We start from the raw sequence: 57172 nt of genomic DNA, 5'->3' as shown, positions 1-57172 counted from the left end.
AAATCAGCTTATTACGGACTCATACGGTCGCTGCGCACCGTGGCGAAAATCTGCGTAACTGAAATGCCCCGCGCCGACCTTTCTGTCGGACTGCTGCGCCGAATCAACCCGTCCGGCCGTCCATGAACTTGTCGAAGCTGTCGAGGACCGGCTCTTCCTCCAGTTCGGCCATTTCCCATCGCGATGGGGCGCGGTCGGGGTAGAGCAGAAGCGAGATCGTCATCTGGTCATTGCTGGGCGAGAACACGGTCATTTCGTGCACCGGCTCGGAGCCGAGCCAGATACCGGCCGGATGGTGGCAGCCGTAGCGCCCTTCATCCCCTTCTACCTCTTGCGCCGCAAGCGAGGCGGGCGGCAATTCGATCACCTCTTGCCGCGCCCGGTAGAAAACCCGGGACTTCAACAGCGGTTCGCTGGACCAGGCCCAATCGATGAAGCCTTCCTTGCCAACGACGATCATCGCGCGCTTGTCGGTGATGGTCATCCATTTAAGGATCGCGGCCGTCAGCGACACGCCATAGCGATCCGAGAGCTCGGTCATCACGTCGATGTCGATGATCCGGCCTTTGATCTGCTCGCGGAAATCGTCCAAGGGCATCAGCAGGTAGGAGGCGAAGGTGTTCGCCTCCGCCTCGATCCTGTTCCGGGCCTCATCCCAGTCGGCCATGTTGCGGCTGGTGCATTCCAGCCCGCCCGGGTTGGCCTGCCGGTGCAGGAGGTAGTGCCCCAGCTCATGCGCCAGCGTGAAGTTGCGCCGCCCCGGCGACCGGATGGTCTCGTTGTAGACAATGCCCCACTCGCCGGAGCCGCTGGGATGCGGCATCAGCATGCCTTCGACGCCCTTGGAGAGTTTCAGCCCTTGCACCATCGTGATTGGCGCGTCCGGATAGACCTGACGCGAGAAATCCTGCGCGAGCGCGGCCACATTGATGGGGAACCGCGGCAGCCCGTGCACTGCTTGATGCACGGACAGGATCTGCGTCAGGCGGATAGCCCACCCCTTCGGCGTCGTCGGCAGGCTCAATCCTTCTTCCCCCACATGTCGATCATCTGGTTGATTTTCTGCTGGTCTTCGGGGTCGAGCTTGCTGAATTTGCGGAAGAAGGCTTCCTTCAAAACCTCGTCGCTGGGCTCCTCGCTGTCATCGAGCAGGTAGTCGGTCGTGACCTCCAGAGCCTGGGCGATGCGGGTCAGCTTCTCGCCCGACGGTTTTCGCGTATCGCGGTTCTCGAGTTCCCAGAGGTAGCTCTTGCTGGAGTCGGTCAGCTCGGCGAGCTTGTCGAGGGAGTATCCCTTTTCCTGACGGTGGCGCTTGATCTTCGCGCCGAGGGACGTGGTCATCGTATCATCCTTGGTTTCCTTGGTTGCAGGACGTTTGTTCGCTATGCCGAACAAAATTGTGCCGCGCAAGTAGACGTGGCGATTTGTTCGGTATATATCGAACAACATCGTATCGCATTTTTGTGATTCTGTCCTCCTCCCCGGCCAAAGAAAGGGCTCTCATGACCGCCATCGCCGCGTTCCTCCGCAAGACCCCCGTGATCCGCCTGCAGGATTACTTCACTGCTGGCGGGTTCACCTCGCTTGCGCCCATCGACTGGCCGAAGCCCGAGCCCGAGGTGGTAGAGTCGCTGATCAAGGCCGTCGACGCCATGTCCGATGACGAAAAGCAGCGCGTCGTCCTCGATGCGGCCCGCGTGGCGGCGCTGTCCGATGAGCCCGGCCAGAACGCGTTGCAGAACGTCGTCGTGAACCGCGCTGTCTTCGATACGCTCGAGGGGGCCAACAACCGCTCGCTCTGGGTTTTCCTCAACGAGAACGACCGGTTCCGCCTGGCCGAAGAGGTGCGCTACAATGACGAGCGCCGCCGCGGGCGGTCGTGGAGCGGGTTCGGCGTCGATCCCGATCTCGCGGTGAAGAAGGACCCGGTTTCGCTCGCCGCGTTTACGGCCGCGATCCGCGAACGGTTCGAAACGCCCAACGTCCATGTCGACATCTTCGACCGCCACCGGGTGATCCTCGAGGGCGAGGAATGCGAACTGGTCCAAGTCGCGGTCTACCGGGAGGGGCGTCCCGAGGACATGCTGGGATTCGACGCCAACAGCACCCTGTCGCGTCGGATCGTGAAGCCGGTCTTCGAGGCGGCGCTGACCTACGAGGCCGCGACCGGCGTGATCGAGGTCGTGGCAAAGACGCGCGAGGACCGGATCGATCTGACCCGGTACATGGCGCGCGACCTGCTGGGCATCACCCTCGATGAAGAGCAGTCGCTGCCGCTGCGCGAGTACGATCTCGGCATGCTGCTGCGGCCGTTCGACTTCCCGACTGACCCGGCCGACGGGATTGCCGGCGTGACCGTCAAGGAATTGCGCCTGATGGATCTGGGCGATGCGAAGGAGCGCATCACGCTCGAATCCATGTCGGGTGCGGACCGGACGATCTGGCAGATGGCGGAACACCGGATCGGCCTCGACATCGGTGGCGGCGCACGTGTCTTGGGCGGCACCGGCGACGTGGCGGAATGGGTTGTCACCCGTGCGCGCTTCACCATCAAGTTCCACCCGGGCCCCAATGGCGGGCGCGGCAAGTCGCTGTCGCTGACCGTGACCATGCCGCATGGCTGCAATCTGAAGGACATGACCCCGCAAGAGCGCCTGATCGGCGAAAAGTATCTGCGGCTCTGGGGCATCCTGAAGGACGATAAAGATGATGGCGACGTCCTTGAGTAAGCGTGCGATCGACCTTCTGCTGCGGGCCATGGAAGCCCGCAGCATGTCTCTCCAGACATCGGCGCTGCACCAGGTTTCGCGCAGCGCGACCGACGCTTTGATCGCGGCTAAGCTGCTCGTGCCGAGTGGGCACGTCCCCGTCGTCGCCGCAATGGGCGACTATGAGGATGAACCGGTCGAGGCCACCTGGTCTGCCGAGCTGAAATCATTCGGCTATCATGACAGCACCGGCCGTTGGGTCAAGGTCGCCCATGAGGACATCGCGGCGTGCAGGGTCGACTACGGACTGGCCCTTGCCAAATTGCTGGTAGCGTTCGAGCGTGCCGGGCCCTCACGCCCGACGTCCTTGGTCACGGATCTGATCTGGGAGGTTGGAACCATCAAGCTCGCCGGAGCGAAGGCCCCGGTGCCCGTCTGGTTTGCCCGGCGGCTTGGCGATCCGGGGGTCTGGACGCAGCTCGAGGCGCTGATCGGGCGCAAGCCGCCGCAGGAAATCCGCATCATTCTGACCTCCACATCCGGCGAGCGCATTCCCGAGACGGCCCAGAAACGCAGCCACATCATCAACGTGGCGGATGTTGCTGGTGATCCGGCCAAGCTCGCGATCTCGCCCCAAGTCCTCGGGGCTCGGGTGTTCCCCGGACAAGTGCAGCGTCGTTTCCCGATCGATCATTCGGATGACTACGGCATCGTCTGGCTGCGCGGCGAAACCCTTACCTTCGGCAGTGACAAGCAGCGGCAACTCCTGGGGCTGCTGTTCAACGCCTATTGGTCGGGTTCGCCTGAATGCCGGACGGCGGTGGTGCTTTTCGAAGCGGGCTACGGAGACAGCACGAATTCATTCTCCAAGGTGTTCAGCGGTCGCGACGACTGGCGCTCGTTCATCAAATACGCCGACGGAAACTGTTGGATCGAGCCCTGATCCGATCAGCCATCGCCATTCCGAAGGCCGTCCATCAGGGCGGCCTTTTGCTTTTGTGACTGTCCTACCGGCTTCCCTACCGGTGCCCTCCCTCAGCCCTACCACCCCCTCCGCCATGTTGAACCCGCAAGTGTTCGCAGAAATCCCAAGGAGGTTCACATGGCGACCAGGCACCTTTCCCAGATCGAGCTGGCGGCTCGCTGGAACATCTCGCACCGCACGCTGGAGCGCTGGCGGTGGACGGGCGAAGGCCCGAAATTCATCAAGCTCGGCGGCCGGGTGATCTACCGGCTCGAGGATGTCGAGGCCTTCGAGGCCGAACAGATCCGCGGCGTGGATCACGAACCCCATCGTCCGATGTCGGCGTGAGGGGGCGAAACATGACGATCTCCAACCACATCACCCTGGCCGATATCCACCGCATGCCGGTGGGCCAGATCGCGGCGCTGCCCGCCGATCAGCTCGCGCTGCTGAAAGGCGCGGCGGACGAGCAGCTGACTCAGGCGAAGTCGGTCGCGGACTGGCTCGACGGCGCCATCGCGCTCAAATACGCGGACCGCGCCCAGGACACCCGCCAGGAGGCGGGCAAGGACACCGGCACGATCCGGTTCGAGGATGACGGCGTCACCGTGATCGCCGAACTGCCCAAGCGCATCGATTGGGATCAGGCGTTGCTGGCGCAGATCGCCGAGAACATCGCCTCGGCGGGCGAGGACCCGGCGGAATTCATCGAAACCAAGCTGTCGGTCTCCGAGCGCAAATACAGCGCTTTGCCGGAAAGCTGGCGCAAGGGCTTCGAGCCCGCGCGCACGGTCCGCACCGGCAAGCCCAAGTTCCGCCTCGTGCTGAACGAGGAGGTGCGCTGATGGCCATTTCGCTCGTGTCCCTGCGCACGACCTCGGTGCTGACCCCGCCGCGCATCCTGATCCACGGCGTGGCCGGGGTGGGAAAATCCACCTTCGCGGCCGATGCCGACCGGCCCGTCTTCCTCATGACCGAGGATGGCCTGGGCAAGCTGCAGGTCCCGCATTTCCCGCTCGCGACCAGCTACGCGGAGGTGGCCGAGGCGCTTGATGCGCTTTTGAACGAGGACCACGATTTCGGCACGGTCGTCGTCGACAGCGTCGACTGGCTGGAGCCGCTGATCTGGGCCGAGGCCTGCAAGCGCAACGGCTGGGCCTCGATCGAGGCGCCGGGGTTTGGCAAGGGCTATGCCGAGGCGCTGACCATCTGGCGCGAATATCTCGACCGGCTCAACGCGCTGCGCGACCGCAAGGGCATGGTGGTCATCCAGATCGCCCATACCGACATCAAGCGTTTCGACAGCCCCGAACACGAGCCCTACGACCGCTATGTGATCAAGCTGCAGACCCGCGCCTCGGCGCTGCTGCAGGAGCATTCGGACGTGGTGCTCTTCGCCAACTATCAGATCTCGGTCGCGAAATCAGATGTCGGCTTCAACAAGAAGGTGACCCGGGCGCTCGGGTCCGGTGCGCGCGTCATGCACACCGAAGAGCGTCCCGCCTTCCTCGCCAAGAACCGTTACGGCCTGCCGGACACCCTGCCGCTGATGTGGTCGGAGTTCCTCGCGGCCATGCCCCAATCCCAATGAACTGAACAAGGACAAGACCATGGCACGTTTCGACACGTCCTTCGACGCCACCAGCGTCGAGCCCACCACCGCCTACGAGCTGCTGCCCGCAGGCAAATACCGCGCCCAGATCGTCGAGAGCGAGATGCGCGTCACGAAGAACGGCATGGGCCAGTTCCTCTGGCTGATGCTCGACATCCTTGAGGGCGAGCACAAGGGCCGGAAGATCTTCGACCAGCTGAACCTGGTGAACCCGAACCCGACCACGGTGGAGATCGCGCAGCGCACGCTCTCGGCGATCTGCCACGCCACGGGCCGGATGCATGTCAGCGACAGCGAGGAGCTGCACCTGATCCCGATGACGATCCAGGTGAAGATCCGGCCGCCGAAGAACGGCTACGGCGAGAGCAACGCGATTGCCTATCTGCCGCCCGAGCGGGGTTCGGCCCCGGCCGCCCGTCCATTGAGGCCCGCGCCCGATCCGGCCAGCTCTTCGGTGCCGCCGAAAATGGCCTCCGCGCCCTGGAACAAGAAGGGCTGAGCCTTCGCGCTGCCCTGCGCCCTGACTGACGGGGCAGCGCGCAACTCCATCTGAGGATACTCCCATGACTGACATGACCAACGCGGCCCCTGCGGCTGCGACCAGCCCCGGCTTGCCTGATGATCAGCGCCGATTGATCGAGCTCGACGATGCCATCGCCAAGATCCGCACGCAGATCGCGACGGCCGATCTGGCCCGCCAGCGCGGCCAGAAGCCGATCGATCCGGACTGGTTCCACCGGGCCCGCACGGCGCTCCGCCACCTGCGCCGCGAACGCGCGGAACTGCTCGCCCAAGGCACCGGCCGCCGTCGCCGCGAAAAGCTCAAGGACGCGCTGATCGGCATCCTGCGCGAACGCCATGACCCCGAGACCTGGGATGGCATTCTGGCCGAGGCCCAGGCCCGCAGCGAACGGGAGGGGCTGTGATGGCAGAGCTTCCCGAAGCTCCCACGCCGACGCTGACGGCGATCTATGCCGATTACGAGGCCCGCCAGGGCGATGGTTTCCGCGACCACCTCGGCGCGTCGATCATCGGCAAATCCTGTGCCCGGGCGCTCTGGTATGATTTCCGCTGGATCACGCCCGCGCGCCATTCCGGCCGCCTTCTGCGCCTCTTCGAGACGGGTCAACTGGAAGAGGACCGGCTCGTGCGCAATCTGCGCGCCACTGGCGCAACGGTGCTTGAGGTCGATCCCGAGACCGGACGTCAGTTCCGGGTCGAAGCCCATGGTGGCCATTTCGGCGGCTCGCTTGACGGCGTGGCCCTCGGGCTCCTGGAGGCGCCCAAGACCTGGCATGTGCTGGAATTCAAGACCCACTCGGTCAAGAGCTTCAACGAGTTGGTCGCCAAGGGCGTCGTTCTGGCCAAGCCTCAGCACGCCGCGCAGATGCAGATCTACATGCACCTGACGGGCATTACGCGCGCCCTTTACGTCGCGGTCTGCAAGGACACCGACGCGCTGCATGTCGAGCGCATCGAGGCCGACCGCGCGATGGCGGAGCGTCTTCTGGAAAAGGCCGGGCGCATCATCTTCGCCCAGCATCCGCCCGCGCGGATCAGCGAGGACCCGGCCTGGTTCGAATGTCGGTTCTGTGATCACCATGCAGCCTGCCATGACGGCGGTGGCGCGGCGGTGACCTGCCGGTCCTGCCTGCATACGACACCCGTCGAGGGTGGTTGGCACTGTGCGCGGCATGATCGGATGCTTGCGCCTTCTGAGCAACGCACGGCCTGCGGCCGCCATCTCTTCATCCCCGATCTCATCCCGGGCGAGGTCATCGATGCGGGCGACGATGTCGTCACCTACCGCATGGCCGATGGCACGACCTGGACCAACGACGCCCGTTCCCCGGAGGCCGCGCCATGCTGACCCTGCGCCCCTATCAACAGGCCGCGATTACCGCGATCTACGGCTATTTCCAGACCCACACCGGCAATCCGCTGGTGGTCATTCCGACCGCGGGCGGCAAGTCGCTCGTCATGGCATCCTTCATCGAAGGCGTGCTGAAGGCCTGGCCTGATCAGCGCGTCCTGATCGTGACCCATGTCCGCGAGCTGATCGCGCAGAACCATACCGAGATGATCGGCCTCTGGCCCGATGCGCCCGCGGGCATCTATTCGGCGGGCCTCGGCAAGCGCGAGGCGCAGGCGCGGATCCTCTTCGCCGGTATCCAGTCAATCCACCGCCGCGCGGCCGAAATCGGCCACACCGATCTGGTGCTGATCGACGAGGCGCATCTGATCCCCGGCAAGTCGAGCACGATGTATCGGCGCTTCCTCGACGCGCTGAAAGCGATCAACCCGGCGCTCAAGGTGATCGGGCTGACCGCCACGCCGTTCCGGCTCGATTGCGGGATGCTGCACGAGGGGCAAAATGCGCTCTTCACCGACATCGCCTATGAGGCGCCGGTCCGTGCGCTGATCGACGCGGGGTATCTGAGCCCCCTGGTCTCGAAACAGCCCGCAACCCGGCTCGATGTCTCCAAGGTTGGCACCCGCGCGGGCGATTTCATTGCGCGCGATCTGGCGGCGGCGGTCGACCAGGACGCCATCACCCGCGCGGCCGTCACCGAGATCATCGAGCATGGCCGCGACCGGAAGTCCTGGCTGGCCTTCTGTTCGGGCGTCGAGCACGCGCGCCATGTGGCCGAGGAATTCGGCCGCAAGGGCATCAGTTGCCGCACGATCTTCGGCGACACGCCGAAGGATGAACGCGATGCGATCCTTGCCGCCTTCAAGCGCGGCGAAATCCGGGCGCTCGCCTCGATGGGCGTGCTGACCACCGGCTTCAACGCGCCGGGGGTCGACCTGATCGCGCTCCTGCGTCCCACGCAATCGGCCGGGCTCTATGTGCAGATGGTCGGGCGCGGCACCCGCCTTGCGCCGGGCAAGGAAAACTGCCTGGTGCTGGACTTCGCCGGCAATGTCCGCCGCCACGGGCCGATCGACTTGGTGCGCCCCAAACGCCCTGGTGATGGCGGTGGGGGCGAGGCGCCGACCAAGGTCTGCCCGGACTGTGACAGCATCATCGCGCTCTCGGCGACGGAATGCCCGGATTGCGGCTATGTCTTCCCGGCGCGCGAGGTGAAGATCGCCCCCACGGCCGCCACGCTGCCGGTGCTTTCGCCAAAGCAACGATGGCTTCCGGTCACGGGCGTTTCCTACAGCCGCCACGACAAGGCGGGCGGGCGTCCGTCGCTCAAGGTGACCTATAGCTGCGGCCTCACCACCTACAGCGAATGGGTCTGCCTCGAGCATCAGGGCTATGCCCGCCAGAAGGCGGCCGAGTGGTGGCGCAAGCGCGCGCCCGGCTGCCCCGTGCCGCTGAGCGTGGCCGAGGCCCTCGCGCAGACGAGCCGCCTTGCGCGCCCCAGCGACATCTCGGTCCGTCCTTCGGGCCGCTATCTTGAGATCTCCGGTTACAGGTTCGCCCCATGCGCCCATCCGACCCCGGCCTCTGCGCCGTCTGCCACCGGGAACCTCGCGGCTTTGGTTGGTTCGAGCCGGGGTTCCGCCGCACCGACCCGCGGCGTGACGCCAGCCGCAAGCGGCTCTGCAGTCGCGCCTGTCAGGACCTCTGCCATGGGAGGAAGGGTATGATCGATCCGACCCCGAATGAGACCGAGGCCATGGCCAAGGGCGGCCAGATGGGCGGCGAATATCTGGAAGCCATCGGCAAGTCCGACCTCGCAACCCTGTCCGAGGAGGAATGGGCCCGGTTTCTCGATGCCGTCGTCACCGGCTATTGCGACCACCTGCGCGCGCTGGCGGCGAAGGATCGCAACCGGCTCGACGCGATGGCGCCGGAGGTGCCGTTCTGATGGCCGACACGTCCTGGATGGCGCGCTTCGGCGCGCGGCTCGTCACCAATGGCTATGCCATCCTGCCGATCAGCCCGGGCACCAAGAAGCCCGGCCGGTTCCAGCGCGGCGGCTGGGCCGATTACCCGGAATGGAACCGCCATGCCGAACGCCCGACCACCGAGGTCGAAGTCGCGACCTGGGCTGCCTGGCCCGATTGCGGCATCGGCATCGTCGGTGGAGCGGTAGCGGCGGTCGATATCGACATCGCGACGGGCGCCGAACTGGCGTTGCAGATCGAGGCGCTGGCCCGGGCGCGCCTCGGCGATACGCCCGCGCTGCGCATCGGCCGCGCCCCGAAGCGCATGCTGGTCTATCGCACGGCAGCGCCGTTTCGGGGCATCAAACGCCATCCGCTCGAGGTGCTTTGCCTCGGGCAGCAATTTCTGGCCTATGCCGACCACCCCGACACCGGTGCACCCTATGTCTGGCCCGACGAGGGGCTGGCCGATCTCGATATCAGCGACCTTCCGGAAATCACCGAGGAAGCGGCGATGGCCTTTCTGGAGGAAGCCTATGCGATCCTGCCCGAGGCCCTGCGTCAGCGTGGGCTGCGCTCGGCAGCACCGGCCACACTCCTGCGCAACCACGGGCAGATCGGCACATTGCCCGCCATCCGGTCGGCACTCGACTGGCTGCCGAATGACGAGCTCGATTACGACAGCTGGATGCGCATCGGCATGGCGCTGAAAGGCGCGCTTGGCGATGAGGGCGGCGAGGTCTTTGCCACATGGTCGGCCCAGGCGGCCAAGGATGTACCCGCGACCACGGCCCGCGCCTGGGCGAGCTTCAAGCCCGACCGGATCGGCGCTGGCACGATCTATCACCTCGCCATGGAGCGCGGCTGGCAGCCCAACGCCGCCTTGCGCCTCGATGGCAGTCTCGATCCGGACGGCCCGCATCCGGCCGCCGATCTGCTGGCCCGGCTGGACGGGAGCGCGCCGACCGTCGCCGACCCGGAAAAGCCCGCCTTCAGCCTGACCATTCCCGACGGTCTTGTCGGCGAGCTGACCGGCTACATGCTGGCCACCGCGCGCCGCCCACAGCCGCTTCTGTCGCTCGGGGCCAGCCTCTGCGCCATCGGCGCGCTGATGGGGCGGCGGTATCGCACGACGAGCAATCTGCGCTCGAATCTCTATGTCGTGGGGATTGCTGACAGCGGCTCGGGCAAGAACCACGCCCGCGAGATCATCAACGAGGTCTTCTTCGAGGCGGGTCTCGCCCACCATCTCGGCGGCAACAAGATCGCCTCTGGCGCCGGGCTCCTGACGGCGCTCCACCGTCAGCCCGCGATCCTGTTCCAGATCGACGAATTCGGGATGTTCCTGTCGGCCGCCGCCGACCGCAAACGCAGCCCGCGCCATATCACCGAGATCCTCGACAACATGACCGAACTCTTCACGGCCGCGGGCGGGATCTTCCTCGGGGCGGAATATGCGAACCGCGACGGCACCAATGAGCGGCGCGACATCAACCAGCCCTGCCTTTGCGTCTATGGCACCACGACGCCGCTGCATTTCTGGGGCGCGCTGCAGGGGGCAAACGTGGTCGATGGCTCGCTCGCGCGCTTTCTGATCCTGCCGAGCGATGAAGACTATCCGGACGAGAACCTCGCCGTCGGCATCCGGCAAGCCCCGCCCGCGCTGATCCAGGCGCTCCAGCTGGTCGCCAAAGGCGGCGGGGCCGTGAAGGGCAACCTGACCGGCAAGACCGCCGATCATAACACCGCCGTGAACCCGATGACCGTGCCGATGTCGGATACGGCAAGGGCACGGTTTGCCGAGCTCAGCGACGCCCTGACCGAGGAGCTGCGGGCAGCGGCTGGGACGGCCTTCACCGCCATTCTCGCCCGCATCGGAGAGAACGCGTTGAAGCTGGCGCTGATCGTCGCTGTCGGGCGCGATCCTGTGCGCCCCGAGATCGACATCACCGCGGCGGACTGGGCCATCGGCTTCGTGCGCCATTACGCGCGGCGCACCATGGAAGCGGTCGAGCGCCATGTGGCGGATACCGAGACCGAGGCGCATCTGAAGCGGCTCAAGGAGATCGTCCGCGCGGCCGGGCCCAAGGGGATCACCAAATCCGAGATCACCCGCGCCTCCCAATGGCTGAAATCGCGCGACCGCGACGAAATCCTGCTGACGCTGATCGAGAGCGGCGACATCACGACGGGCATGCGCGGCTCCTCGACCAAGCAGGCCATGGTCTACAGGATGGCCCGGTGGGGCGGGTGACCGGAGATCCTTCAAGCCGCCTGAAGCGGCCCTTGAAGCCGAACTACCGCCAAGCAGCAGAAACGAAAGGGAAAAACCGAATCCTTCAAATCCTTCAATCTTTCAAGAGGACCCCTTTTCCCTATACGTGTACGCGCGCGGTTTAACATTGGGAGAGAGGTACCCATTGAAATATTGAATAATTGAAAGATTATTTATTACACATACAGGACAACCACTTACGGGCGGAAATCCTTCAAGACGCCCCTCTGAAGGTTCTGAAGGATTTGCCGGGCGGCACACACGCCCAGCCCATGAACTGACCAGACCACCCTTCGGGGCCTGGCGAGACCGCAGCCTTCACCGGCCAGCCCGCTCGCCTCGCTCACAAACGCGAAGAGGAGGTCTCTTATGACCCAATCCAAAGAACACCCGCGCTGCATCCTGGCGCTCGATCTCGGCACCACCACCGGCTGGGCGCTGCGCAGCCACGAGGGGCTCATCACCAGCGGCACCGCCAGTTTCCGACCCGGGCGCTATGACGGCGGTGGCATGCGCTATCTGCGCTTCACCAACTGGCTGACCGAGCTGGATCGCCTGTCGGGGCCTATCGCCGCGATCTGGTTCGAGGAGGTCCGTCGCCACGCCGGAACCGACGCGGCCCATGTCTATGGCGGGCTGATGGCCTCGCTCACCAGCTGGGGCGAGCTGCGGGGCATCCCCTACGAGGGCGTGCCGGTGGGCACGATCAAGCGCCACGCCACCGGCAAGGGCAACGCGCCCAAGCAGGCCATGATCGATGCTGCCCGCGCGAAGGGCTTCAGCCCAGAAGACGACAACGAGGCCGATGCCATCGCCATCCTGCTCTGGGCCATCGACGCCCGTGGAGGTGCGGCATGAGGTTCCATCCCAAGGGCTATGGCGGCCAGCGCCGGTCGCCTGATGAGGTGAAGCGCGACGGCTGGCGCGAACAGGGCCTGCTCGCCGTCAGCGTGGATGACCAGCGCCTGACCTGGCCCGAGCGCGAACTCGTCGAGCAGCTGGGCACGCGTCTCTATGGTCCGCGCCCGGCCGAGGATCTGCGCCATGGCTGAGCACATCTGGACCGCCGAAGACGTCGCCGATCATTTCGAGGAGGCATTCCGCACCCTGCGTAAGCTGCCGCCCGTGAAGGTGCAGGGCTATTTCAACGCCTGGCCGCAGGTCATCCGCACCGAGCGCGAGATCCTCGCCATGGAGCCCGAACCGATGCGGGTCTGGCCCTCGGCCGCCGCGATCTCACGGCTCGAGCAGACCTTCGACTGGGTGCTCTGGCTCGGCGAGAGTGAACGCCGCCTGATCTGGTGGCGTGCTGCCCGACGGCCGTGGAAGCAGATCACCCATGATCTGGGCGTCGACCGCAGCACCGCCTGGCGTCAGCACAAGCTCGCGCTCACCAAGATCGCCGCGCGTCTGAATGCTGCGGCTGCATGAAGTGTTGCAACATTTTGGTCTTCGACAGCTGCAACAGATCCGTGCTATCTGAAGGATATGATGGGGAGAGTGCGTCGGAAGATGGCTCTCCCCGTTTCCGTTCGCGCGGACCGGCGACGGCAGGGCCGCAGCGGAGCGCATTTCCCTGAAATCGGCGGGTCCTTCCCGGCGTCCATCCTATACGGGCGGGCGAAGCGCGAGGGTTTCCCAGTGACACCCCGAAAAACACCCGTTTCGTTTCGCTTGGGCCCACGCGGCAGCAAGCGAAGGGCCTGACGGCCCGAGACCCCATGCCTGAACCGAAACCGCCCCGCGGGGTCATTTCGGTTCACGCCCCCATTTCGCCGCCCGGCACCCTAAGGACATTCCCATGGACGTCGTCGACCTGCCGCTCGAGCGGATCATTCCCTATGCGCGCAATCCCCGGCGCAACGAGCAGGCCATCGCCACGGTCGCGGCCTCGATCCAGGAGTTCGGCTGGCGACAGCCCATCGTCGTGGACGAGGCGATGGTCGTGCTGGCCGGGCACACCCGGCTGGAGGCGGCGCGCAAGCTCGGCTTCAAGACCGCGCCGGTGCATGTCGCCAAGGGGCTGACCGCGTCCCAGGCGCGCGCCTTCCGGATCATGGACAACCGTTCCGGCGAGAATGCCGAATGGGACAAGGACCTCTTGAACCTCGAACTGGCAGACCTGCTGGAGGCGGATTTCGATCTCGGCCTGACCGGCTTCACCGAGGACGAGGTGAACGCGCTGATGTCGAGCCTCGATGCGGGCACCGGTCCGCAGGAGGGCGAAGACGAGATCCCGGAAACGCCGGAAGATCCCGTCAGCCGCCCCGGCGATCTGTGGCTGCTCGGGCACCACCGGCTTCTCTGTGGCGACAGCACGGTCGCCACCGATGTCGAGCGGCTGCTCGGCCCGGTGAAGCCGCTGCTGATGGTCACCGATCCGCCCTACGGCGTGGAATACGACCCGGGCTGGCGCAACCAGGCGGGGGCGGCCAAGACCAAGCGCACTGGCAAGGTGCTGAACGACGACCGCGCCGACTGGCGCGAGGCCTGGGCGCTGTTCCCGGGCGATGTCGCCTATGTCTGGCACGGCGCGCTGCACGCGGCGACCGTGGCGGAAAGCCTCGAGGTCGCGGGATTCACCATCCGGTCCCAGATCATCTGGGCCAAGGAGCGGCTGGTCCTGAGCCGGGGCGATTATCACTGGCAACACGAGCCCGCCTGGTATGCCGTGCGCAAGTCCGGCAAGGGCCATTGGGCGGGCGACCGCAAGCAGACGACGCTCTGGCACATCTCGGGCAAGGACCAAGACGAAAAGACCGTCCACGGCACACAGAAGCCGGTGGAGTGCATGCGCCGGCCGATCCTCAACAATTCGAGCCCGGGTCAGGCGATCTACGAGCCCTTCATGGGATCGGGCACCACGCTGATCGCGGCAGAGACCACGGGCCGCGTCTGCCACGGCATCGAGCTGAACCCGGCCTATGTCGATGTGGCAGTCCAGCGCTGGCAGAAATTCACCGGGAAGCAGGCCGTCCTCGACGAGGATGGAACGCCCTACGACGACCTCAAGACCAAAGACCGCTGAGGGATGGATGACCTGGCTTTACCTTCCGCAGGCCTGCCTGACGGAACAGGCGACGCATGCCTCTTCGGCCTGTCGCTCTGCTCCGGCGCCGGTGGCATCGACCTCGGACTCACCATCGCCTTGCCCGGATATCGAACTGTGGGCCATGTCGAACGGGAAACCTTCGCCGCAGCCACTCTCGTGGCGCGGATGGAAGACGCGTCCCTGGATCAGGCTGTTGTCTGGGACGACGTTGGAACCTTCGACGGCCGCCCGTGGCGCGGCGCGGTGGACATCGTCACTGCGGGCTATCCGTGCCAGCCGTTTTCCGTTGCGGGTAAGCGCCGGGGTGCCGACGACCCGCGCCACCTCTGGCCGCATGTCGCCCGCATCATCGGCGAAATCGAGCCGCCCTTCGTCTTCCTCGAGAATGTCGCCCCTCATCTCCGCCTCGGCTTCCCCGAAGTCGCTGCAGGACTGGTCAGCATGGGCTACCGCCTTGCGGCAGGCCTCTTCACGGCGGCGGAAGTTGGCGCGCCCCACAAACGCGAGCGCCTGTTCATCCTCGCCATCCGCGAGGGAGACGAGCTGGCCGACCCCGCGCGCATGCTCTGGCATCCGTTCGAGTGGCGGGAACCGGACGGAATTGCTGCGGCTCTGGCCGACGCCGAGGGCCAGCGCCAACGAGAACCGGCAGACGAAGCCGACGCCGTCGCAGGCAGCGGGTCAGCACGGCATGAACCTGGCGACGAGGGCCGCGCTCTGGCCGACGCCGCAGATCGACAGCTTCCGCAGCCGGGGTGGCGAGCGGCGCGACGAGAAAGGTCTGGACCGGATGGCGCGGGATTGGCCGACGCCGATGGCAACGGACGGCAACAAGCCGAGCGCGGGCAACCGCAAGACGGCCGATCTGACCCATGCCAGTCAGATGTGGATGACGCCAACGGCACGGGATCACAAGGATGGTGCGACGACGCTGGCGAATACGCCCGTGAACGGCCTGCTTGGCCGCCAGGTCCTGGTGACGCCGACGGCTGGGCCGAATGCCTCCGATGTGCGCCGGACCTTGAACCCGCTGTTCGTCGAGGCGCTGATGGGCTGGCCCACCGGGTGGACCGGCTTCGCCTCTGTGGCAACGGCGTGGTCCCCTTGGTTGCGGCGCATGCGCTGCGAACTCTGGCGGCAGAACTGCTGGCCGATGAATAAGGTGGAGGCATGAAACAGTCGCGCCTCATGTCGCTGGTGGAGTCCGTCGCCAACGTGATCGTGGGCTACGGCGTTGCGGTCGTGACGCAGATTCTGATCTTCCCGATCTTCGGCCTGCACACGACGCTGGCGCAGAACCTGAAGATGGGCGCGGTCTTCACCATCGTGTCGATAGCTCGTTCCTTCGCCTTGCGGCGCCTGTTCGAGGCAATCCGGATGCGGACCATACCTGAATGAACCGAGATGAAGTAGCGGCAGTTGCATCAACTTCGGAGTATATGAACCGCCAGAAAGCAAAGCGGCTTCCCGCCCGGCACCGCATTTCGTATGCAACTACTGCAGGGGCGGTAGGGCGAGCAATGGCACGAAAAAAGACCTATGGTGAAAAGATTGCGGATCACATTGCCGCAGTAGTGCAGGCCCGAAATATCGAGCATGTCTTGCACTTCACGCTGCTAGAAAATCTGCCGGGCATTTTGAGGAATGGGCTCCTCAGCCGAGCAATCCTTCAAGACGCGGATTACGACGTATTTGCCAGTGACGTAGATAGATTGGATGGTGAGGATGGCGCAATATCCGTGTCCATCTCCTGCTTCTATCCAAAGATGTTCGACGCGAAACGATATCGATCTGGCAACGCGCCGTGGGTTATCCTTGCGTTCGACCCCAGCTTATTGTGGACTCACCACTGTCTGTTCTACCGGAATGGCGCATCAACGAATGCAACCAAATACGAGCACGGCAAGAGGTACGGTGGGTTTGCGCTGGAACGCCTTTTTGACGATTGCTCAATGATGATGGATCCGCGCGGGACAGGGTTTCGAGAGGCGCATGGCTTGCCAACGGGTTGGCCAACTTTTCCAGACGCCGAAGTGCAGGTCATGAACCCTGTCCACCCGGATTATCTCTTGGGTGCATGGGTCGAGACGCCTGAAATCGGCGACCACGTCCGGAAGGCTTTCGACGCATCCGGGCGTGATCAATGTGATGTAGTTGTCCAGCCCTTCGTTCCAAGGATCTGCTCAAAGCCCTATTGGTGGGGCTGAACCGCACGTAGTCGCGGTTCAGCAGTAAGAATCCGTTTCTTGGTTTCTAGGCCGACGGCAGGCTGTACACTCTCCCACGCCCCTCGATCTTCTCTGAGGACACCTCGAGCCCGAGCCTCTTCTTCAGCGCCCCGGCCATCGCGCCGCGCACCGTGTGCGACTGCCAGCCCGTCGCGGCCATGATCTCCTCGATGGTCGCGCCGTCCGGCGTGCGTAGCATGGCGATCAGGGTCGCTTGCTTGGTGCCCTCGCGCGGCGTGCGCATCTTGGGTGCGGGTTCGGGGGCGGCGGAGGTGTCCGGTTCGATGCCAATGGCGGCAAGACCTGCGTCGGTGGCAACCAGCGTGACGCCATGGCCCTCGCCGGTCTCGCGCCACATGGGTTCGCCCTTGCGCATGTCCGCCTCGGCCTCTTCGAGCAAGCCCTTCGCGAGCATTGCGCCGATTACCTTGGCGGCGGCGCCGCCCCGCAGGCTTTCGGGCAGCGGCAGGGCGATGTGCTCGGGCCGCTGGGCGGCGGCACTGAGGATGATGGCTTGGGTGTCGGAAAGCTGGGCCATGGGGTCGTCTCCGTAATCGGGTCGCGGCCGTCGCGATCCCTTCTACGACCCCAAGCCGCGCCCGCGCGCGGCAATGGTCCGGAGATGCCGGAGGTCAGTCTGCGAATTCGCCTTCGCCGAATGCGCTGTCGGTGATGCGTTTCAGCAGGCAGGAATAGTGTTCGAGGGTGCCGACGTGGCCCCAGTTGATTTCGTCGGGATGGGCGTTGAAATGGTCATCGCTCATCCCCTGCAGGCGGGCGAGCATCGCGTCGATCTCGGCCTTCTTTTCGATGAAGGCCGCCAGTGCGGTTTCTTGGTTTCTGCGGGCCTTTTCGGCGCGGAGTTGGTGGCGGTCGGTCATCATCTTTTCCCTCAGTTCTTCTGCTCGATCATCGCGAGGATCGCGCAAGCCATGCCGCCCAGAAACTCGCCGCGCCGGAAGACGATCTCGTCGATCTCGGTCGCGCGGGTGATGGCGGGATCGACCTGAAGGTCGGCGGCCATGTGCGGAAGCAGGCGGGCGGCTTCGAGGTTGTAGCGTTCGGCGAGGGTCATGGCAGGCTCCGTGGGGTGCATCGTTCTTGTAGGATCAGCTTCGCTCTGCCGGGGCACATCATCCAGTATAATCGCAGCAATTACATGGCTTTAATCGGAGCGCGCGGATCATCTCATGTCGTCAGCCACGCAACCCATCGGCGTGATCGCGCGGCTTCTCGATCTCTCGGAGCGCCGGGTCCAGCAGCTGAGCCGCGAGGGCGTGATCCCGAAGGCTGAGCGCGGCCAGTACGACCTGATCGGCTCGGTGCGCGGCTATGTCCGCTACCTGCGCGATCAGGCCACCAAGGCACAGGCCGGTGCGCCGGATTACGCGGCGGAGCGGGCGCGCTTCATTCGGGCGCGGGCTGATCTCGCCGAGATGGAGGCCGTGGAAAAGCGCGGTGCGCTGATCGCGGCCGAAGAGATCGAGGCCGCTTGGATCGCCGTTCTGGCGCTTCTGCGCACCCGCTTGCTCGCGCTGCCGGACCGGCTGGCGCCGCAGGTTTTTGAACAATCAACCGTCGGAGACACCCGGAACCTGATCCGAATGACCATCCGCGAGGTGCTCGATGATCTCGCGCAGCCAGATGTCCAACTCGAAGCCAGCGCTGACATTGACGGGCTCGCCGATCCTGAAGCGGACGGTGGAGACGGCGCTGAAGGTGCTGCGCCCGTCGCCGGAACTGACGATCAGCGATTGGGCGGACCAGAACCGACGACTGAGCTCTGAGGCCAGCGCCGAACCCGGGCAATGGCGCACGAGCCGGGCGGAATACCAGCGCGGGATCATGGAGGCGATCTCGGACGCCTCGACTGAAACGGTGGTCATCATGTCCTCCGCTCAGGTCGGCAAGACCGAGGTGTTGAACAACGCCTGCGGCTATCACATCGATCAGGATCCCGCGCCGATCATGGTGGTGATGCCGACCGAACGCGACGCGGAAACCTGGTCAAAGGATCGCTTCTCGCCGATGGCCCGCGACACGCCCTGTCTGCAGGGCAAGATCGCCGATCCGCGCTCGCGCGACGGCAACAACAAGATCCTGCACAAGCGGTTTCCGGGCGGGCATCTGACCATCGTCGGCGCGAACGCACCCTCGGGTCTGGCCAGCCGCCCGATCCGCCTGCTGCTGTGCGACGAGGTCGACCGCTACCCGTTCAGCGCGGGCGCCGAGGGTGATCCGGTCAACCTCGCCAGGAAACGCACGGTGACCTTCTGGAACCGAAAGATCGTGCTGGTCTCGACGCCCACGAACAAGGGCACCAGCCGGATCGAGGCGGCCTTCGAGGAAAGCGACCAGCGTCGATTCTGGGTGCCATGCCCGGACTGCGGGGCGGAACAGGTGCTGACCTGGACACAGGTGCGCTGGAGCAAGGGGCCCGAGGGCGACCACCGGCCCGAAACCGCGCGCTACCACTGCGCGGAATGCGATGCGGCGTGGCGGGACGAGACCCGCTGGGCGGCCGTCTCAAAAGGACATTGGGTGGCGGAGCAGCCCTTCGCGGGCGTGGCGGGCTTCCACCTGAACGAGATCTACTCGCCATGGGTCAGACTGGAGGCGATGGTGCGGGCCTTTCTCTCGGCTCGCTCCGGCGGGGACGAGACGATGAAGACCTTCGTCAACACGTCGCTGGGCGAGACATGGGTCGAGACCGGCGAAGCCCCCGATTGGCAGCGTCTCTACGACCGGCGCGAGGCCTGGAAACCGGGCACGGTGCCTGCGGGCGGGCTGTTCCTGACAGCTGGGGCCGACGTGCAGAAGGACCGGATCGAGGTCGATGTCTGGGCTTGGGGGCGCGGGCTGGAAAGCTGGCTCGTCGATCACGTCGTGATCGAGGGCGGGCCGGATCGGCATGACGCGTGGTCGGAGCTGACCGCGCTGCTCGACCGCTGCTGGCCGCACGAACGCGGGGCACATCTGCGCATCGCGCGGCTGGCTATCGACACGGGTTACGAGGCTCCGGCGGTCTATTCCTGGTCGCGGGCGCAAGGCTTCGCGCAGGTGTCGCCGGTGAAGGGCGTCGAGGGGTTCAACCGCTCGAGCCCGGTATCGGGGCCGACGTTTGTCGATGCGACCGAGGGCGGCAAACGCCTGCGTCGCGGGGCGCGGCTCTGGACCGTGGCGGTATCGACCTTCAAGGCCGAGACCTACCGCTTTCTTCGGTTGGAACGGCCGACTGAGGAAGAACGTGCCCAAGGCGCGACATTCCCGCCTGGCACGATCCACCTGCCGACATGGGTGGAAAGCGAGTGGCTGAAGCAGGTCGTGGCCGAGCAGCTGGTGACGGTCCGCACGAAGCGCGGCTTCGCCAAGCTCGAATGGCAGAAACTCCGTGAACGCAACGAGGCGCTGGATTGCAGGGTCTATGCCCGCGCCGCCGCCTGGATCGCGGGCGCGGACCGCTGGTCTGAGGAGAAATGGCGCGACCTCGAGGATCAGCTCGGGGCTGCGCCTTACGGTGACACCGATCCCGCCGGACAGATCAACCGGCCGGGACAGGCCCCGCAGGGCAAGCGCCGATCCGACTGGCTCGGACGGCGCGGAGGATGGTTCTGAAGATGACCGACTGGACGGAATCCGAGCTCTCGGCGCTGCGCCGGGCCTATGCCAGCGGCACGACCCGGGTCAGCTATGACGGAAAGTCCGTCGATTACGGCTCGGCCGAGGATCTACTGGCTCGCATCCGGACCATCGAGCGCGCCATCGCCGGAACGTCCCGGCCATTGCCGGTGGCCGGGCTTGCGGGCTTCTCGCGCGGAGACAGATGATGAAAGGCATGACCTTGTCCAAAAACCGGTTCCCACTTTTTGGGGTCATGCCGTGATGTCCGCGAACTGGTTCGACCATGCCATCGCATCGGTGGCGCCGCGCATCGCCGCCCGCCGGGTGATGGCGCGGCAGGCGTTCGAGACCCTGACGCGGGGATACGACGGTGCCGCGCGCGGGCGGCGGACAGAGGGCTGGCGCGCGCCGGGCTCTTCGGCCGATACCGAGATCGGCGTGGCCGGGGCGCTGCTCCGCGACCGGATGCGGGATCTGGTGCGCAACAACCCGCATGCGGCCAAGGCCGTGGCGGTGCTGGTCAACAACATCGTCGGCGCGGGGATCATGCCGCGCGCCGCCAGCGGCAATGAGACGTTGGACCGCAAGGTCGATGCCCTGTTCGAGCGGTGGACGGCGGAGTGCGATGCCGATGGCCAACTCGATTTATACGGGCTGCAGACGCTGATCTGCCGCGAGATGGTCGAGGCGGGCGAGGTGCTGGTGCGCCGCCGCCTGCGGCGGTCTTCGGACGGTCTGCCGGTGCCCTTGCAATTGCAGGTGCTGGAGGCCGATTTCCTCGACGCCACCAGGTCCGACGCCATCGGTGCAGGTCACATCGTGCAGGGGATCGAGTTCGATGCCTTGGGCAAGCGTCGGGCCTACTGGCTGCACAGCGAACACCCCGGCGATGCCTGGGGCATGCTGCAGGGCGGGCTTGGATCGCGCCCGGTCCCGGCGACCGAGATCGCCCATGTCTATGAAAAGCAGCGCACGCAGGTGCGCGGCGTTCCCTGGGGCGCGCCGGTGATCCGGTCGTTGCGCGATCTCGACGATTACGAGGTGGCGGAACTGGTCCGCAAGAAGACCGAGGCCTGCGTCACCGCCATCGTCTTCGGCGATGACGAGGCGCAGCAGGGCATCGCCCCCGCCGTGGTCGATGCCGATGGCAACCGGGTCGAGCAGTTCGAGCCGGGCCTGATTGCTTATGCCCGTGGCGGCAAGGACATCCGCTTCAACCAGCCATCGGCCACCGGCGGCTACGGCGAATACAAACGGGCGAGCCTGCACACGATCTCGGCCGGGTTCCGGGTGCCTTACGAGCTGCTGACCGGCGATCTCAGCCAGGTCAACTATTCCTCGATCCGGGCGGGCCTCGTCGAGTTCCGCCGCCAGATCGACGCCGTCCAATGGCAGCTGTTCATCCCGATGTTCTGCGCGCCCGTGTGGCGCTGGTTCACGGAAGCGGCGTGGGCGGCGGGTCAGATCCCGTCGCCCATCGTACCGGTCGAATGGTCGCCGCCGAAGTTCGACGCCGTCGATCCCTACAAGGACGCGATGGCCGACCTGCTGGCGATCCGCTCCGGCACCATGACGCTGGCACAGGCCATCGCCCGGCAGGGCCACAACCCTGATGCGGTGCTGGCCGAGATCGCGGCGACCAACGCCAAGCTCGACGCGCTGGGGCTGGTGCTCGACAGCGACCCGCGCCGCGTCACCAAGACCGGCAGCGCGCAGACCAACGATCCGGCCACCGATCCGGATGCAGACGAACCGGCCGATGGCCCCTCCGCCAACGCGGAAACCGAACCGGCGCAGGCCGACCAACAGGACTGACCGTCATGGACACGATGATCGAACTGCCGGCCATGCGCCGGTCGGCGGAGCTTGCGCCGAACACCGCCGATGCCGACAGCCGAACCGTCGAGGTGGTCTGGTCGGCAGGGGCGCGGGTCCGGCGCGCGACCTTTTTCGGCGAGCCCTATGACGAGGAGCTGAGCCTCGACCCCGCCCATGTCCGGCTCGACCGGCTGAACGCGGGCGCGCCCTTCCTGAAGGTGCATGAGCTCGACACGCTCGACGCGGTGATCGGCTCGGTCGTGCCGGGATCGGCGAGGATCGAGAACGGCCGCGGCATCGCGCAGGTGCGGATCAGCGAGCGTGCCGATGTCGAGCCGATCTGGCGCGACATCCAGGCCGGGCACATCCGGGCGGTCTCCATCGGCTACCAGGTCCACCGTTTTGAGGTCTCGAAACCGGATGGCGGCCGCGAGCTCTGGCGGGCGGTCGACTGGACGCCGTTCGAGGTCTCCGCCGTGCCGGTCGGGGCCGACCCCGCCGCCGGTTTCCGCGCCAACACCGATCTTCACGACTGCGTCCTCCATCGCCGGGACGCCCCCACTCAGCAAGGAGCATCCCCGATGACCGACCAGACCAACCCTGCGGCGGGTGATGCCGCGAACCCCGCCAGCAACCAGCCGACCGAGCCGAATGATACCGAGGACACCATCATGACCGAGCCGAAAGCCACCACGACCGAGGCGCAGGGTGCCGGGGTCGATACCCGTGCACAGACTCAGACGCAGGCAATTCCCGCCCCCGACACCGAGGCTGTCGCCACCCGCGCCCGCGAGGCCGAACGTGATCGCGTCTCCACCATCTACGATCTCGCGGGCCGTCTGAACCTCGAGCGCAGCTTTGCCGAGGATCTGGTCAAGCGCGGCGTCAGCGTGGACGAGTCCCGCCGCCTGATCCTCGACCAGGTCGCCGCGAAGTCGGACGAGACCCGCACCTTCGGCCATGTCTCTGTCCCGCTCGGCGGCCGGGACGAGCGCATCACCCGCCGCGACGCCGTGGCGAACGCGCTCCTGCACCGCTACAGCCCGACGCTGTTCCAGCTGGAGGACGCCGCCCGCCAGTATCGCGGCATGACGCTGCTGGAACTGGCCCGCGAGAGCCTCGGCAATGCCGGGGTCAACACGCGGGGCCTGTCGCGCGACGAGGTGGCGACGCGGGCGCTGCATTCCACATCGGACTTCCCCGAGATCCTGTCGGCGGTCACCAACAAGACCCTGCGGCAGGCCTACGAGGCCTATCCCCGCACCTTCATGCTGTTCTGCCGCCAGGTGCTCGCCACCGACTTCAAGGCGATGCACCGCGTGCAGCTCGGCGAGGCGCCGCAGCTGCTCGAGGTCGGCGAGAGCGGCGAGTTCAAGCGCGGCACGCTCGGTGAGAGCAAGGAGAGCTACAAGGTCAAGACCTATGGCCGGGTGGTCGCGATCACCCGCCAGACGCTGATCAACGACGATCTCGACGCCTTCACCCGGATCCCGGCGATGTATGGCAACTCCATCGCGCAGCTGGAGAGCGACGTGGTCTGGGGCATCATCACCGCCAACCCGGCCATGGCCGACGGGACGGCACTGTTCCACGCCAACCACCGGAACCTCGCCGGCACCGCGGCGGCGCTCGACGTCACCAGCGTCGGTGCGGCCCGTGCCGCGATGGCGAAGCAGACCGGGCTCGACAAGAAGACGGTGCTGAACATCCGCCCCGCCTATCTGATCGTGCCGGCGTCGCTGGAGCTGAAAGCCGAACAGCTGGTGGCGCAGAACCTCGTGCCGGCGACGAGCGGCAATGTCGTGCCGCAGTCGATCCGCACGTTGGCGCCGATCAGCGAGCCGCGTCTCGATGCCGCCAGCGAGACGGCCTGGTATCTGGCCGCCTCTCCGGCCCAGATCGACACCATCGAGTATGCCTATCTCGAGGGTCAGCAGGGCGCCTATATCGAGACCCGCAACGGCTTCGACGTCGATGGCATCGAGATCAAGTGCCGCCTCGACTTCGGGGCCAAGGCCATCGACTGGCGCGGGCTCTACAAGAATGCCGGCGCGTAACAGCCCGGCGCTTCACCCATGAACCCGAACACACGGGCGGTCCTCACGGGCCGCCTTTCGTCTTTCCACGAGGATCCACATCATGAAAAACTTCGTCCAGCCCGGCAACACCATCACCCTGACCGCGCCCTATGCCGTCGCCTCCGGCGATGGCCTGCTCGTCGGTGCCATCTTCGGCGTGGCCGCCGGAACCGCCGCCAGCGGCGATCCCGTCGAGGCCGCGCTTGTCGGCGTCTTCGATCTGAAAAAGACCGCCAGTCAAGCATGGGCCGTCGGCGACAAGGTCTATTGGGACAACACCGCCAAGGAAGCGACCAAGACCACCACCTCGAACACCCTGATCGGCGTAGCGATCGAGGCGGTGGCGGGTGGCGCAGGTGACACCATCGGCCGCGTGCGGCTGAATGCGACGTTCTGATGAGCGCCTTCGCCGCCGCGCTCAGTGCGCTCTTCGCTGATCCGAACATCGGCCGGGACGCGGTCTACATCGCCGGTGGCGGCGCGCCCGTGCTGGTGCGTGTGGCCGCCCGTCGCGCCGATGCCATCACCGATTTCGGCGACGCGCGGCTCTGGTCGGAAACCACCCGGATCGACCTGCGCGTGGCCGAGGTTTCGAACCCGCGCCCCGGCGACCGCATCGAAATCGACGGCGACGCCTTTCTCATTCAGGGCGAGCCCGTCCGGGATCGGGAGCGCCTCATCTGGACCGTGGACTTGAGGCCCGCGTGAAACTCGGCATCAACATCGTCGGCGATATTGCCCGGATCATGCAGGCCGAGACCCGCGCGGGCGAGAAGGCCGTCACCACGGCGATGCGCGACGCTGGGACCGGCCTGAAATCCGCCTGGCGCGCACAGATCACCGGCGCAGGCCTCGGGGCACGTCTGGCCCGCACTATCCGGTCGGAGGCTTATCCCAGGGGCAGGCCGAGTCTGAACGCCGCCGCGCTGGTCTGGTCCCAGGCCCCGGTGATCGTCGGTGCCCATGACACAGGCCCGCTGATCCGTTCAAGAGACGGGTTCTGGCTGGCCATCCCCACCCCGGCCGCAGGCAAATCCACCCGCGGCGGTCGGATCACCCCCGGTGAATGGGAACGCCGCACCGGTCTGCGTCTGCGCTTCGTCTATCGCCGCACCGGCCCGAGCCTGCTGGTGGTCGAGGGACGGCTGAACAGCAAGGGCCGTGCGGTGGCGTCACGCTCGAAGACCGGCCGAGGGCTGGCCACGGTGCCGATCTTCCTGCTGGTCCCGCAGGTCAGGCTGCCCAAGCGGCTGGATTTGGCACGCGACGCCGAGCGGGCGCGCGATGCGGTGCCGGGGCTGATCGTGGCGAGCTGGGTATCAGATCGGAGTTGAGGATACTACTGCTTCAAATACCAGCGAAGGTTCTCGTCATCTTTTCCTGCGTCTTCAACGCCAGGGAAATTGGGAAGGTTCTGTCGAAAGTCACGGCCCAGTTGCCGCGCATCACCTGCGCCTTCTGGCCATGCCGCCCCGAGCAAGTCACGAAGATTGAATCGCGTGCCGTTTGGCAGGTCAGCAATTCTTATCGCTATTTGGTCTTGAAGTTGCTCAAACACCTGTCGTCCTCATCGTCTTACTTTCACAAAGCTTAACATGCCCACGACCCGCGAAACCATCCTCGCCGCGCTGCATGCGCGGCTTGTCGCTCTGCCCGCGACGGCCTTGCGCGGCGAAGTCCTGCCCGAACGTGTCCCCGCGGCTGGCCTTCTGATCCTGCGCGACGGCGAACCCGGCGAGCCGGAAGTCACGCTCTCGCCCTTGCGCTACCACTACCAGCATCGCGCCGAGATCGAGGCCGTGGTGCAGGGCGCCAGCCGGGACGCCGCCTTCGACACGCTCTGCGCCAGTATCGGCACGGTGCTCGCCGCTGACCGCACGCTCGGCGGGCTCTGCGACTGGGTCGAGGCCGAAGCGCCGCAGCCGGTCGATCTGCCGGTGGACGGCGCGGCCACGCTGAAGGCCGCCGTCATTCCGGTGGTCTTGCACTATTCCACGGCCGACACACTGGCCTGATCCAACCGATCATAGGAGAAACACGATGGCACGCGCGCAAGGGGCGCGGGCGCGGATAGCGCTCGCGTTCGAGACGACCTATGGCACGCCGCCTGGCAGCGGCTACACGCGGATGCCGTTCGCCAGCACCACGCTGGGGTCCGAACAGCCGCTGCTGAACTCGGAACTTCTCGGCTATGGCCGCGATCCGCTGGCGCCGGTAAAAGACGCGGTCACGGCGGATGGCGATGTGGTGGTGCCGATCGATGCCGAGGCCTTCGGCTTCTGGCTGAAAGCGGCATTCGGCGCGCCCACGACCACCGGAAGCTCGCCCGGTCCATATACCCATACCTTCCAGTCCGGCGGCTGGACCCTGCCCAGCATGGCGATCGAGACCGCCATGCCCGAGGTGCCGCGCTACGCGATCTATTCCGGCGTGGTGCTGGACCAGCTCAGCTGGCAGATGCAGCGCTCGGGCATGCTGACTGCGACGGCACGCCTTGTGGCGCAGGGCGAGACGGTGGCCACGACCAGCAGCGCGGGAACCCCTACTGAGCTCGACCTGATCCGCTTCGGGCATTTCAACGGCGCGATCAAACGGAACGGCACCGCGCTCGGCAACGTGATCTCGACCGAGATCACCTACGCCAACAATCTCGACCGGATCGAGACCATCCGTGCCGACGGCATGATCGACGGCGCCGATCCCTCCATCGCCGCGCTGACCGGCCGCACCGAGGTCCGCTTTGCCGACCAGACGCTGGTGACGCAGGCGATCAATGGCACGTCCTGCGAGCTGGAGTTCTCCTACAGCCTCGTCTCGGGCGAAAGCCTGACGGTTACCGTCCACGCCGTCTATCTGCCGCGTCCGCGCATCGAGATCGGCGGCCCGCAGGGTATCCAGGCCAGCTTCGACTGGCAGGCCGCGCGCGATGCCACGCTCGGGCGGATGTGCACCGTTACTCTCATCAACGACATCGAGGAATATTGACCATGATCCGTCTCGATCTGTCCGCCACGCCGAAATGGCTCGACCTGGGCTCTGGCCTGGGTCTGCATGTCCTGCCTGTCACCACCGCGATCATGGTCGCCGCCCGCAACGACCCGGCGGTGGAAGCACTGCCCGAGGGTGCCAGCAAAGAGGAACAGGCGCTGGTCATGGCCAAGGCCGTGGCGCGGCGCGTGGTTACCGGCTGGGAGGGCGTCGGCGACGCCGATGGCAATCCCGTTCCCGTCACCCCGGAAGGCATCGACGCGCTTCTCGACATCTGGCCCATCTTCGAGGCCTTCCAGACCCGCTGCCTTGCACCGCACCTGATGCTGGACGCGGAAAAAAACGCCTCCGCGCCCTTGCCGACTGGCACTTCGGCGGGGGCGGAGACTACTGCGCAGCCTGCGAAGGCTCGTGCCCGGACTGCCCGGCGCGCGTGAGCCGTCCGGAAACTCCGGAAGGTTGGCAGGTCTGGGATCTGGCGCAGCGCCTGACCGGACAGCTTCGCCTCGCGACCGGCATGGGCGGCGGTGCCGTCATCGGCTGGGACATGACGGCGGCCCTCGCGATGGCGCGGGCGCTCGGGGTTGACCCGCTGATCGCTGCCGAATGCCTGCCCGAGATCGAGGCGGTGATGGTGCGCAAGCTCAATGAACAGATGGCGTCCGGTGACCGGTCGTCATTGGGGCGGGAGCGCTGAATCCGCTCCGCAAGCCTCGTCCCGCGCGTCAGGAACAATGATCCATGGCACAGAAACGCGTCTCCGTCCGCCTCGTTGCCGAAGGTGGCCGGCAGGTGAAGGCCGAGTTCCAGGGTATCGGCGATGCGGGCGAGAACAACTTCAAGCGGATCGAGCGGCAGGCCGACATCACCGGCGCGGTGGTGCGCCGGGTCATGGGCGTCCTTGGGGCTGCGATCAGCACGCGCCAGCTCGTCGCCTATGCCGACCAGTGGACCGACCTGCGCAGCCGCGTCGATCTTGCCACCGGCTCGCAGGAAGCCGGCGCGGCGGTCATGGACCGGCTCACCGCCATGGCGCGGCGGACCTATTCCAGCCTCGGCCAGACCACGGAGTCCTGGCTCGCCAATGCCACCGCCCTGCGCGAGCTGGGGCTGACGACGGCGGAAAGCCTCGATTTCACCGAGGCTTTGAACAACGCCATGGTGGTCTCGGGCGCGCGGGCCGAACGCGCGGCTTCGGTCCAGAACGCACTGTCCAAAGCGATGGCCCTCGGCACGCTCTCGGGCGACAACCTCAATACCGTGATCCAGAGCGGCGGGCGTCTCGCCGAACTGCTGGCGTCTGAGCTCGGCACCACCGTCTCGGGCCTGCGCAGCCTCGGTCAGCAGGGGGCGATCACCGGTGATGTGATCCGCACTGCGCTGATCGGCAATCTCGAACTTCTGCGCGATGAGGCCGACAGCATGCCGGCAACCATCGGCGATGCCTTCACGCTGATCGGCAATGCCGCACTGCAGCTGGTCGGAACCTGGGATCAGGTCTTCGGGGCATCCTCCATGGTTGCCACGGCGCTGATCGCGGTGGCCGACAACATGGAGCGCCTTGCCGCGATCGGCATCGCCTTCGCAACCTTCATGGCCGGGCGTTGGGTCGCGGCCTTTGTTGCCGCCCGTGTCGCCACCTTCAGCCTGTCCGGCGCGCTGACGCTGCTGCGCGGCGCCATCATCCGCACCGGGATTGGGGCGCTGATCGTCGGCGCGGGCGAGCTGATCTACTGGTTCGGGCAGCTGGTGCAGGGCGCGGGCGGTTTTGGCACGGCGCTGGAACTGATGGGCAATGTGGCGCGCGCCGTCTGGGACGGGATCAAGGCCACCCTCGGCTCCTTCGTCGACGATTTCCGGGCGGTTCGTGCCGACATCGAGGCGATCTGGCTGCGGCTGATGGCCTTCCTGTCCAACAAATGGGCCGATTTCCTCGGCACCATCGGGCCGACCTTCAACGCGGTCACCGAGACGATCGGCGCCGACGCGCGGATCGACTGGTTCGGCGCGCAATCCTATGCCTCGATGCTCGACCATGCCGCCAGCAATGCCGGTGCGATGGCCGACCGCTATCGCCAACGCGCGGCCGACACCCGGGCCGGAGCCTTCGACAGCGTGGGCCCCGCGATGCAGGCGCTGCGCGATGCGCTGAACGGCGGGGAGGCGGAGAATCCGCTGGACGAAGCCGCCGCATCGGCAGACCGGGTGACGGCGGCTCTGAACGATACCACGGCCGCTGCCGGTCGTGCCGGAGCCGCCGGGCGCAGCGCCGGAGAGGAGACTCGCGCCGGGGCCGAGGCCGCCGCGACCGGCTGGGCTGCGGTGAGAGAGACCCTTGCCGACTATGCCACGAAGGCGCGCGACATCGGCGGCGATATCGGCAATGCGCTGGTCGGGGCGTTCCGCAGCGCCGAGAACGCAATCGGCGAATTCGTGAAGACCGGCAAGCTGAAGTTCGGCGATCTGGTCACCTCGCTGATCGCCGATCTGGCGAAGCTTGCGGCGCGGCGCTTCATCCTCGGCCCGCTGGCGGGCGTGCTCTCCGGCGTGCTGGGCAATCTCGGCGGCGGGATTTTTGCCAACATCCTGCATGCGGGCGGCATGGTCGGGTCTCCGGGTCCGGGCCGCATGGTGCCGGCACTGGCCTTCGCCGGGGCGCCGCGCATGCATTCCGGCGGCTGGGCGGGGCTCAGGCCCGACGAGGTGCCCGCGATCCTGCAGCGCGGTGAGCGGGTGCTCTCGCGCAGGGAAGCCGCAGGTTACGGCGCGGGCGGCAATGTCACGGTGAACATCAACGCTCGGGACGCCGAAAGCTTCCGCCAATCCCGAACGCAGATCGCGGCCGATATCGCCCGCGCTGTCTCGCTCGGGCGGCGCGGCATGTGAGCCCCGGCCGGCACAACCCTGAACCAGACAGAGAACAGCGATGGCTTTTCACGAGGTCCGGTTTCCGGACGACATCAGCCGTGGTGCGCGCGGCGGACCCGAGCGGCGCACCCAGATCGTCGAGCTGGCCTCGGGCGACGAGGAGAGGAACGCCAGCTGGGCCAATTCGCGCCGCCGCTATGATGTCGCCTACGGTATCCGCCGGGCTGACGATCTGGCGTCGGTGGTCGCCTTCTTCGAGGCGCGGAACGGTCGCCTGCATGGCTTCCGGTTCAAGGATTGGGGAGACCACAAGTCCTGCTTGCCCTCGGGCACACCGGCGCCGACCGACCAAGCGACCGGCACCGGCGACGGCACGACGACCGCCTTCCAGCTGGTGAAGCGCTACGCCTCGGGCAGCCAGACATGGGTGCGGACCATCGCCAAGCCGGTCGCGGGCTCGGTCACTGTCGCCCTGAATGGCGCACCCCAGGCCTCCGGCTGGTCCGTCGATACCACGACCGGCATCATCACCTTCACCACCGCGCCGGGCCTCAGCGTCGCGATCACCGCGGGCTTCGAGTTCGATGTCCCGGTCCGCTTCGACACGGACGTGCTCGACGTGACCCTCGACCTCGAGCGGCTTGGCTCGATCACCTCCATCCCGCTTCTGGAGATCCGACCATGAATGATGAAACCGGATTTCTGGCGGCGGCGCTGAAGGAACTGCTCGCCTCCACGGCGGTGATCCTCGCCGCCTGGGGCGCGCTCGGGGGCGCGACCAACGCGCTGACGACGAAGATGCGGCTGCGCGACGCGCTGCGCCACATCCTGCTCGGCGGTTTGATCGCGGCCGGGATGGGAAGCCTGTCGATGGCGATCATCATCCGCTGGCTCAGCCTGCCGCCCGAGGCGATCCCGGCCGGGGGCGCGGCCGGATCGGCCGCCTATCTGGTCGGCGTCTTCGGTCCCGCCTTCATCGAGGTGCTGCTCGCCCGCCTGCGCCATGCCGGGAAAGGTGATGGCGATGCATGACCTTCTCCGCCTCGCGCGCTCGCTGCGCTGCGACCCAGCCGATCCCGGCCAGGCCTTCCGCCACCGCTTGGGCGTCGGCATCGCGATCGCCGCACTGATCCTGATCCTCTCGCTTCTGGGGTAACTTCCATGCAGATGACTGACCGGGGCCTATTGGCCCTCGTCCGGCACGAAGGCATCGTGCCCGGACCCTATCTCGATGTGAAACAGGTCTGGACCTTCGGCATCGGCCACACGGCTGCCGCCGGGGCACCCGATCCCGCCACGATGCCGCGCGGCATGCCCGCCGATCTCGATGCCGGGATCCGCGAGGCGTCCCGGGTCTTCCGGTCCGACCTCGCACGCTACGAGGCCGAGGTGTTGCGCGCCGTAAAGGTGCCGCTCCAGCCGCACGAGTTCGATGCGCTTGTCTCGTTTCACTACAACACCGGCGGCATCGCCAAGGCGGCGCTCACCCGGCACCTGAACGCGGGCGACCGGGCAGCCGCCGCCGCGGCCTTCATGGGCTGGCTCAAGCCCGCCGCAATCCGCCCACGCCGCGAGGCCGAACGCGACCTCTTCGCCACGGGCCGCTATCCGACCGGTACTATCCCGGTCTGGTCGGTCGACCGCGACGGCCGGGTCGATTTCTCGCGACCGATCCGGCGCCTGACCGAGGACGAAGCGCTGGCGCTGCTGCGCCCCACAAGCGCGCCGGTGCCGACGCAAACCATTGTCGCTCCGTCTTGGTGGCGGAGGCTGTTGGACCATTTCAAAGGAAAGGCAACATCATGAACTGGAACCTCGCGCGTGGGCTGATCTACCTTGCCTGTCTGGCAGCCTCCGGTCTGGCGATGGCCGGGTTAGCTGACTTCGATCTGGCGACCGGCACCTTCGACCTGAGGCCCTTCAACCTCTACGCCCTGACCGGCGCTGGCGGCGGTGTCGTCTCGTCCGCACTGGCCTCTCTGGCGTTGCTTCGCGGCTGGGGGCGGAAGTGAAATCCCTCTCGCCCGCGCTGCAGGCCCATCTCGATGAGGGCACGACGACGCTCGCGTGGTGCTGGCGGATCGCCCGGGCTGACGGCGTCTCCTTCGGCTTCACTGACCACGACCGCACGCTAAGCTTCGACGGCACCGATTTCGAACCTGAGAGCGGGTTGACGGCGTCCGAGGTTCGCTCGGGCTCGGACCTGTCGGTCGATGCCCAGGACGCCGAAGGCGTGCTGACCTCGGACCGCATCACCGAGACCGACATCCTTGATGGCCGCTGGGACAACGCGGAGGTCGAGGTCTGGCGGGTGAACTGGGCCGACACCGCGCAGCGCGTGCTGATGCGGCGTGGCGCCATCGGCCAGATTCGGCGCGGGCGACTGGCCTTCGTCGCCGAGGTGCGCTCGCTCGCCCACGTCCTCGGCCAGACGGTGGGGCGGACCTTTCAAGCGAGTTGCGACGCGGCGCTCGGCGATGCGCGCTGCAGCGTCGATCTGGAGGACCCGGCCTACAAAGGCACGGGCGCCGTGATCGATCTGCTGCGCGACCGCGCGTTTACCGCCTCGGGCCTCGGCGGCTTCGCCTCCGGCTGGTTCACCTTCGGCACGGTCGAATGGACCAGCGGCGCGAACACGGGACGGCGCACCGAAGTGCTGGGCCATGACGTTGCGGACGGCATCGCCGTGCTGACCCTGCTCGAAGCGCCGGTGCGCCCGATCGCCGAGGACGACGGCTTCACCATCCGCGCGGGCTGCGACAAGCGGATCGAGACCTGCGGCGCGAAGTTCGCCAATACCGCCAGTTTCCGGGGCTTTCCGCATATCCCCGGCCAAGATGCCGTGCTGCGCTACGCCACCAAGGATGGCGGGCACGAGGGAGGCGTGCTGTGACGCAACCCCTCGCATCGGCCGATCCCACTTATGTCGTCACCATTGCGCGCTCCTGGCTCGGCACGCCATACCACGACCAGGCGAGCCTGCGCGGCGTCGGCTGCGACTGCCTCGGCCTCGCACGCGGTGTCTGGCGCGAGGTCGTCGGCCCCGAGCCGTTCCCGATCCCGCCCTACAGCCGCGACTGGGGCGAGACCGGCCCGCGCGAGGTGCTGGCGGACGGCGCACGCCGGATGATGATCGAGGTGTGGCCTGCGGAGGCCGGGCCCGGCGCGCTGGTCCTCTTCCGCATGAGGCCCCGCGCCATCGCCAAGCATGTCGCGATCCTGACCGGGTCCGACAGCTTCCTCCACGCCTACGAGCGGCTCGGCGTGATCGAGGAACCGCTCACCCCATCCTGGCGGCGGCGCATCGCCTTCGCCTTCCTGTTTCCGCAACGCTGAGACCCCGACATGGCCACCCTCGTTCTCGGCGCGGCCGGCGCTGCCATTGGCGGTTCGATCGGCGGCGCGATCCTTGGCGTCAGCGCCGCGACCATCGGCGGCTTCATCGGCTCCACCATCGGCTCGGTCGTCGACAGCTGGATCATCTCGTCGCTGGCACCCACCCAGCGCATCGAGGGCGCTCGGCTCGACACGCTGCGCATCACCTCCGCCACTGAGGGCGCGGTCATCCCGCGGCTCTACGGCCGCATGCGAATGGGCGGCAACATCATCTGGGCTACCGATTTCCGCGAGGAGACGAAGACCACCACGCAGGGCGGCGGCAAAGGCGGCGGGGGCGGCAAGGTCAAGACCACCGAGTATCTCTATTACGCCAGTTTCGCCGTCGCCTTGTGCGAGGGCCCGATTACCGGGATCGGGCGCATCTGGGCGGACGGCAAGCCGATGGACCTCTCCGGCGTCACCTGGCGCTGGTATCCGGGCGATGAGGCTCAGGCGGCCGACCCGTTCATCGCCGCGAAGATGGGCGCGGCCAGCACGCCTGCCTACCGCGACACCGCCTATGTGGTCTTCGAGGATCTGGCACTTTCGACCTACGGCAACCGCCTGCCGCAGCTGTCCTTCGAGGTGTTCCGGCCGCTCGCCGATCCCGACACTGCCGAGGGCCTGACCCGCGCCGTCACCATGATCCCCGCCTCGGGCGAGTTCACCTACGCGACGCAGGCGATCCGCAAGACCGACGGCGGCGCGACGGTGCCCGAGAACCTGAACGCGCTGGCCGACTCCACCGACATGGTGGAGGCGCTGGACCGGCTGCAGGCCATGGCCCCGGCGGTCGAAAGCGTCAGCCTCGTGGTGGCGTGGTTCGGCGACGATCTGCGCGCGGGATCCTGCAAGGTGCGGCCGGGCGTCGAGGTGTCGGCCAAGTCGACCACGCCGGTCAGCTGGTCGGTGAACGGCGTCAGCCGGGCGAACGCCTTCCTCGTCAGCCGCGACGACCGGGATCGGCCCGTCTATGGCGGCACGCCATCCGACTTCGCGGTGGTGCAGGCGATCGAGGAGATGAAGGCGCGCGGGCTGCGCGTCACCTTCTACCCGTTCATCCTGATGGACGTGCCGCCCGGCAACACGCTGCCGAACCCCTACAGCGACAACGCCGCCGAGACCGGCCAGCCTGCATTCCCCTGGCGGGGCCGGATCACCTGTTCGCCTGCCGCTGGATTCGCCGGGACCGTGGACAAGACCGCCACGGCGGCCGCGCAGGTCGCGTCGCTGTTCGGCGCGGCCACGCCTGCCAGCTTCAGCGTCTCGGGTCAGTCGGTTTCGTGGACCGGGCCGTTCGGCGACTGGGGCCTGCGGCGCATGGTTTTGCACTACGCCCATCTCTGTGCGGCGGCAGGCGGGGTCGATGCCTTCCTGATCGGCACCGAGATGCCGGGGCTGACCACGATCCGGTCGGACGCCAGCGCCTATCCGGCCGTGCAGGCGTATCGGGATCTGCTCGCTGATGTGCGCTCGATCCTCGGGTCCGGGACGAAGATCGGCTATGCGGCGGACTGGTCGGAGTATTTCGGGCACCAGCCGGCCGATGGTTCGGGTGACGTGTACTTTCACCTCGACCCGCTCTGGGCCGATCCCGAGATCGATTTCGTCGGGATCGACAACTACATGCCGCTGTCGGACTGGCGTGACGGGTTCGAGCATGCGGACGCGGCCGAGGGCTGGCCCGCGATCTGCGACCGCGCCTATCTGCAGGCGAACATCGCGGGCGGCGAAGGGTTCGACTGGTTCTACGCCAGCGCGGCGGATCGCTCGGCGCAGATCCGCACCCCGATCACCGATGGCGCGGCCAGCAAGCCATGGGTGTTCCGCTACAAGGATCTGCGCGCCTGGTGGTCGAACCCGCACTACGACCGCCCGGGCGGCATTGAGAGCGGGACGGCGACGGCATGGACGCCGCAGTCCAAGCCGATCTGGTTTACCGAACTCGGCTGTCCCGCCATAGACCGGGGCACCAACCAGCCCAACGTCTTCTTCGACCCGAAGTCGTCCGAGAGCTTCACGCCGCATTTCTCGCGGGGCTGGCGCGATGACGCCATCCAGCGGGCGTATCTCGAGGCGACGTACCTCTGGTGGGGCACCCCGGCGAACAATCCGCTGTCCTCGGTCTACGGCGGCCGGATGGTTCATGTTCCCGAGTGTGCTGCCTGGACTTGGGACGCGCGGCCCTATCCCTTCTTCCCGGCGCTGACCGACGTCTGGACAGACGGGGCGAACTGGCGGCTCGGGCACTGGCTGACCGGGCGGCTCGGCGCGGTGTCGCTCGCGGCGCTCGTGCGGCACCTCTGCCTGCGTGCCGGGCTCCCCGAGTCCCGGATCGACGTCACCGGTCTCTGGGGCGCGGTCGAAGGCTACGCCATCGGCGCGCTGGAGAGCCCGCGGGCCTCGATCACCACGCTGTCGCGCCATTTCGGCTTCGACGCCGTCGAAACCGAAGGGGTGATCCGCTTCGTCATGCGGGGCCGGGCCTCCGTCGCCACCCTCGATCCCGACGATCTGGTGGCCGCCCGCGAAGGCGACGTGCTGGAACTGACGCGCGGCCAGGAGACCGAGTTGCCGCAGGCGCTGAAATGGCAGGTCGCCCGTGCCGACGAGGATTACGACGCCGCCCTCGTCGAGGCGCGGCGCATCACGGTCGACACGACGCGGATCGCGTCCGAGTCCTTCCCGATGGCCGTACCGCCCGAGGAGGCCGAGCGCCGCTGCCGCCGCGCTTTGATGGAGGCGTGGGTGGGGCGCGAGACGGCGGCGTTCCGTCTGCCGCCCTCGCGCCTCGCGCTCGACCCGGCCGATGTGGTGACGCTCGCCCATGACGGCCGGTCCATCCCGCTTCGACTTATCTCGATTGCCGACGCCGACGCGCGCGGCATCGAGGCGGTACGCCAGGATCGGGAAGCCTACGATCAACCGCCTGGCGCGCCGCGACCCTCGGCGCTGTCGCAGGCCGTCGTCTTCGGCGCGCCCGAGGCCATACTGCTCGACCTGCCGCAGCTGACCGAGGACCAGGCCGCGCATCGGCCCTTCGCGGCAGCGCGCGCCGTCCCTTGGCCCGGTGAGATCGCCGTCTACCGCAGTCCCTCGACGGACGGTTTTGACCTGCTGACCACGTTTGGCACACGCGCCCGGATCGGCACGCTGGTCTCGGACTTCTACGCCGGACCCACATCCCGCTTCGATCTCGGCAACGCGCTGGTGGTCGATTTGCAGACCGGCACCCTCGAAAGCGTCACCGACCTGACGCTGTTCGGCGGGGCCAACGCGCTGGCCATCGAGAGCGCGCCCGATGTCTGGGAGATCGTCCAGGCAGGCGCGGCCGAACTGATCGCCCCCGGCCGGTATCGCCTGACCCGACTCCTGCGCGGCCAACGCGGGACCGAGGGCGCCATGGGCAACCCAGCACCCGCCGGCGCACGGGTCGTGGTGCTCGACGAAAGCCTCGCCACGCTACCAATCGCCGAGCCCGATCTCGGCATCCCGTGGAACTGGCGCATCGGTCCGGCGAGCCGCCCCGTCAGCGACGAGACCTACGTCGCGCAGGCTTTCACGCCCGCGGGCGCCGGCCTGCGGCCGTTCTCCGTCGCCCATGTCGAACAGCCGTGGCGTAGTCCGCGCATTCCCGGCGATCTGACGATCCGCTGGACGCGACGATCCCGCGCGCTTTCCGCTGACAGCTGGAGCGGGCTGGAGGTGCCGCTGGCCGAGGAACTGGAAGCCTACGAGGTCGAGATCCTCGATGGCGCAACCGTGAAGCGGTCGCTGAGCACCGCCACCACCAGCGCGGTCTACACGGCCGCCCAGCAGACCGCCGATTGTGGCGCGCCGCTCGCCCCCGGTGACACGCTCGACATCCGCATCTACCAGCTCTCCGCCCTTGTCGGGCGGGGCGCACCCAAGACCGTCACGCTCCTGTTCTGAAGGCCAACCCATGCCCGACGCCACGATCCATCTCCTGCTGCCCTACATCCTGGCGGCGCAGGCCCAGAAGCACGTCACCCATAACGAGGCGCTGCGGATCCTCGACGGGCTCGTCCAGCTTTCCGTTCTTAACCGGGACCTGACCGCGCCGCCAGCCAGCCCCGCCGATGGCGACCGCTATCTCGTCGCTTCGGGCGCGTCGGGAGACTGGGCGGCGTGGGATCTGAACATCGCCCTCTGGACCGACGGTACCTGGCTGCGCCTGCCACCGCGCACCGGCTGGCGGACATGGGTCGAGGACGAGGGCCTGCTTCTCGTCTGGACCGGCGCTGCATGGGAAGTCGTGGGCGAGCCAAGCGACATCTCGGACGCCGTCTTCAGCCTCGTGAACGACGCCGATTCCACGAAGAAGGCGGTCTTCTCGCTCGCCGGTATCAGCACCGGCACGACCCGCAGCTACACGCTGCCGAATACCTCGTCGGAACTGGCTATACTGGCCGGCACGCAGACCTTCACCGGCAACAAGACGTCTCGGGCACGCTGACGGCCTCCGGCACCGTCACGGTCTCGGGGGCGTCCGCGACCATCGGCACGGCGACGGGCACCGCGACCTACGGCATGGGCACGGGGGCGACGACCGCCGGCCTCACGAAAACAGTGAACCTCGGCACCGGCGGCGCATCGGGCTCGACCACAGTCGTCAACATCGGCCCCGCGACCTCGGGCGCGAACGGCACCACGGTGATCAACACGCCGACCGTGACCTTCGCCAATGCCGTGACGCAGGTCGGCTTGCCCCAGGCAAACCTGACCGCGCAACTTCTGGGCCTCGGCGGGGCGACGGCCGACAGCTACAACCGGCTCTCGGTCAACACCCCCGCGGTTCTCCTGAACAATGCCGGCGCCGGGATCGAGGCGACGGTCAACAAGGCCGCGCCCGCCAACGACGCCAGCTTTGCCTTCAAGACCAACTGGTCGGCGCGGGCCCTGATCGGGCTTCTTGGCAGCGACGATTTCAGCTTCAAGGTCAGCCCGGACGGCTCGGCCTTCCATGAAGCGCTCCGGATCGACCGCAGCAATGGCCGGGTCGAGATGCCTGAACCCGTGGTGCTCCCGGCGCTCGATGCCGTGCCCGCGCCGCCGCCGACCGGCAAGCTGGCAATCTATGCGCGGGACCGCGCCGGGGCCGGATGGCTCGACGTCCAGCGCCCCTCGGGGCGATTCTTCCCGCTGCAGCCGCATTTCGGGGTGAACCGGATCGCGACCTGGGCGCCGTCCAGCGGCACGACCGTCAACACCAACGGCATGCCGCGCACGGCCGTCGGCACCGTCGCCACGCCGACGCTCGCCACCACGAACCTCTCGACCTCGATGCGCCGCTGGCGCGTGACCAGTGCCGCGACCGCCGATGCAGCGGCAGAGGAGCGGTCGGCGGGCTGGGTCTGCTGGCGCGGCAATGCGGATGGGCTGGGCGGCTTTACCTATGTGAACCGGCTTTCGCTGGTGACGCTGCAGGCGACCGGCATGGGCTTCTTCGGACTCTACGGGTCGACCACAGCGCTGGCCACGACCCTGACGCTCTCGGCCGTGGTCAACTGCATCGGCATCGGCTTCCAGCGCGGCACCCACACGAACTGGCAGCTGGTCCAGAACGACGCCTCCGGCGCGCCCACACTCACCGATCTCGGGGCGAGTTTCCCGGTTGCGAGCACGACCAATGTCCTGACCCTCACGCTCCTCGCCGCCCCGAACAGCAGCGAGATCGGCGTCCGGGTGGTCGAGGAGGTCAGCGGGGCGGTGGTCGAGACCATGCTCGACACCGACATCCCCGCCGCGACGCAGCTCCTGAGCCCCCGGAATTTCATGAACAATGGCGCGACGGCGGCGGCGGTCGCCTATGATTGCTCGGGGGTCTATGTGGAGACAGACTATTGACCAGCCGACCAGCTTTCGACCTATCGCGTCTCAATCAGCAGGTGGGGCGTCAGGCGCTTTGACATCAAATACCTTCGTCCGGTGCCACTCCAAGAAGACCCGATGCTTGTCCGTCAAATCGACTGGCCGATCAAAATAAAGCCGCGCACGCGCCTGCTCGCTGAGGTTCTCCGAAAAGACCGGAATGCCGTCGTCGCCGAAGGTAACCAGACCGCCATCGAATACGGCATCCCAAAGAGCCGACAGAAGCAGGCCGTTATGGACATCCAGACGCTCTGCGTCGTTTTCACAGTCGCGCCATGGCTTGATGTGAGAGGCACGGAGAAGCGGCTTGTCGACAATCCCGGTCAGAGGGCATCGCCCCCGCCAGTATTTGATCAGACGCTCACGAAAGATGTTCTGGCCGACGCGCTGGACCACAAGGCGTTCCGCCTCCGTCGTCTTCGGCAAGCTCGTTGTGCGGTGAAGAAACTCCTGAAGTGGTGCGTCGGGAAGGCTTGCGGCAAGCTCGTAAATTCTTGGCATCACGCCATAAAGCTGTGGCAGAGAGGCAAACCGGAAACGCGCGAGGCCTGGTCCTGCGGCATCGGACGGCTTAATCCCGATCTCTGCAATGACCCCGGCGTGATCCAGTGCGAGGAACCACGCACCGGAACTGTCCCTTGCGAGCCAGATCGAACCCTGCGCGGTCGTCGAACTGTACCGCTGCCAGCCATCGATTTCCCCATGAGGGCGCCGGAAGCCGTTCTGATAGGTGACCTTGTTGCATTCCTGGCGGGTCACGAAGGATTGGGGGCTTTCAAGCATCATCCTACGACCTCACCAATACCGACGTGGCGGATGGCGTTGCAGCAACCCTGCAAGCTCACGGAATTCGCCTTGAAACCACGTCCGGTCTTCCTCCCAGTCGGCGACGGCAAATCTCTGGTTGCTGCGACCGCCCCGCAAGTCGGCCAGCATCTTCAGATGCTTGTCGATTGAGTGAAATCGTTGGTAAGTCGCAGGAGCACCCCAAGCCTGATATTTGGCATCGAGGTCGGACGGGATCTCGATCCGGAAGCAGACGTCCAACCGCCTTTGCCGTTCACGGCTGGCAAGGCCGCGAGTTTTTCCGACCCTGTAACCCACATAAGCCAAGGGCGAGCGGTCCTCGCCGACGAAGGAGCCGTCCAGAAAGGCGCGCATGTCCCGCTGGATATCCGGGGGGATCGGCCGTTCTACCAGCGCATCGTGTTCCTTCCGGGCTCTGTCGCGCTCTGCCTGTTCTCGGGCGTCGGCCTCGGCTTGTTTGCGTCGTGCCTCTTCCTTCCGGCGCTCATCTTCCGCTTGAACACGGCGCAGGGTGCCAGACACCCAAGGCAGCCTGCCGAACCACCGGAACCGGCCAAGCCTCAAGAACAGCGCATCCCGCTGCCACCAGATCCATTTCGGCCCGAGTTCGGTCAGGTTTGAAATCAACCACCACAGCAGGATCAACAAGGCGATGACGAGCAATGCCGGGAAGATCATGAACAGCGCCACGACAATCCCGATCCACAGGGCCGCCTTGAGGTATGGGTGCATCGCTCACATCCCCATCGCCGTGAATTCGCCATTCTGCTCCATCCTGTCCCAGGCTTCGAGGACGAGGCGGCGGGTGCGGTATTCGCCGTGTTGACGGATTTCCTTTTCCTTGAGGACGCGGAAGGTTTCCGAGGGGTAGTCTGGGCCCTTCACGTCGGCGGGGTCGAGGATGTAGCGTAGTTCGTCGCGGGTCAGGCCGTAGGCGCGGGCGTAGAAGGCGTCGAGATCGGCGCGCAGGTGGGCGCGGCGGTCCTCGTCCCAGGTGAAGGGCGGGCCGTCATGTCCCAGATCGCGGGCGAACGGGGCGAGGCTGTGCGAGGTATAGGTGAGTTCCAGCACCTTCGATGTGATGAAGGCGAGGCGGGGTTCGGTGTAGATGTTTGGCGGTATGATGGGAAGCTGCTTCATTATCCCATGTGTCATGTGAACATACGGAATCTTTTGGCGTGCAACGTAATCTAATGGAATCGACGCAAGGTTAGCCAGGAGCGCGGCCATTTCTTGCGCTGAACGTTCCGACTCGATAATAAACAGCGAATTTCCCACCCCAAAGCGCGGGATGATGCTTGGAACCATTGTTCGCTCGGCAATGGCAGTTGTGACATCGCGCCATACCAGCAAGTAAGCCTTGCTTTGAGGTTGACCTCTGAGCTTTGCGTCGACCTCTCCCTTTTCAATCCAGTAAAATGGTTCAACTTCAAATTTTGGGTTTGAGTGTTCCTCCAACGTTGTAGGGGGAAGGACACGATTTCCCCGTTCGTTCCCACGGGAATGGTAGGACGAGGCTCGATGATCGTAGTGCCAAATAAGCTTGGCTTCATAGATGGGTACATATCGGCTGCTTGAACCTGGTGTTCCCCCCTTGAGTGGAAGCAACCCAGCTCCGCTACCTTCGACGGATAGCGCTCCTTGGTCAGGGCGCGCACCGCCGGATACCCATTCCATGCCATCGCGCAGGAAACCCGCCTTGTCCAAATCCGCTCCAGTACGAAACAGTCCGCTGTCGCTGGACATGTGGAACATCGCCATGAATCCAACATGCCAAGGATTACCCTCTGGTCCCTTTTTCTCTTCGATTAGAACCGGTGAGTTGCGGTAGATTTTTGCTGTCAGTTCAGCGTCCCAGCGAGATCGAAACACGGGCGCGGTCTTGGTATTTGGATTTATCGTGGCGATTTGTTCGGGAGAAAGAGTGAAGTTGCGCTCCGGCTCGACCAATTGAGCTGGTTCGGTCAGGAAGAAAGCAAAGTGTGCCTCTGGTTCGTCGCGACCAAGCGTTAGCAGGCAGAACTTGAAGCTGCGGTGCACGGCGGAAAAAGTTGGGGCCGAATTTTCGAAGTCCACTAGGCTCGCCAGCCGCTTCTCATCCACTAAATGGGAAAAGAAGGGTGACATGGTGCCATCGGTGGCGATGCCAGTGGGCACGATCACGCCAGCGCGGCCCTTTTGGCTAACAAGGCGCGAGAAAAGCTCGGCGAACAACGCGTAGGTGTTCACGTCGCCCCGCCCGGTAAGGGCAAAGCGACCGCCGTCATCACCAGGCACGCGGACAAACTCGCTGGTCGCTTCGGCCTGGCGCTTGGCCTCTGTGAAGGTATCGAAAAGTGCGCGTTCGGCGGTGCCCGGAGCAGCCTTCTCCAGCGCCTTGATTAACCGGTCTCGCGCCGCCTTGTTTGGAGCATTGGCGATCTCGGGCGAGCGCGAGGCGAAGAACTCCTGCTCTTGCAGCTTGATCCGCTCCCACGGCGGGTTGCCCAGCACCACGTCGAACCCGCCGCGCTGCATCACATCAGGGAACTCCAGTGGCCAATGCAGGGCGCGGGCGTTGCGAGCGGCCTTGGGTGCGTCGACCATCGCCTGGCGCATCTTGCCCTGATTGAGGGCCATCCAGAGTTCCTCGGTCGTCGGCACGGTGCGGGCGGATGCCCCCGCCGGTGCGCCGCCGACCTTGGGCAACAGGAAGGTCGCCACATAGAGGTCCGCCGCCGCTTTGGCGCGGACAAAGGTCTGCCCCTTGCGCAGTTCCTTGAACCGCTTGGCCTTGGCGCCGATCTGCTCGACCGTATCCTCGGGCAGGTCACGGAAGCCCGAGAAATCCAGCGCCAGCGGCTTCATCGCGGGCATCGACGCCTGTCCGGTGCCGAAGTCGAACCCGCCTTGGCCCGCCGTCGCGTCGCGATTGGCCTTGAGGTAGTATTTCGCGGTTTCCTTGTCGTCGCCCGTCAGCGGCTTGTAGGCGGCATCGGGAATGCCGTCCTGCAGCACCTGCAGGTCGAACACACCCAGCAGCGCATCGCCACAGCGGATCTGCGCGTCGAAGAAGCCGAGGGGTAGGCCGGGGTCCACCGTCTCGATCCAGAGCGCGACCTTGGTCAGCTCCACCGCCATCGGGTTGCGGTCCACCCCGTGCAGGCAGGACCGCGCGACATCGCGCAGCGCATGGCGGAAGTCGGCGAGCGAGGGCGTGCCATCGGCGCGGATGCGGGCCAGCCGCGTGGCGATGCGGCGGGCGGCGGCCAACAGGAAGTGACCAGAACCGCAGGCGGGATCGATCACCGACAGCTTTAGCAGGGCCTTGGCGGGATCGTCTGCCTCCGCCTCGGTCTTGTCGAGCACGGGGTCGAGCGCGGTGTCGAGCAGTGCCTGAACGAGGCTGTCGGGCGTGTAGTAGGAGCCGGTGGTCTTGCGCTGGTTGCCCTTCTGCTCGGCCGCCTCGGAGGCGAAGACCAGCGTCTTGCCGTCATCGCCCAGCTGCGGCTGCAGTTCGAGGAGGGATTCGTAGACGGAGCCCAGTTCCTCGGTCTCCATCGCGCGCCAGTTGACGGGGACCATGCCGGTCTTGTCCGCGAGCCAGGAGAGGCGATAGAGCGCCTCCATGAAGGCGCGGTTGCGCAGGCGGGCGGTTTCGAGGTGGGGCAGCCTGTCCTCGGCGAAGAGACCCCCGAGGGCGGGCAGCGCAAGGGCGGGCTGGCCCTGCGTGAGGCCGCGGAAGACGATCTTCACCCCCTCGTAGCGGTCACGGTGCTTGTCCCAGGTGGCGGCGCGGTAGCATTGCTTGCGCAGCGACTGCAGCGAATAGCCCTGGGCGTAGAGGGCGCGGGCCTCGGGCCTGGCTTTTTCAGGGTGAAGGAGGTTCCGGTCCTCGGCCACCATGAGGAAAATCAGGCGGTAGACGAGACGCAGGAGCTCGTTGAACCACTCGGTCAGGTTCACTTCGCCGGACCGCAGTTTCGCGGCGAGGTCGGGGTTCGCCTCGAGGAAGCCCGAGCCGAGCAGTTTGAGGGCCAGCTGGACCTGACCGGCCAAACGATCTCGCGCGGCTTCGCCCTCCTTGGAGCCGGCATCGCGCCAGCGTTCGAGAGGGCAATCGGTGGCGGGTGTGTCTGCCGCGCCGAAACGGGTGCGGTGGATCAGCAGCCATAGCACCGCGAAGGACGCGATGTCCTCGTTGGTGAACATCTGCGCCAGATCGGCCTCGATATAGGCCGGACGGGTCAGCGAGGCATTGTCGCGCATGAGGCGCAACTGCATCCCGTTGGTCACGATGCCCCAAAGGGCCTCGTCCCGATCATTCAGGTGGTCCTGAAGGGCGAAGGCCGGAGAGCGCGACCTGTCCGTCGAGAGCGTCGGGCTGCGGCGATCAAGCAACTCGGACGGCGGGACCACGACGACCGGCACGCGGTCGGACGCGATCAGGGCGATCGGTGCCGCCGCTACCGCGAGGTCGGTGTACCCGAAGGTTTCCTTGAAGAAGTCGGCGATGAAGCGCGAGGTAGCGGTGGCCGAGGGGTGCTCGATCTTCGCAAAGGCGTCGAAATGCGATTGGCCTACGCGGAAGGCGGTGGCGATTTCTTCGCGGATCTGTAGGCCTTTGCGAACCCCGTATTCTTCCGGGGACTGCTCGGGTGCCTGGCGCTGATCGATCTTGGCGATCATCGCAGGCGCGATCAGGTTGCCTTCAAGGCTCAGAGACGGCCACGCGGACATATCGGTAATTGGTTTGCGGGCCATGATTACACCTCCCCCGGAACAAGAACGAAGAGGCCGATGACGTCTGGGGGAATGATCGGCTCCACACTGACACGCGACGCAGAACCGGCTGCAGCACGAAGGCGGGCGTGGTCTTCAACCAGCTCCGCGGCACGCTTTTGCACGAAATCGGCAATCGGGCCGCCCAGCAGGTCAGGAAGGGCCGCCTTCGTCGTATTGATCATCCGGTCGCGGGCGACAGGCGCAAGATCAGCAGTCGCGGGAGAGGCAAGCAGCGCGCGCGCCTCGCTGCCAGAGGCGATCACCGTATTGTTGTCGAGGGCAACGAGCGCGGCTTCCTCTGCCAGCAGAAGGCGCTCGCGCCGTGCATGAACCGTGAGCTTGTAGCGAATACGCAAGAGCGCGACACGCGTCATCTGAGTGACGGCGGCACTCGGCCAGGCCCCGACACGACCGATGCCCAGATCCGGCAGCGATTCGGTGTCAAGAGAGGCTTCAAGCAGGCTTTCTGCCAGGGACGACGTCAGCGGATGGGTTCTGGTCAGAAGTGAAGCGCCTGAGGGCACCGGTTCTTGCGTGGCCAGCTTCAGAGAGCCCTTCAGCCCACGCTGCTCCAGCTTTTCCTTGAGGCTATCTTGAAGGGCATGCACGTGGGCGAACTGCAGCGATTTCTTCTTCTCGAGGGGCACCCCGAACCGAGACATCGCGCGCTCAAGAAATTCGAGCGTTTCTGCTGGTGATCCAAGCAGGGACTTCACCTTGTCCCATTCAGGTGCGACCTCACTCGGCTTCATGGCGTTTTGTGCAAACCGGGCACGTGACCGCTTTTCGTTCTCGCTTGCATCGCGCCAGCGGGTCTCCATCACCTGGATCCCGTCGCCGATTTGCAGGTCCAGCGTCAGCTGCTTGTGGCTGCCACCGCCACGGCGGAGCATCATTGCAGCCATCAGCGCATCGGTGACCGGTCCCCGCTCATCGGGGAGAGGCACAGTCACGCCCGTCGCCTTGCGGATTTCCTCGGCTTTGCGAAGAATGACGTCCAAGACGGCACCGTCGATGGCGCTGTCGGGCGAAAACATCATGATCGAGCGAACGAGTTCGGCGGGTTGCCCGAAACGATCCACGCGACCTTCGCGCTGTTGATGGCGCGTCGGATTCCAGGAGAGGTCGTAGTGGATTACGGTGTCGAACAATTGCTGAAGGTTGATCCCCTCCGACAGGCAGTCCGTGGCGACGAGGATGCGCTGATCTGTGGCGGCATTTTCTTCCGCCGCCATTTCCGCCACGCGATCGCGACGTTCGTCCGGCGTCAATTCACCCGTCACGGCCTGAACATTCAGCTTGGGGAAGGCCTTACGAAGCCCTTCCTTCACGTGTTCGGCAGTGGCAAGGTAGCGGCAGAAGACCACGGGGTTAGCCCCGTCTTTGATCAAAGGTTTGAGGGCCTTGATGAGGGCGTTCAGTTTGGGATCTTCGGCTTTCAGAAGTTCGCTGGCCTTGTCGAGTAGCCCTTGGAGAGCGGGATCATTTGAGAAGACGGTGTTTGGCTCGATGTCCACGGCGTCTTCATCATCGCCATCTTCGTCGTAGATCTGCGGCTCGAGGCGGTCGTCTTCATTGGAAGCCCGGTTTCGCAACGCGCTCATTGCGGCTGCGGGTGAAGATCCGACACAGCGCATCAGCGCGAGAGTGCCCCAGAAGGCAAGGCGGCGATCCTTCTGCGCGTCTCCGGCCCGAGACACGACCGAGAAGCAGTAATCAAGCACGGCTTCCTGAAAGGCCCGATGCTCGTCGTTCAGGCGATAAGAGTATTCGGTGGTCTCGTGCTTGGGGAACGAGCGGTTCTCATCCCAGTCGCCCTCGACCAGGTCGACGCGCCGCCGCTGAACAAAGTGCCTGACGAGGCGCTCGCGGTATTTCTGGTTGTCGAAGTTGACGGTCCCGAATTCTGTATCGATCAACGACAGAAGCCGAGCGAACGCATCCTCGTCCCCGGAGTGCGGCGTGGCTGTCAGCAGGATCAACCGACGCTCAGGGTCGCGTGCAAGGCCCTGGAGCAGGTCGAAACGCTGCTGCTTTCCCTTGTGCGTCCCGACGCAGGCGTGAGCTTCATCGACGATAACGAAATCCGGACAAGCCCGCGCGAACCCATCCCGCCGTTTCTCGGCTTTGATATAGTCAAGGCTGACCACCGTGAAGGGATAGGCATCGAAAAGGGTTTGCGCCAATGGGAGGTTGCGCTCCAGGCGTGCCGCAGTCCCGGAAGTGACGGCAACGGCATCGATCCCGAAGCGATCCTTCAGTTCTGTGATCCACTGGTCCACGAGGTGCGGAGGGCAGAGAACCGAAAACGCATCAACCTCTCCGCGATCCATCAGTTCGCGCAGGACCAGACCCGCTTCGATGGTCTTGCCGATGCCAACATCGTCGGCGATCAGCAGACGCGGGACCTGAAGCCGAAGGGCCATGAGCAGCGGGACCAGCTGGTAGGTCCGAGGCTCAAAAGCAAGCTGTGCGGCGGATCGGAACGGACCTGCCCCCCGGCGGAGGGTCAGCCGCAACGCGTCGGCAAGAAGCGCCGCCTTGGACTGCACTGTCGTGCGCGCATCGTCAGGCAGGTCGAAACGAGCAGCTTCTACCGGTGTAAGCTCGAGATCCGGAGCAAGAACCACGATGTCGTTTTCATTGCCCGAGAGGGGGCGCAGGGCGAGCAGGCCCTCGCCGGGTGTCGGCAAGGCAACCCATTCACGGCCGCGCGCTCTGACAAGATCTCCAGGAGTAAAGTTCACAGTCATATCAACCTTCAAAATCCTTCACGAAGCCATCCGGCAGTCCTTCCGACGGCGCCGAAGGCAATCCAAAAACGACCCAGCCCTTGTTCATCGCGTCTGCCTCAGCTTCCGCTGTCAGGTCAGCGGTCGTCGCGGCAACCGCGAATGCGCGCCAAACGAACTCGAATTCGCGTCCACCAAAGCTCGCGGGCATCGTATCAATTTGGGGGATGCCCGCGGCGCTGAATGCCTCAATCCATGGTGATGCCACCGTTCCAGCGGTCGGCTTCGCAGCAAGGGAAATTGTGCCACGTGCAAGATCGATCAGGAATTGCGCCACTTCCGGGCTCGAGCGGTCGATCAGCTCATGGTCCGGTTGGTTGAAGTAGGACAGCAGGCAACGGTAGCAGCCGCGAACACAGCTTCCGTCTTTTTTCTCCTGCAACAGATCCGCACCACCCGCCGCAATCGCAGCATCGACATTCTCGAAGTGCATCAAACCCAGTGCGGTCTTCGCCACCTCGTTGATTGCCTTTCCGTCATCAATCAGGCGCGTGAGCACGCCGGCGCCGCCTTCCGTTGCCTCGTAGGCAAGGATTGCGCGACGGTTGTCCCTCGCGGGCAACGGTTCACCGAGGATTTCGCCTTCTTCCAATTGGAAAACCACTTCGATTCCGCGCAGCAACGCATGCTGAACCGTCGCGATTGTTTCGGGCTCATACTGCTCCGGCTTTTCGAAGCGGAACAACAGGGCATTCTTTCTGTCGCGGACAATCGGGACAATGCGAACCGGCTTGACCACGTCCGGCGGGACGTCCGTGTCGCTGTCCTCGTCGTCGGATTTCGCCCAGTATCCGGACCTCGGATCGATGTGGAAACCGAAGACCGTCTGGTCCTTTCGGCGCTTCAAGCCCTTGTTCAGTCGGCTGATCTCCGCGCTGTTGGCGTATTGTAGGGCCAAGAGGGAAGTCTCGCCACAGACGAATTTGGCGTTGGTCACTTGGACCTGCCCATCCTTCTTCGGCCAGGAGAAGACGGTCTGGATGTCAAAGCCCTGCCGAACGCGCTCTTCATCGTTCGCCGTGATGCGCTCAGTCGGGGCCGCCTCGACGTTGTCGATGCGCAGGGTCTTCTTGATGGGGACTTCACCCGCCATGTGGTTGTTGCACCCATGGCAGCGCTCGACCTCGCCCTCGTGTGATGCTCCACAGTTGGAGCAGATGTAGATATCCTTGGTCGCCAATTCCGATCCGTCGCCCTGACGCACCTCGGGCGGCAGTTTGGCTTTCATGACCCGGTAGGCGCGGCCCTCATGATAGATCAGACTGCGCGGGCCGAATTCGGAAATGGCCAGGAAGCGGGCTCTGGACAGGAATGACCCCGTCTTACCTTCGCCAGGAACAAACGCGTAGAGTGGCAGGCGCGGGAAGTTGTACCCGGGCAGGAAGCCCTCTGTTGCCAGATACCGATACGAATAGAAATCGGACCCATTCGAGGCTTTGCCTTGTTCGAGGATGGCGATCTGATCCTGGGCCTGCATTTGCGCAGCCTTGATCTTGCGCCGGTCGGCACCCGATAGCCCTGTGATCTCCGAGCGTGTATTTGCGTCGCTCAACTGCTTTCTGGCAGACTTGTAAAGATCGCGCCAACGGTCGAATGCTTTGTTGAGTTCAGCAGGCGCGTTCATGGCCGTGTGAAGAACGAACTCGTCTGGATCGTCCATCCAGATCGGGGTTTGCCCTCCGTCGGACGCCAGAATCTGCTTCAAGACACGCGCCATCGGCCCCCGTGCCTGCGAAACCAGAGCGGGTTTCGAGATGACCGCCAGAACGTCCTCCTTCAGCGGGAATTTGTCCCCGTGAAGGTCCAGGATCTCTGGGATGTCGGGAGAAAGCGCCAGTTTCGCTTCCGCCAGCCACACCGCGTGCAGGTGCGATCGGACCAGTTCTTCATTGGTAATGTCGAGCGCTGGTGGCCGCACGACACCGGCCACCATATCGTTGCGCCGTTCAAAGAAATACTGGTCATGCGGAGACCCCGAGGCGCAGTAGGTCACGACAACCGCGGCCTGGCCCGAGCGACCAGCACGGCCAGCACGCTGCGCGTAATTTGCCGGCGTAGGAGGTACGTTGCGCAGGTAGACTGCGTTCAAGGCGGAAATATCAACGCCGAGTTCCATGGTCGGAGAGCAGAACAGCGCGGGCAGGAACCGATCGGACTCGCCGGTCGCCCGAATTTCCGTTCGGTACTCCGAGGTTGCAAGATGGTCCATGTCGTCCTGCTCGAAACGGAACCGCCATTCCCGCCATTCACGCTGCTTCTGTGAGACCTGAGCCGTGTGCTCGCGTCCCTCCAGCCCCCAATAGGAACTACGACCCTCGCCAAGATCACTTGCAATCGCGGTGTAAAGGTCATGGAAATATCGGTTGCCGCGGTGCGTTTCATCATCGAGGGCCGGTCCCGGCACAAGCCGAACCGCAGATGGTGACAGGCGCCAGCCCGTCACATCGCTATCGAGTTCAACAGGCACCAGCAGCCCTTCGTCGCTCAGGAAGACAAGCATCCCTTCCATGAACTCGTAGTACTCATCCTTGTTCAGATTCATGCCGAGAACCGACTTCCGGTTCACGAGCCGTGCGATCCGCGAATTGGGACCTGCCCGAAGAAGTGTTTGTTCTTCACGCAGCGTGACGACGTTCTTGCTGCCCGCGCGCAGGACAAGCGAGGACCGCGCCCGCGGATTTTCCTTTTGGTCAATGGCCCAAGGTGCCTGAAGCAGCATTCGGGATTTCTGGGCCACGCCGTCGAGGACAGTCAGGTCCAAGGCTTCGGTCTGAACAGCCAGGCCCTCAAGCATCGCGGACAAAATCGCCTTTAGAATTGCCTGCCGCTGTTCGAGGCTGAGGTCTCCCAGCGCTGGATGGATGGCCATGAAGCGCTCGCGATCTTCAGAGATTTCCTCGAGGCCGAGGAAATTCACGTCGATCAGGTTCAGGACAGACAAGCTGGGGTTGGTGAAGCGCCAACCGCGACGCAGGTCCGTCCAGACACGATGGGCGAGTACCTTTGCGAGCGACCGCTGGGCATCTTCACGAATGATTGCACCAGCATTCGAATCCAGCAGCCAATGCTGGCGCGCCTCTTTGTTGGCGGCAGTAAAGCCGAGCGCCTTCACCACCTGCAGGCCGAATTCGTCTTCTGCGAGCCCACCTGAGCCAGCAGCAATGACCGCGCGAAGGATGGCTCCGCGCAACAGGCTTACGAACAGGAAGTCATTGAAATGGCCAGACTGCAGGGCTGCGTCCTGACGGTTATCCGTGAACCCCAAAAGCTTCCGCTTCGTCTCGGGTACGCCGCTCCCGGGTTTGTTCATCCATTCCAAGGCGCTAGCGACCAGCAAGGTTGTTGCCGAGCTTCGCCCTTCCCCGGAGAGCCCGGCCAGCTTGCTGCGCTCTCGCATCCCCTGCGTCGGTTCGTCATGGCAGCACAGGCAGAACGCAAACTTTCCTGGGATGAACCAGAAATCGTTTCCGCCCGCTCCGTGGCGACCGTCAGCACCGACGACGTAGGACACCGGCATACGCTTCTTGCGATACCCTCTCAGCCGTTCAATGCCGTTCTTCTCTTCTCGCCAGCTTTCGGGGTAACCCTCAAGCTCGCCTGTGAACTGGAAGTCAGTATCGCCCGGCGTCACCGGACAGAGATACCCCGCTACCTCGTCTTCTTCAGTGTCGAGCGGCGTGTCGTCGATGCTTCGGGGCAGAAAGCGCAAGCTCCCATCATCGTCGACCTTGGTCACGACATGGTATTCTTGGCCACAATTTCGGCAGAACCGCGTGGGGTAGAGGCGGTTTCCAGGGGCTTCGGGGTCCTCGAGCTGCCCTTCAAGAAGGATCCGACGCGGCCTGGCCGTGAGCGTCGTAAAGACTTCACCGGCACCGGAGATGAACCGGTGGAGTTTGAAGGCGAGAAAGGCTCCGTCCTTCGTGCCGCCGCGCTCATGCTCCGGCAGGCTTACCCGGGTCAGGAATTTTTCGAGATAGTCTCGGCAGGCTTCGGCATCGACCGCACTGGCCAGAGAAAGCTTTTCAACGGCTTCTTCGAAAGGGATAGGCTTCTTCCTGCGAAGCTCAAGCCCATCGTCCAATCCGAGTTCGAGTTCGGCCCACACCGAGAGCGGATGGCGCTTCAGGGTTTCGTCATCGAGTGCGTCCGGCAAAGGCTGCGTCAGGGCCGTCTTCAAAGCGCCAAGGACGTGCTCGGTCTTCAGGGCGTCATCGGTCGCGCGCTGCAATGACTCGTCGATAACCGCGTCCGGGCCAATGTCGGTGCCAAACAGACGAGACGCTACCTTCGCGACAGCAAGCGCGCGGCTCTCGTCCGATCCCTCGGAGGCCATCGTTGCCGAGGTCCCGATGCAGATTGGCTCCTTGTCAGGCGAGCACCTGTCCCGCAGGCGTCGAACGAGGACCGCGACATCGGCACCTTGGCGCCCGCGATAGGTATGGAGTTCGTCGAGAATGATGAACTCGAGACCGGACGCGTTCGAGACGACTTTCGAGTCCAGGTCGTCCTGACGCGTCAGAAGCAATTCTGCCATCATGTAGTTCGTCAGGAGAATGTCGGGCGGATTGGCAGCGATGCGCTCCCGCTCTTCACGGCTTTCCTGCCCGGTGTAACGTTTGACCACCGGCTTGAGCTCATCGGGCAAACCGGAACCAGCGATGAACTTGTCGATCTCCTTCATCTGGCTGTTTGCCAGTGCGTTCATGGGGTAAACGATGATTGCCGTCGTGCGACGCGGCTTTCCTGCGCGCCGCGCTCGGATGATCGAGTCGACAACCGGCACGAAGAAGCAAAGGGATTTCCCCGAACCCGTACCGGTTGTGACGACATAACTCTTTCCTTGCTTCGCCTTCGCGATCGCCTCGGCTTGGTGCCGGTGAAAGCGAAGAGGCGTGGTGCCGAACCGGAAAACCTTGCCCGTGCCGTCGTCGAGATCACCCGTGGCGACGAGTTCATCGACCGTCGGCCCCGCCATGAAGCGTGGGTTCAGAGACAAGAGGGCATCCGGCCAGAATTTTCCGGCGTCGTACTGGGCATCGATCTCGGATTTCAGGTCGGGTGCCCGAATTGCGCTGAATGAACGCGAAAAGTGCTCGTAAGCACGGATCAATTGATGGTCGAACTCAAACGCTTTCATTCAGGCGGCCTCCTCGGTGTCCGGGCTTGGAACATCGAAGCCTTCGTCGTCCTGGAGAACGTCCTCGCCTTCCTCCGGCACGGAATCTGCCCTGACGATCGCATGCCCGGTTGCCTTTGAAATCATGGCAAGGAGCCGCGTCTCCCGATCCGTCATGAATCCTTCGAAGTCATCCGCCCTCAGCAAGGAGGGATCCAGCCCGTGGGACGCCAGATAATCGTCAAGCGCTTCGCGGGCGATCGGCGGGTTGTCTTTTCCGCCTGTTTCCAGTCGTTCCAGGTAGACCGATGGTGCTACGCCGCCAAGAATGCGGTTGGTCTTGTAGCTGAGCGGCGTCTTGTTGACGACGGTGTCAAAGACCTTCGGCTCGATCTTCTGCTTCTTGCACCAGTCCTGCGGGAAGATGTGGTGGATATCGACGTATTCGTCAAAGAACACGGTGTCCTTGAAGTGCTGGCCGGAGCGTAAATCTCTCGCGCCTTCGGCCATCAGAAGGGCGTGGATGCCTTTGTAGGCAGCCGACAGGCGGGTGCGCAGGGTGCGCAGGCGTTCCGGTCGGAAACGGCCATCGGTGATCGTGCTGGGTTCGGGACCACCGTCCAGCCATGCGGGCACTTCGAGCACATCCTTGGCAAATCGGGACTCGATGGCCGAGCCATAGAGTTCACCGAAAATGCCGCACCAGAACCAGCGGGCGAGCTGGTCTTTCACAGCAGCGTGGTCGAACCTCGGCCCGATGATGGCGAGGATCGCGGCAAAGGGGACAAGCTGGCCCTGATAGGGCAGATCGATGACCCGATAGATGTGGTTCTGCCGGAGGAACTTCGCCGCAGTCTTGAACCCTTCTTCGACCGCAGCACGGTGTTTCAGGTACGCCTCCAGCGGCAGGTCGAGGAGCGACTGACGCGTGGCCCGGACTGCGGACAGCTCCGACTCTTTGCGCCCGGCGGAGATTTCGGCCGCACGGGTCTCGACCCCATGCAGGAGGGCGATCGCCTGGAGCACATCTGTTGCCGCGACTTTTTCCAGCACGCCGAACTTCTGTTCGGCTGCCCGCCCAAAAAGCTGAAGCCTCGTCTGGAGCCCCGGCTGGCCGTCGGCGCCGAGCCAGTCGTCTCGCAGGCGATGGCCGCGGGCTGCATACATCGCTGTCACAAGCTCGAATGCGTCGAGCGGCTTGCCGCCGGTATTCACCTTCTCAAAGACCAGACAGACGGCCTCGTGGGAAGTGTCGGGGCTCAATGCGATTACGGGCAGCTGGTAGGCCTTGAAGTTCTGAAGGACCTCATCCTTGAACGGCTTGAATAGCTTGCGTGTCTCCGGGTCGTTTTCCAGCCAGTATTCGTTGAAGCCATCTTGCCATTCATCCCAGTCAAAAACCTGGTTCAGCGGGAACATGAGATTTTGGTATTCGAGTTCCGGCGTGGAGAGATCGAGGTCGATCTTCCGGTCGAAGTCCGACTTGATCCGCCGATCCTCGGGTACTGAGACAATGGCGTTTTCGCGGTCCTCGGCCGGGTTCATTGCTTTTCGAATATCGATGTAGAACCAGCGCTTCACGAGCTTGAGGCGAGGCGTGACCGTTTGCACCACCTCGCGGCGCAAGCAGGTCTGATAAAGCGAGGTCATGCGCTGCTGGCCATCCAGCAAGAGCTGATCCGGTGCGTCGTCGCCAACTGCGGCATCGGCCCCCTGGATTGGTCGGCGTGCGAAGGTATCAGCCGCACCAGGCTTCACTTCGAGCGTCATCAAGGCGCCGACCGGAAACGCCTGCGAGATCGAGGCGATCAGCCCCTTGATCCGTTCCTCGTCCCAAACCCAACTGCGCTGGAAATCCGGCAACTGAATCTTGCCGTTCCCACACTGACGGAGAAGCTCCTCCAAGCTGACCGGGTTGGTCTTGAATGCCGCTTGTTTACCCAATCTGGCTCTCCTCAAATGAACTTGCTGGCTTCTGGCAACTGGACGCGATGTCCGAAGAAGGCTTCATTTCGAACCCTCCGGAGCGCCAGCTGCTCGAATGCCGCTGAAAATCTCGTCGCGATTGATCAGCACGATTTGCTGGTCTTGGGGCGTGCGCGCTTCGGGGGCGGTATCTAGACCGAGGCGTTTGAGCGCATAGTAGAGGAGCGCACGTCTCACCTTGATTTTCACCTTGCCGCCTCTCATGCCATAGTCGAGCGCGATAACCTTCGCTTGTGTTTCCGAGAGGTCGGGGTGGGGCCCAACCTCCAGCGTGACCTCGGAAAGCCAGTCGTGATCGTCGCCAGCCGATTTGTCGTTTTCGCCCGAGCCTCGGATCTCGAGCAACCGCGACAACAGGAAGTCCTTGAAGCAATCGTCGGTTTGGCAGAACGCCCGAGTGTGCCACCGGAAACCGTCAAACGCGATGGCATGAGGGGCGATCCAGCGCCAGCGCGGCTCGGGGCTGGACAGGGACTGGTACTTTACCTCGATCGCCTCGGACCGACGGATTGCGCCAACGACCGAACGAAGCGTCGCCGGATTGACCCCACGAACTGGCGTAGGGGCGGCCGCGTAGGGCGGGAGGTTGGCGATCCAGGCGTCCTCGCGGTCGAGGAGCCCGTCAGCGACTGATCGCAGCTGTGCAAGGTAGCGGCTCGCGTCAGGCTCGAGGAACTGCGGTTTGAACTCGGAGCCTCGTACATAGGTTCGCGCACTCTTGTCGTATAGCATGTTGTCGGGGGCGAAGCCGATGTACCGATTCAGGTCGGTGGACGCCTGGTTCACCGATACCCCGAACTGATCCATAAGATCGCTGCGGTTCACATGCCCCTCCCAGAACAGGCGGAACTCTATGAACTCTAGGCGCTGCTCGACACCCCAGCGAAGTTCCGACCGGTCGCTCTCCAAAATCACCTCCGGGCCAGATCGGTGGACCCGCAAACTATGCGGACCCATTTTCTGTGCTCTCGATGACGCTAACTGACGGTAGGAAAGCGGGCAATAGAAATTGCGCGTAAAGTGCTTGTTTTCGAACGCGGTTCTATCTGCAGATGTGGATGGAGGTTATGGCTTGGGCCGAAGGGGCGGAATGGGGCCTGTGGCGAACTGCAGGCTATTCGGCGCACGCGACTTCCCTGCGCAGGTCAGAAATAGTCTCCGCGCAGGGCTTGGCTGACGATGCCCGCGCCGGTTTCAGCGCCCAGCCTTTATCTCCTCCAAATCTCGCAGTTCTTGCTGTTCGAACGCCAGCACATCTTCGACGCGATAGATCACCCGCCCGCCGAGCTTCATGAAGCGCGGCCCATCGCCGATCCACCGCCACCGCTCAAGTGTCCTTGGGCTAATTCTCCATCGGGCAGCCAGCTCGATTTGACTGAGGCACATTTCTCGCATTTCCGTTTCCTTTCGAACGACCACCATGGTCGCACGACAACGAATGCGTAGAAAGAAAACGTATTCAAGTCAGTGTGTTGATGGGTGTTTCGCGGTGCGGGCGCGTCCTTCGGACAGTGGGCGCAGCAGCGAATTATCCAGTGACCCGGCGTCAAATTGCGAAAAGTTCCCTAGAAGTCCGTAAGACTCGTAATCCTGCCGGAGCTTCCTCAAGGGTCACAGGAGACGGTCCAGTTGGAAGGGCACTTCCTCCGCCACCATTATTAGGGATACTCTTTTAATTTCAATATTTTAGATGATTTGGCAATTCGTTGTTTCCCTCAAATTTTCCCCGCATGGGATAGACATTCGACTCGCCATGGGAACCAGCGTTCCGCGACCATAGGGGAGCAGGAAAGCGTGGCAGATAGTTTGGCGTGCGTGCGATCCGACTGCTGATCCAGTCCGACCTTCGCCAGGGAAGGTCCCATTCAGTGCGCGTCGCGACAGCTATCGCTACAGTGAGGTATCATAGCCTCCAAATATGTCGATGGGTTGTCGCTCACTTATTCAGCCTTGCGGGTCCTCGCCATACCGGCTTTAACATACATTCGTACTTGATGTCCCTGCGCACCGGGTGCGCAGCATGGACGGGCTGAGGTGATCAAGGGTGCGATTTGACTTACTGCGGGGTTGTGACCATGAAGATAACATCGTGATCACGAAACGTGCAGCGGACCAACTGGTGTTTCAATAAGCCGGAAAACGTCCGACGGATCGCTGGCCCTACGACAGTACCGCAAGCAGCGTCCTCGGGAACAACGACCTCGCCGGTATCAGGCTAGGCTCCACCATGTGGAAATGACTTAGGATCCCCGCTTGTGTCCCCCGTCAGCGCCCATGGCACAGATTTGAGGTTGTGATTTAAGGAGGATTTGGGCTTCGTCGTAGTGACGAAGGAACGAAGATGAAGCCCAAATCCTCCAATACAAAATTGCCGGCCAAGTC

53 protein-coding genes and 2 pseudogenes are annotated in these 57172 nt (G+C 64.9%); 41 read left to right on the top strand and 14 right to left on the bottom strand.

Annotation, left to right across the window (positions count from 1 at the left end):
• Window positions 1–103: 103 nt before the first annotated feature.
• Both C9E82_RS18005 and C9E82_RS18000 read right to left on the bottom strand, forming a co-directional pair.
• Complete coding sequence (locus C9E82_RS18005; protein ID WP_119896270.1) at window positions 104–1024, bottom strand: ImmA/IrrE family metallo-endopeptidase; 921 nt, start codon at window positions 1022–1024, stop codon at window positions 104–106.
• Window positions 1021–1341, bottom strand: a complete 321-nt coding sequence (locus tag C9E82_RS18000; RefSeq protein WP_093359951.1) for a helix-turn-helix domain-containing protein — start codon at window positions 1339–1341, stop codon at window positions 1021–1023. The genes C9E82_RS18005 and C9E82_RS18000 overlap by 4 nt, the downstream gene beginning before the upstream one ends.
• Window positions 1342–1502: 161 nt before the next feature.
• On the opposite strand from C9E82_RS18000, the gene C9E82_RS17995 reads away from it, so the two are divergent.
• The 19 genes and pseudogenes from C9E82_RS17995 to C9E82_RS17910 all read left to right on the top strand — a co-directional run bounded on the left by C9E82_RS17995 (window position 1503) and on the right by C9E82_RS17910 (window position 16658).
• Complete coding sequence (locus C9E82_RS17995) at window positions 1503–2729, top strand: hypothetical protein (RefSeq protein ID WP_119896269.1); 1227 nt, start codon at window positions 1503–1505, stop codon at window positions 2727–2729.
• Window positions 2707–3651: a hypothetical protein gene (locus C9E82_RS17990; protein WP_119896268.1), complete on the top strand. Its 945-nt coding sequence runs from the start codon at window positions 2707–2709 to the stop codon at window positions 3649–3651. Before C9E82_RS17995 ends, C9E82_RS17990 begins: the two co-directional genes overlap by 23 nt.
• Window positions 3652–3810: 159 nt before the next feature.
• Window positions 3811–4020: a helix-turn-helix transcriptional regulator gene (locus tag C9E82_RS17985; RefSeq protein ID WP_043869387.1), complete on the top strand. Its 210-nt coding sequence runs from the start codon at window positions 3811–3813 to the stop codon at window positions 4018–4020.
• A gap of 11 nt (window positions 4021–4031) precedes the next feature.
• Window positions 4032–4517 carry a hypothetical protein gene (locus C9E82_RS17980; protein WP_119896267.1) on the top strand — a complete coding sequence of 162 codons (486 nt, stop codon included), beginning with the start codon at window positions 4032–4034 and terminating at the stop codon, window positions 4515–4517.
• Window positions 4517–5263, top strand: a complete 747-nt coding sequence (locus C9E82_RS17975; protein WP_119896266.1) for an ATP-binding protein — start codon at window positions 4517–4519, stop codon at window positions 5261–5263. The genes C9E82_RS17980 and C9E82_RS17975 overlap by 1 nt, the downstream gene beginning before the upstream one ends.
• Window positions 5264–5282: 19 nt before the next feature.
• Window positions 5283–5783 (top strand): DUF669 domain-containing protein, encoded by a 501-nt coding sequence (locus tag C9E82_RS17970; protein ID WP_119896265.1) that lies wholly within the window; start codon window positions 5283–5285, stop codon window positions 5781–5783.
• Window positions 5784–5847: 64 nt separating this feature from the next.
• Window positions 5848–6210, top strand: coding sequence for a hypothetical protein (locus C9E82_RS17965; protein WP_147393016.1), 363 nt, complete (start codon window positions 5848–5850; stop codon window positions 6208–6210).
• On the top strand, window positions 6210–7154 hold the full coding sequence (locus tag C9E82_RS17960; RefSeq protein WP_119896263.1) for a PD-(D/E)XK nuclease family protein: 945 nt from the start codon (window positions 6210–6212) through the stop codon (window positions 7152–7154). Before C9E82_RS17965 ends, C9E82_RS17960 begins: the two co-directional genes overlap by 1 nt.
• Window positions 7148–8884 carry a DEAD/DEAH box helicase gene (locus C9E82_RS17955; RefSeq protein WP_119896262.1) on the top strand — a complete coding sequence of 579 codons (1737 nt, stop codon included), beginning with the start codon at window positions 7148–7150 and terminating at the stop codon, window positions 8882–8884. Before C9E82_RS17960 ends, C9E82_RS17955 begins: the two co-directional genes overlap by 7 nt.
• Complete coding sequence (locus tag C9E82_RS17950; protein ID WP_119896261.1) at window positions 8881–9105, top strand: DUF6511 domain-containing protein; 225 nt, start codon at window positions 8881–8883, stop codon at window positions 9103–9105. The genes C9E82_RS17955 and C9E82_RS17950 overlap by 4 nt, the downstream gene beginning before the upstream one ends.
• Window positions 9105–11378 carry a PriCT-2 domain-containing protein gene (locus C9E82_RS17945; RefSeq protein ID WP_338068065.1) on the top strand — a complete coding sequence of 758 codons (2274 nt, stop codon included), beginning with the start codon at window positions 9105–9107 and terminating at the stop codon, window positions 11376–11378. The genes C9E82_RS17950 and C9E82_RS17945 overlap by 1 nt, the downstream gene beginning before the upstream one ends.
• Before the next feature lie 390 nt (window positions 11379–11768).
• Entirely contained in the window at window positions 11769–12257 is a 489-nt protein-coding gene (locus C9E82_RS17940; protein WP_119896259.1) for a crossover junction endodeoxyribonuclease RuvC, read from the top strand.
• Window positions 12254–12451 (top strand): hypothetical protein, encoded by a 198-nt coding sequence (locus C9E82_RS17935; protein ID WP_119896258.1) that lies wholly within the window; start codon window positions 12254–12256, stop codon window positions 12449–12451. Before C9E82_RS17940 ends, C9E82_RS17935 begins: the two co-directional genes overlap by 4 nt.
• A complete protein-coding gene (locus C9E82_RS17930) occupies window positions 12444–12830 on the top strand; it encodes a DUF6362 family protein (RefSeq protein WP_119896257.1) in 387 nt (128 codons plus the stop codon). Before C9E82_RS17935 ends, C9E82_RS17930 begins: the two co-directional genes overlap by 8 nt.
• A 370-nt stretch (window positions 12831–13200) precedes the next feature.
• Complete coding sequence (locus C9E82_RS17925; RefSeq protein ID WP_119896256.1) at window positions 13201–14427, top strand: DNA modification methylase; 1227 nt, start codon at window positions 13201–13203, stop codon at window positions 14425–14427.
• 3 nt (window positions 14428–14430) lie between these two features.
• Window positions 14431–14988: pseudogene (locus C9E82_RS25080) on the top strand (DNA cytosine methyltransferase); the annotation flags it as partial.
• Window positions 14989–15142: 154 nt separating this feature from the next.
• Complete coding sequence (locus C9E82_RS25075) at window positions 15143–15625, top strand: hypothetical protein (protein WP_240643384.1); 483 nt, start codon at window positions 15143–15145, stop codon at window positions 15623–15625.
• Window positions 15622–15849, top strand: coding sequence for a DUF7220 family protein (locus C9E82_RS17915; RefSeq protein ID WP_119896254.1), 228 nt, complete (start codon window positions 15622–15624; stop codon window positions 15847–15849). Before C9E82_RS25075 ends, C9E82_RS17915 begins: the two co-directional genes overlap by 4 nt.
• The gene (locus C9E82_RS17910) at window positions 15846–16658 is read left to right on the top strand and encodes a DarT ssDNA thymidine ADP-ribosyltransferase family protein (protein WP_119896253.1); all 813 of its coding nucleotides are present in this window, start codon (window positions 15846–15848) and stop codon (window positions 16656–16658) included. The genes C9E82_RS17915 and C9E82_RS17910 overlap by 4 nt, the downstream gene beginning before the upstream one ends.
• A 46-nt stretch (window positions 16659–16704) precedes the next feature.
• Here C9E82_RS17910 and C9E82_RS17905 read toward each other — a convergent pair whose 3' ends face one another.
• The 3 genes from C9E82_RS17905 to C9E82_RS17895 form a co-directional block, all read right to left on the bottom strand.
• On the bottom strand, window positions 16705–17217 hold the full coding sequence (locus C9E82_RS17905; RefSeq protein WP_119896252.1) for a DUF3489 domain-containing protein: 513 nt from the start codon (window positions 17215–17217) through the stop codon (window positions 16705–16707).
• A 94-nt stretch (window positions 17218–17311) separates the two neighbouring features.
• On the bottom strand, window positions 17312–17560 hold the full coding sequence (locus C9E82_RS17900; RefSeq protein WP_420849782.1) for a hypothetical protein: 249 nt from the start codon (window positions 17558–17560) through the stop codon (window positions 17312–17314).
• A gap of 11 nt (window positions 17561–17571) precedes the next feature.
• On the bottom strand, window positions 17572–17754 hold the full coding sequence (locus tag C9E82_RS17895; protein ID WP_043869402.1) for a hypothetical protein: 183 nt from the start codon (window positions 17752–17754) through the stop codon (window positions 17572–17574).
• A 115-nt stretch (window positions 17755–17869) separates the two neighbouring features.
• On the opposite strand from C9E82_RS17895, the gene C9E82_RS25380 reads away from it, so the two are divergent.
• From C9E82_RS25380 to C9E82_RS17855, 8 genes are all read left to right on the top strand, one after another.
• Window positions 17870–18466 carry a terminase small subunit, Nu1 gene (locus C9E82_RS25380; RefSeq protein WP_240643378.1) on the top strand — a complete coding sequence of 199 codons (597 nt, stop codon included), beginning with the start codon at window positions 17870–17872 and terminating at the stop codon, window positions 18464–18466.
• Window positions 18381–20294 carry a phage terminase large subunit family protein gene (locus C9E82_RS17885; protein WP_240643377.1) on the top strand — a complete coding sequence of 638 codons (1914 nt, stop codon included), beginning with the start codon at window positions 18381–18383 and terminating at the stop codon, window positions 20292–20294. The genes C9E82_RS25380 and C9E82_RS17885 overlap by 86 nt, the downstream gene beginning before the upstream one ends.
• Window positions 20285–20506, top strand: coding sequence for a phage head-tail joining protein (locus C9E82_RS17880; RefSeq protein ID WP_244936039.1), 222 nt, complete (start codon window positions 20285–20287; stop codon window positions 20504–20506). Before C9E82_RS17885 ends, C9E82_RS17880 begins: the two co-directional genes overlap by 10 nt.
• A 55-nt stretch (window positions 20507–20561) precedes the next feature.
• The gene (locus tag C9E82_RS17875; RefSeq protein ID WP_119896249.1) at window positions 20562–22115 is read left to right on the top strand and encodes a phage portal protein; all 1554 of its coding nucleotides are present in this window, start codon (window positions 20562–20564) and stop codon (window positions 22113–22115) included.
• A gap of 5 nt (window positions 22116–22120) precedes the next feature.
• Window positions 22121–24175 carry a prohead protease/major capsid protein fusion protein gene (locus C9E82_RS17870; RefSeq protein ID WP_119896248.1) on the top strand — a complete coding sequence of 685 codons (2055 nt, stop codon included), beginning with the start codon at window positions 22121–22123 and terminating at the stop codon, window positions 24173–24175.
• An 82-nt stretch (window positions 24176–24257) separates the two neighbouring features.
• A complete protein-coding gene (locus C9E82_RS17865; protein WP_119896247.1) occupies window positions 24258–24593 on the top strand; it encodes a DUF2190 family protein in 336 nt (111 codons plus the stop codon).
• Window positions 24593–24904, top strand: a complete 312-nt coding sequence (locus tag C9E82_RS17860; protein WP_119896246.1) for a head-tail joining protein — start codon at window positions 24593–24595, stop codon at window positions 24902–24904. The genes C9E82_RS17865 and C9E82_RS17860 overlap by 1 nt, the downstream gene beginning before the upstream one ends.
• A gap of 38 nt (window positions 24905–24942) precedes the next feature.
• Complete coding sequence (locus tag C9E82_RS17855; protein ID WP_420849785.1) at window positions 24943–25530, top strand: DUF6441 family protein; 588 nt, start codon at window positions 24943–24945, stop codon at window positions 25528–25530.
• Window positions 25531–25535: 5 nt separating this feature from the next.
• Here the strand turns inward: C9E82_RS17855 and C9E82_RS17850 are convergent, their stop codons facing one another.
• Window positions 25536–25754 (bottom strand): DUF1413 domain-containing protein, encoded by a 219-nt coding sequence (locus tag C9E82_RS17850; protein ID WP_119896244.1) that lies wholly within the window; start codon window positions 25752–25754, stop codon window positions 25536–25538.
• Window positions 25755–25791: 37 nt separating this feature from the next.
• On the opposite strand from C9E82_RS17850, the gene C9E82_RS17845 reads away from it, so the two are divergent.
• The 14 genes and pseudogenes from C9E82_RS17845 to C9E82_RS17785 all read left to right on the top strand — a co-directional run bounded on the left by C9E82_RS17845 (window position 25792) and on the right by C9E82_RS17785 (window position 39298).
• Window positions 25792–26211 (top strand): acyl-CoA transferase, encoded by a 420-nt coding sequence (locus C9E82_RS17845; RefSeq protein WP_119896243.1) that lies wholly within the window; start codon window positions 25792–25794, stop codon window positions 26209–26211.
• 25 nt (window positions 26212–26236) lie between these two features.
• Window positions 26237–27181, top strand: a complete 945-nt coding sequence (locus tag C9E82_RS17840) for a phage tail tube protein (protein ID WP_119896242.1) — start codon at window positions 26237–26239, stop codon at window positions 27179–27181.
• A gap of 2 nt (window positions 27182–27183) precedes the next feature.
• Complete coding sequence (locus C9E82_RS17835; protein ID WP_119896241.1) at window positions 27184–27621, top strand: hypothetical protein; 438 nt, start codon at window positions 27184–27186, stop codon at window positions 27619–27621.
• Window positions 27618–27881: a DUF7697 family protein gene (locus C9E82_RS17830; protein ID WP_240643376.1), complete on the top strand. Its 264-nt coding sequence runs from the start codon at window positions 27618–27620 to the stop codon at window positions 27879–27881. Before C9E82_RS17835 ends, C9E82_RS17830 begins: the two co-directional genes overlap by 4 nt.
• A gap of 44 nt (window positions 27882–27925) precedes the next feature.
• On the top strand, window positions 27926–30070 hold the full coding sequence (locus tag C9E82_RS17825; RefSeq protein ID WP_119896240.1) for a tape measure protein: 2145 nt from the start codon (window positions 27926–27928) through the stop codon (window positions 30068–30070).
• Window positions 30071–30110: 40 nt separating this feature from the next.
• Window positions 30111–30737, top strand: a complete 627-nt coding sequence (locus C9E82_RS17820) for a DUF2460 domain-containing protein (protein ID WP_119896239.1) — start codon at window positions 30111–30113, stop codon at window positions 30735–30737.
• Window positions 30734–31084 (top strand): hypothetical protein, encoded by a 351-nt coding sequence (locus tag C9E82_RS17815; RefSeq protein WP_119896238.1) that lies wholly within the window; start codon window positions 30734–30736, stop codon window positions 31082–31084. The genes C9E82_RS17820 and C9E82_RS17815 overlap by 4 nt, the downstream gene beginning before the upstream one ends.
• Complete coding sequence (locus C9E82_RS25310) at window positions 31077–31208, top strand: hypothetical protein (protein WP_255453271.1); 132 nt, start codon at window positions 31077–31079, stop codon at window positions 31206–31208. Before C9E82_RS17815 ends, C9E82_RS25310 begins: the two co-directional genes overlap by 8 nt.
• Before the next feature lie 5 nt (window positions 31209–31213).
• Window positions 31214–31858, top strand: a complete 645-nt coding sequence (locus C9E82_RS17810; protein WP_119896237.1) for a lysozyme — start codon at window positions 31214–31216, stop codon at window positions 31856–31858.
• Entirely contained in the window at window positions 31855–32064 is a 210-nt protein-coding gene (locus tag C9E82_RS17805) for a hypothetical protein (protein WP_119896236.1), read from the top strand. The genes C9E82_RS17810 and C9E82_RS17805 overlap by 4 nt, the downstream gene beginning before the upstream one ends.
• Window positions 32061–32945, top strand: coding sequence for a DUF2163 domain-containing protein (locus C9E82_RS17800; RefSeq protein ID WP_119896235.1), 885 nt, complete (start codon window positions 32061–32063; stop codon window positions 32943–32945). The genes C9E82_RS17805 and C9E82_RS17800 overlap by 4 nt, the downstream gene beginning before the upstream one ends.
• Window positions 32942–33388: an NlpC/P60 family protein gene (locus tag C9E82_RS17795; protein WP_119896234.1), complete on the top strand. Its 447-nt coding sequence runs from the start codon at window positions 32942–32944 to the stop codon at window positions 33386–33388. The genes C9E82_RS17800 and C9E82_RS17795 overlap by 4 nt, the downstream gene beginning before the upstream one ends.
• A gap of 9 nt (window positions 33389–33397) precedes the next feature.
• Window positions 33398–37363, top strand: a complete 3966-nt coding sequence (locus C9E82_RS17790; RefSeq protein ID WP_119896233.1) for a baseplate multidomain protein megatron — start codon at window positions 33398–33400, stop codon at window positions 37361–37363.
• Between the two features lie 10 nt (window positions 37364–37373).
• Window positions 37374–39298: pseudogene (locus tag C9E82_RS17785) on the top strand (DUF2793 domain-containing protein).
• A gap of 30 nt (window positions 39299–39328) precedes the next feature.
• Here C9E82_RS17785 and C9E82_RS17780 read toward each other — a convergent pair.
• The 8 genes from C9E82_RS17780 to C9E82_RS17745 all read right to left on the bottom strand — a co-directional run bounded on the left by C9E82_RS17780 (window position 39329) and on the right by C9E82_RS17745 (window position 56212).
• The gene (locus tag C9E82_RS17780) at window positions 39329–40108 is read right to left on the bottom strand and encodes an HNH endonuclease (RefSeq protein WP_240643373.1); all 780 of its coding nucleotides are present in this window, start codon (window positions 40106–40108) and stop codon (window positions 39329–39331) included.
• Between the two features lie 9 nt (window positions 40109–40117).
• Window positions 40118–40861, bottom strand: coding sequence for a hypothetical protein (locus C9E82_RS17775; protein ID WP_119896232.1), 744 nt, complete (start codon window positions 40859–40861; stop codon window positions 40118–40120).
• Between the two features lie 3 nt (window positions 40862–40864).
• Window positions 40865–44872: an Eco57I restriction-modification methylase domain-containing protein gene (locus C9E82_RS17770; protein WP_119896231.1), complete on the bottom strand. Its 4008-nt coding sequence runs from the start codon at window positions 44870–44872 to the stop codon at window positions 40865–40867.
• Window positions 44873–44874: 2 nt separating this feature from the next.
• Window positions 44875–47646, bottom strand: coding sequence for a DEAD/DEAH box helicase (locus C9E82_RS17765; RefSeq protein WP_119896230.1), 2772 nt, complete (start codon window positions 47644–47646; stop codon window positions 44875–44877).
• Between the two features lies 1 nt (window position 47647).
• Window positions 47648–52825, bottom strand: coding sequence for a DEAD/DEAH box helicase (locus C9E82_RS17760; RefSeq protein ID WP_119896229.1), 5178 nt, complete (start codon window positions 52823–52825; stop codon window positions 47648–47650).
• Window positions 52826–54748 (bottom strand): GmrSD restriction endonuclease domain-containing protein, encoded by a 1923-nt coding sequence (locus C9E82_RS17755; protein ID WP_119896228.1) that lies wholly within the window; start codon window positions 54746–54748, stop codon window positions 52826–52828.
• Between the two features lie 63 nt (window positions 54749–54811).
• Window positions 54812–55699, bottom strand: coding sequence for a WYL domain-containing protein (locus tag C9E82_RS17750; protein ID WP_119896285.1), 888 nt, complete (start codon window positions 55697–55699; stop codon window positions 54812–54814).
• 285 nt (window positions 55700–55984) lie between these two features.
• Window positions 55985–56212, bottom strand: coding sequence for a helix-turn-helix transcriptional regulator (locus C9E82_RS17745; protein WP_244936038.1), 228 nt, complete (start codon window positions 56210–56212; stop codon window positions 55985–55987).
• Between the last annotated feature and the right edge of the window lie 960 nt (window positions 56213–57172).

The sequence above is a fragment of the Paracoccus sigandri genome, from assembly GCF_003709565.1.
Taxonomy (GTDB): domain Bacteria; phylum Pseudomonadota; class Alphaproteobacteria; order Rhodobacterales; family Rhodobacteraceae; genus Paracoccus; species Paracoccus siganidrum.
Note: the sequence above shows the minus strand (reverse complement) of the source record. Positions and strands in the feature narration are given on the sequence as shown.

Excerpts from the sequence above, each read along its gene's own strand:
- C9E82_RS17790 (WP_119896233.1), top strand. The coding sequence starts at position 33,398 with ATGGCCACCCTCGTTCTCGGCGCGGCCGGCGCTGCCATTGGCGGTTCG.
- C9E82_RS17970 (WP_119896265.1), top strand. The coding sequence starts at position 5,283 with ATGGCACGTTTCGACACGTCCTTCGACGCCACCAGCGTCGAGCCCACC.
- C9E82_RS17745 (WP_244936038.1), bottom strand. The coding sequence starts at position 56,212 with ATGGTGGTCGTTCGAAAGGAAACGGAAATGCGAGAAATGTGCCTCAGT.
- C9E82_RS17895 (WP_043869402.1), bottom strand. The coding sequence starts at position 17,754 with ATGACCCTCGCCGAACGCTACAACCTCGAAGCCGCCCGCCTGCTTCCG.
- C9E82_RS17975 (WP_119896266.1), top strand. The coding sequence starts at position 4,517 with ATGGCCATTTCGCTCGTGTCCCTGCGCACGACCTCGGTGCTGACCCCG.
- C9E82_RS17760 (WP_119896229.1), bottom strand. The coding sequence starts at position 52,825 with ATGAAAGCGTTTGAGTTCGACCATCAATTGATCCGTGCTTACGAGCAC.
- C9E82_RS17765 (WP_119896230.1), bottom strand. The coding sequence starts at position 47,646 with ATGACTGTGAACTTTACTCCTGGAGATCTTGTCAGAGCGCGCGGCCGT.
- C9E82_RS17950 (WP_119896261.1), top strand. The coding sequence starts at position 8,881 with ATGATCGATCCGACCCCGAATGAGACCGAGGCCATGGCCAAGGGCGGC.
- C9E82_RS17955 (WP_119896262.1), top strand. The coding sequence starts at position 7,148 with ATGCTGACCCTGCGCCCCTATCAACAGGCCGCGATTACCGCGATCTAC.
- C9E82_RS25310 (WP_255453271.1), top strand. The coding sequence starts at position 31,077 with ATGCATGACCTTCTCCGCCTCGCGCGCTCGCTGCGCTGCGACCCAGCC.
- C9E82_RS17810 (WP_119896237.1), top strand. The coding sequence starts at position 31,214 with ATGCAGATGACTGACCGGGGCCTATTGGCCCTCGTCCGGCACGAAGGC.
- C9E82_RS17780 (WP_240643373.1), bottom strand. The coding sequence starts at position 40,108 with ATGATGCTTGAAAGCCCCCAATCCTTCGTGACCCGCCAGGAATGCAAC.
- C9E82_RS17985 (WP_043869387.1), top strand. The coding sequence starts at position 3,811 with ATGGCGACCAGGCACCTTTCCCAGATCGAGCTGGCGGCTCGCTGGAAC.
- C9E82_RS17825 (WP_119896240.1), top strand. The coding sequence starts at position 27,926 with ATGGCACAGAAACGCGTCTCCGTCCGCCTCGTTGCCGAAGGTGGCCGG.
- C9E82_RS17820 (WP_119896239.1), top strand. The coding sequence starts at position 30,111 with ATGGCTTTTCACGAGGTCCGGTTTCCGGACGACATCAGCCGTGGTGCG.
- C9E82_RS17995 (WP_119896269.1), top strand. The coding sequence starts at position 1,503 with ATGACCGCCATCGCCGCGTTCCTCCGCAAGACCCCCGTGATCCGCCTG.
- C9E82_RS17875 (WP_119896249.1), top strand. The coding sequence starts at position 20,562 with ATGTCCGCGAACTGGTTCGACCATGCCATCGCATCGGTGGCGCCGCGC.
- C9E82_RS25075 (WP_240643384.1), top strand. The coding sequence starts at position 15,143 with ATGAACCTGGCGACGAGGGCCGCGCTCTGGCCGACGCCGCAGATCGAC.
- C9E82_RS17845 (WP_119896243.1), top strand. The coding sequence starts at position 25,792 with ATGCCCACGACCCGCGAAACCATCCTCGCCGCGCTGCATGCGCGGCTT.
- C9E82_RS17865 (WP_119896247.1), top strand. The coding sequence starts at position 24,258 with ATGAAAAACTTCGTCCAGCCCGGCAACACCATCACCCTGACCGCGCCC.
- C9E82_RS17915 (WP_119896254.1), top strand. The coding sequence starts at position 15,622 with ATGAAACAGTCGCGCCTCATGTCGCTGGTGGAGTCCGTCGCCAACGTG.
- C9E82_RS25380 (WP_240643378.1), top strand. The coding sequence starts at position 17,870 with ATGTCGTCAGCCACGCAACCCATCGGCGTGATCGCGCGGCTTCTCGAT.
- C9E82_RS17805 (WP_119896236.1), top strand. The coding sequence starts at position 31,855 with ATGAACTGGAACCTCGCGCGTGGGCTGATCTACCTTGCCTGTCTGGCA.
- C9E82_RS17925 (WP_119896256.1), top strand. The coding sequence starts at position 13,201 with ATGGACGTCGTCGACCTGCCGCTCGAGCGGATCATTCCCTATGCGCGC.
- C9E82_RS17835 (WP_119896241.1), top strand. The coding sequence starts at position 27,184 with ATGATCCGTCTCGATCTGTCCGCCACGCCGAAATGGCTCGACCTGGGC.
- C9E82_RS17990 (WP_119896268.1), top strand. The coding sequence starts at position 2,707 with ATGATGGCGACGTCCTTGAGTAAGCGTGCGATCGACCTTCTGCTGCGG.
- C9E82_RS17965 (WP_147393016.1), top strand. The coding sequence starts at position 5,848 with ATGACTGACATGACCAACGCGGCCCCTGCGGCTGCGACCAGCCCCGGC.
- C9E82_RS18000 (WP_093359951.1), bottom strand. The coding sequence starts at position 1,341 with ATGACCACGTCCCTCGGCGCGAAGATCAAGCGCCACCGTCAGGAAAAG.
- C9E82_RS17860 (WP_119896246.1), top strand. The coding sequence starts at position 24,593 with ATGAGCGCCTTCGCCGCCGCGCTCAGTGCGCTCTTCGCTGATCCGAAC.
- C9E82_RS17905 (WP_119896252.1), bottom strand. The coding sequence starts at position 17,217 with ATGGCCCAGCTTTCCGACACCCAAGCCATCATCCTCAGTGCCGCCGCC.
- C9E82_RS17945 (WP_338068065.1), top strand. The coding sequence starts at position 9,105 with ATGGCCGACACGTCCTGGATGGCGCGCTTCGGCGCGCGGCTCGTCACC.
- C9E82_RS17855 (WP_420849785.1), top strand. The coding sequence starts at position 24,943 with ATGCAGGCCGAGACCCGCGCGGGCGAGAAGGCCGTCACCACGGCGATG.
- C9E82_RS17770 (WP_119896231.1), bottom strand. The coding sequence starts at position 44,872 with ATGGCCCGCAAACCAATTACCGATATGTCCGCGTGGCCGTCTCTGAGC.
- C9E82_RS17935 (WP_119896258.1), top strand. The coding sequence starts at position 12,254 with ATGAGGTTCCATCCCAAGGGCTATGGCGGCCAGCGCCGGTCGCCTGAT.
- C9E82_RS17900 (WP_420849782.1), bottom strand. The coding sequence starts at position 17,560 with ATGACCGACCGCCACCAACTCCGCGCCGAAAAGGCCCGCAGAAACCAA.
- C9E82_RS17940 (WP_119896259.1), top strand. The coding sequence starts at position 11,769 with ATGACCCAATCCAAAGAACACCCGCGCTGCATCCTGGCGCTCGATCTC.
- C9E82_RS17930 (WP_119896257.1), top strand. The coding sequence starts at position 12,444 with ATGGCTGAGCACATCTGGACCGCCGAAGACGTCGCCGATCATTTCGAG.
- C9E82_RS17870 (WP_119896248.1), top strand. The coding sequence starts at position 22,121 with ATGGACACGATGATCGAACTGCCGGCCATGCGCCGGTCGGCGGAGCTT.
- C9E82_RS17980 (WP_119896267.1), top strand. The coding sequence starts at position 4,032 with ATGACGATCTCCAACCACATCACCCTGGCCGATATCCACCGCATGCCG.
- C9E82_RS17815 (WP_119896238.1), top strand. The coding sequence starts at position 30,734 with ATGAATGATGAAACCGGATTTCTGGCGGCGGCGCTGAAGGAACTGCTC.
- C9E82_RS17840 (WP_119896242.1), top strand. The coding sequence starts at position 26,237 with ATGGCACGCGCGCAAGGGGCGCGGGCGCGGATAGCGCTCGCGTTCGAG.
- C9E82_RS17880 (WP_244936039.1), top strand. The coding sequence starts at position 20,285 with ATGGTTCTGAAGATGACCGACTGGACGGAATCCGAGCTCTCGGCGCTG.
- C9E82_RS17960 (WP_119896263.1), top strand. The coding sequence starts at position 6,210 with ATGGCAGAGCTTCCCGAAGCTCCCACGCCGACGCTGACGGCGATCTAT.
- C9E82_RS17775 (WP_119896232.1), bottom strand. The coding sequence starts at position 40,861 with ATGCACCCATACCTCAAGGCGGCCCTGTGGATCGGGATTGTCGTGGCG.
- C9E82_RS17910 (WP_119896253.1), top strand. The coding sequence starts at position 15,846 with ATGAACCGAGATGAAGTAGCGGCAGTTGCATCAACTTCGGAGTATATG.